The organism is Rhizobium sp. P1_E1, from assembly GCF_056406015.1.
In genome coordinates, this window is record NZ_JBFUAY010000006.1 from 1 (window position 1) to 56,796 (window position 56,796).

Genomic DNA, 56,796 nt, shown 5'->3' on the forward strand with positions numbered 1-56,796 from the left:
GAGCAGCAGGAAGTGATCTGATGTGACCTTGGTCTTGAACGGATGATCGGCCTCGTCGCGCCAGCCGGGCAACAGCCGGTCGATGCCGATCGGGTCGACCACGGCGCCCGAGAGGATATGCGCGCCGACTTCCGCGCCCTTCTCCAGCACGACGACCGACAGCTCCGGATTGACCTGCTTCAACCGGATCGCCGCCGCAAGACCGGCAGGACCGGCGCCGACGATCACCACGTCGAATTCCATGCTCTCTCGACTTTCGTCTGCGTGTTCTTCGGTCATGATAAATGCCTGACAAATCTCGATGTTGGGATGAGATGGGGGTCAGCGAGTTGGCCGAGCTGGAACGTATCCGTAGTCGTAGAACCCGCGTTGTGTCTTGCGACCGAGCCAGCCAGCTTCGACATATTTGACCAGCAGCGGGCATGGACGGTATTTGCTATCAGCCAACCCTTCGTGAAGGACCTGCATGATGGAGAGGCATGTGTCCAAACCGATAAAATCTGCCAGTTCGAGTGGCCCCATCGGATGATTGGCGCCGAGCTTCATGCCGGTGTCTATGGCTTCTACGTTTCCAACACCCTCATACAGAGTGTAAATCGCTTCGTTGATCATAGGGATGAGGATACGATTTACGATGAAAGCCGGAAAATCTTCGGAGACGGTGACCGTTTTGCCGATGGATTCGGCGAAATCCTTGGCTATGGCAAATGTCTCTTGATCAGTTCCGATGCCGCGAACCAGCTCGACGAGCTTCATAACCGGTACGGGATTCATGAAGTGTATCCCTATAAAACGATTGGGCCTGTCGGTTGACGCCGCGAGCCGCGTTATGGAGAGCGACGATGTGTTCGTCGCCAAGATCGCGTCAGGCTTCAGCACGGTGCACACATCCGTAAAGACTTTCCTCTTGATGTCTTCATTCTCGCTGACCGCTTCGACGACCAAATCGGCAGTCGCCAGATCCGAAAGGGAGAACGCTCCCTTTATTCGGGAGATCGCCTGCTCAGCCGCCTCGGCCGGCATTTTGCCGGTTTCCGCCTGGCGCCCGAAATATCCGGCGCTCGCTTCGATGCTCGCGCGAATTCGACTTTTGTCGAGATCGTAAATCAGCGCCTCATACCCGTGTCTCGTCACGACCTCGACGATCCCAGTACCCATTTGTCCGGCACCGATGACGGCGACGGTAGAAATCTTATTCACTACAGGCATGCTGCCTCTCGCTAATCCGGAGGTTGAAGGACGGATCTGTGCCGAATAGGCTATCGGGGAATTAGGAGAACGCCTGGAGGTCCGTCTGGGCACGCCCAAGGATCAGGGCATGGACGTCGTGGGTCCCTTCGTAAGTGTTGACCGTCTCCAAGTTCTGCGCGTGGCGCATGACGTGATATTCGATCTGAATGCCGTTGCCGCCATGCATATCCCGGGCTTGCCGAGCGATATCCAGCGCCTTTCCGCAGTTGTTACGCTTGACGAGCGACACCATTTCCGGGGCCATCTTGTGCTCATCCATCAGCCGGCCAACGCGAAGCGAACCCTGCAGTCCGAGCGTGATTTCGGTCATCATATCGGCGAGCTTCTTTTGATAAAGCTGCATCCCTGCAAGCGGCTTCCCGAACTGTTTGCGGTCCAGGCCGTATTGACGAGCGCGGAACCAGCAGTCCTCCGCGGCTCCCATAACGCCCCAGGAGATGCCGTAGCGGGCGCGGTTGAGGCAGCCAAACGGCCCCTTGAGGCCGGAAACGCCGGGCAGAAGCGCATCCTCTGTGACTTCGACACCGTCCATTACGATTTCGCCTGTGACCGAGGCACGCAGCGAAAGCTTGCCACTAATCTTCGGGGCCGAAAGGCCCTTCATGCCCTTTTCGAGAACGAAGCCGCGTATTTCATTGTTGTGAGCCTCGGACTTGGCCCATACGACGAAGACATCGGCAATCGGCGAGTTCGAGATCCACATCTTCGAGCCGCGCAATCGGTAGCCGCCCTCAATTTTCTCGGCGCGGGTTTTCATACCGCCGGGATCTGAGCCTGCGTCAGGCTCAGTCAGGCCGAAACAGCCAATCAGTTCACCCGAAACGAGGCCCGGCAGGTACTTCTTCTTCTGCTCGCCAGAGCCGTAGGCGTAGATCGGATAAATGACCAGCGAGGACTGCACACTCATCATCGAGCGATATCCGGAGTCGATGCGCTCGACCTCGCGAGCGACCAGACCATAGGCAACATAGGATGCGTTCGCGGCCCCGTACTCTTCAGGCAGCGTCACCCCAAGAAGGCCAGTCTGCCCCATCAACCTGAACAGCTCTGGGTCGGTCGCTTCTTCGAGATAGGCGTCATGGACGCGCGGCAAGAGTTCGGATTCTGCGAAAGCCGCAGCGGACTCGCGGATCATCCGTTCATCTTCGGTCAGCTGGTCGTCGAGCAGAAACGGGTCGTTCCAAGTAAAGGCCAAGATGGTCGTCCTCCCATTGAGGTTTTTGGCAGTTCGAATTTGACGGAATTAAAGCCGCTTTTTCGCGACTGAGAAAGCGAGGTTTACTCATCGGCCCATGAGCTATAGTAATACCTCATGGCAAACCTCTCGCGAAGGCTCCTTCCCTCCACCTCGGCTCTCGCGGCGTTCGATTCCGTCGCGCGGCTGGGCACCTTCTCTGCGGCAGCGGAGGAGCTTTCCCTGACACAGGGAGCCATCAGCCGGCAGATCGCGTCGCTGGAGGAACAACTCGGTGTTTTACTGTTCGAGCGCACCAGCCGTGGTGTCAACCTCACAGAGGCGGGCACAAACTATGCCCGTGCAATTGCCAGCGCTCTTGCGGAAATTCGTTCCGCTTCACTGCAGGCCATGACCCAACAACATAGCGATCAACTCAATCTTGCCATCTTGCCGACATTCGGCACCCGCTGGCTGATGCCGCGCATTCCGCGATTTGTCGCCAGACACCCCGAGATCACGTTGAACTTCGCCACACGCATTGGCGTGTTCGATTTCGATCGCGACGACATGGATATGGCGATTCATATCGGCCAGCCCGATTGGCCCGGTGCGGAAAGCACATTTCTTATGGAAGAGATGGTAGCACCGATCGCGTCGCCACTTTTTCTCAATTCACATCCCATCGTGAAGGTTGAAGATCTGCTTCGCATGCCGCTGCTGCAGATGGCGTCCCGTCCCGGGGCCTGGAGCCATTTTTTCGAAAGCCTCCAGGTCAACGGCACCCCGTCGCAGGCCATGCGGTTCGAACAGTTCAGCAATGTGGCCCAAGCCTGCATTGCTGGATTGGGGCTCGCGTTGATGCCGCTTTTCCTCATCGACTCCGAGCTCGCAAATGGCCAGCTCGTTCAAGCCTTTCCACATCAGGTCAAAAGCACCAGCGCCTATTATGCGGTCGCGCCGCTGAGCAGGAAGGACTTCCGGCCTGTCGTTGCGTTCCGCGCATGGTTGCTGGAAGAGGTCGCGCGTTACCAGGAAGGCATTATCGGCTGATAGCGGGAGCCGATGAAACCATACCTAAGACACCTTCGATAAATCTGGGATGTCGCCAGGGGCTTCGCCCTTTCGCTCCTGTTCGTTGCGAGCGTCGCTTGACTCCTCGGCTAAATCCTGTCAATTTATGCTAACGTTAGCACAAGGAATGCGCATTTGCACCTTCAATTGAAGAAAGCAAGCATGCAGGCGAAACGCCTCACGACCAGCAAGGCCCTGGTGAAGGACGTTCGGCTGCTCGGCCGCCTGTTGTGCGAGGCTATTGAAGCAAGCGACGGCAAGGAAGCCCGTGAGGTCGTGGAACAGGTCCGCAGCCTCTCGGTTACCGGTCACAAAAGGACCGGCCCGCACCTGAACGACAAGCTCGCCCCGTTTTGTGCAACCATGCCTCCCCAAACCCTCAAGCGTGTGATCCGCGCGTTCAGCCAGTTTTCTCAACTCGTGAACATTGCCGAAGACGCACACCAAACCAGGATGCAGCGCTTCAGCATCGTCGATCGTGAACCTGCCATGCCGGGAACAATTGCCAGATCGCTTTCCGTTCTGGCTGCGGCCGGGGTAGAGGCGAAAGATATCCGCAGACTGCTTCTTGAAGCGGTCGTCTCGCCCGTTTTCACAGCGCACCCGACTGAGGTTCGGCGCAAGAGCGTTATCGAAATCGAGCAGGAGCTTGCACGATGCCTGACGCAGCTCGACCAAGCCGGCCTGATTGAGCAGGAGATAGGTCGGTATCAAGAGGACTTGGAAAGGGCGACGACGACGCTTTGGCAAACGAACAGCCTTCGGGGACGGCGACTTCAGGTCGTGGATGAAATCCTCAATGGCTTGTCCTATTACGACAGCACCATTTTCCGGGTGATCCCGGAGGTATACCAGATTCTCGAAGATCAGCTTCGAGACTCACCCTGGAGTTTCGGCGAGGACGCGCTGCCGCCATTCCTGCGCATGGGTTCCTGGATCGGTGGCGACCGGGATGGCAATCCCTATGTCAACGGCGAAACCATGAGGGAGGCGCTCCGGTTGCAGAGTGAGAGAGTTTTCTCGTTCTATCTCGGCGAAGTGCACAGCCTTGGCGCCGAACTTTCCTTGGATGACCGGTATGTGAAAGTCTCGCAGGAGCTTCAGCGCCTCGCGACCGACTCCCCCGACAGATCGGAGCGGCGCCGACACGAGCCATATCGCCTGGCGATCTCAGGCATGTATGCTCGCCTGGCGGCCACGGCACGTAAGTTCGGCAGCACGGAACTGGTTCGCGAACCTGTGGCGGCCGCCCCTTCCTACCTGTGCCCTGCCGAATTCGCCAAAGACTTGGCGACGATCAGCAAATCCCTGACAGCCAATGGCGCAGAAAATATCGCCACTGGAAAACTGCGCAGGCTCCAACGTGCCGTGGACGTCTTCGGTTTTCACCTTGCCAGTCTGGATTTGAGACAAAATTCCGAGGTTCATCAACGGGTTGTTCATGAGCTTTTCGAGAACGTGCGGCCTGGCACACGTTATGAGGCGTTAGCCGAGAGTGACAAGATCCGCTTGCTCACCGAGGAACTGCGGTCTTCCCAGCTGTTGATGACACCGCTCAGGACTTATTCGGCCGAGACGGTGTCGGAGCTTTCCGTTCTGCGTGAAGCTGCCCAAGCCCATAAGCACTATGGCCGCGTCAGCGTCCCCAACTACATCATTTCGAAGGCCGGTAGCCCCTCCGACCTTCTGGAGGTCATGGTCCTGTTCCGTGAGGCGGGGCTGTTCCGGCCCGATGAGCCCGAAGCGGCGTCAATGAACATCATACCTCTTTTCGAGACGATCTCGGATCTACGAAGGTCGCATGACGTGATGCAAACAGTTTTGGCCGTCGAAGCCTACCGGACATATGTGGAAGCGCTCGGCGGCAAACAGGAAATTATGCTCGGCTATTCGGACAGCAACAAGGATGGCGGTTATCTGACTTCGGGATGGGAACTGTATAAGGCAGAAACGGCCTTCATCCAGCTCTTTGAGCGTGAAGGCGTTCGCCTCAGCCTGTTTCACGGGCGCGGCGGTTCCGTGGGCCGCGGTGGCGGCCCAAGCTATGAAGCCATCACCGCCCTGCCCCCTGGCGCGGTTGCCGGATCGATACGGCTGACGGAGCAAGGCGAAGTCATTGCGGCGAAATATTCCAATCCGGCACTGGGTCGTCGGAATCTCGAACTTCTTATAGCCGCGACGCTGGAAGCGTCCTTGCTGCCTGCCGACGCACAAGAGCCGGATCCCGAATATCTTGGCGCCATGGAGGAACTGTCCGACCTGGCCTTTGGCGCCTATCGCCGTTTGGTTTACGAGACCGAGGGGTTTGAACGGTTCTTCTGGGAAGCAACGATCATCGGCGAAATCGCAAAACTGAACATTGGCAGCCGCCCAGCCTCACGCAGTTCCTCATGTCGCATCGAAGACCTGCGTGCGATACCCTGGGTGTTCGGCTGGTCGCAGAGCCGCATGATGTTGCCGGGTTGGTTTGGATTCGGTTCGGCCGTGCGACAATGGCTGGCCGGACACCCCGACGGATTGCAAATTCTTCAGGGAATGCACCGGGACTGGCCTTTCTTCCAGACACTGATTGCGAACATGGAGATGGTGTTGGCCAAGACCAACATGGCGATCGCGGCGCGGTATGTGGGCCTCACCCCTGATGCATCCACCCATGAGAAGATTTTTGCGCGCATAAAAGACGAATGGGAAGCGACGACAACTGCACTATTCGGCATAACGGATCAGGCCTCGCTGCTCGCGAATAATCCGGCACTCAAGCAGTCGATCCATCATCGCTTTCCCTGCCTCGACCCGCTTAACCACATGCAGATCGACCTTCTTCGTCGCCACCGTGCCGGAGAAGGCGATCAGGACACTGAAGAGGCGCTGCATCTGACCATCAACGGAATTGCAGCAGGGCTACGAAACAGCGGGTAAAGAGCGCCAATGTGGATGGCGTAAGCCTATTTTTCTTGACCTCGACAAAGCTGCTGCGCTAACGTTCGCATAAAATTGGGAGGAAATTCATGAGACGAACCGTGCTGTTGACGGACTACGCCTGGCCGGATGACAAAGTGGAGCGGGAAGTAATCGAGCGGGCCGGGCTTACCCTCGTCAGCGGTCCGGCCGAGCCGTCTCCGCCTGCTGAGATCGACGCTTTGGCTGCAAGGCATCAGCCGGACGCGATTCTGACCTGCTGGGCTCAAGTTAGCGAGACGGCAATCGCTGCGTCTCCTAACCTCAAGATCGTCGCTCGTCTCGGAGTTGGCCTGGACAATATTGCAGTCGATGCAGCGACGGAGCGGGGGATATGGGTGACGAATGTTCCCGATTATTGCGTTGCAGAAGTGTCTGACCACGCCGTGGGTTTTGCGATTGCCTGGGCCCGCGGGCTGATCCACTTCGACCGCGAGGTTCGCTGCGGGCGCTGGGACCCGGCTTCGGCAAATCTCCGCAGGCTTTCGGAGCTGACCTGCGGCATCGTTGGGTTTGGTCGTATCGGCCGTGCGACGGCAGCAAAAATGCAGGCGCTCGGATGCCGGGTTAGAGCACATGATCCCCATGCCTCGAATGTTCCTGTGGATGTGGAGCTTGCCGACTTCGATAGACTTCTGGCCTCGAGCGATATCGTCATCGTCCATGCGCCACTCTCGCCGGCGACGCGTCATCTGATCAACAGGGACGCCATCTCGAAGATGCGTCGCGGAAGCCTGCTGATCAACGTCAGCCGCGGCGGCGTTGTCGATACGGCCGCGGTGATCGAGGGTTTGGAATCCGGCATTCTGAGCGGCGTCGGCCTTGATGTCCTCGAGGATGAACCACGCGTTCCACAGGAGCTGATCGCTCATCCCGGCGCGATGATCACTCCGCACGTCGCCTTCTCCTCGGATGCTTCGCTGATCGAGCTGCGCCGCCGGGCGGCGGAGGAAGTCGTCAGGGTTCTCTGCGGAGAGAAGCCTGAACAACCCCGCAACAGCCCCCGCCGCTAATGCCGCAAGGACACTGGGTTCATGTCTGTAGATGAGATGACGATTTTCGATGAGTTCTTGCTGAAGAGCGGTTTGAGGAGCGCTTCCGAGGAGGCGGTCTACAAGCCTCTGACGGGTGGTGTTTCTTCAGATATCTACCGTGTGGAGCTTCCTGGCCGGCTCATCTGCGTGAAACGCGCACTTCCCAAGCTCAAGGTATCCGCCGATTGGCAGGCGCCGGTGTCGAGAAATGTGTACGAATGGAACTGGATATCCTTCGTAGCGCAACACTTCCCTTCTGCCGTTCCGACGCCTCTCGCACACGACGCGTCGTCTGGCATCTTCGCCATGACGTTTCTTCCCGGCGATCAATATCCGCTGTGGAAGACCGACCTGCTCCACGGAAGCGTTGACCGAAAAGCGGCAGAGCTAACGGGCCGGCGAATTGGACAGATCCATTCCGTCAGCGCCCGCACATCGGGGTTGTCGGAAAAGTTTGATTCTGGACCGAATTTCTATGCTCTTCGGCTCGAGCCCTATCTGGTGGCGACCGCCGCCAAACATCCCTTCGTCAGCGATCGCCTGGCAGAGCTGGTTCAGCGCACGGCCGAAACAAAGCTGGCGCTCGTCCACGGCGACGTCAGCCCGAAGAACATCCTGCTGGGCAAGAACGGCCCTGTGTTCCTGGACGCCGAATGCGCCTGGTTTGGCGACCCGGCTTTCGACCTCGCCTTCTGCCTCAACCATCTATTGTTGAAGAAGGTCGTCGCCGGACAGGCGGCATCTGAGCTCGCATCGTCATTCGCGGCGTTGACGGCAGCCTACCTGGATCAGGTCGACTGGGAGGATCGGGACGCCCTCGAGGCTCGGGCAGCAAGCTTGTTGCCCGCTCTCTTCCTCGCCCGGGTCGACGGCAAATCGCCCGTCGAATACATAACCGACGAATGCCAGCGCGAAACGGTCCGCAAAGCCGCCATCCCGCTGATCGCATCGCCTCGGCAAAAGCTGGCTGACGTAGCGCAGGCCTGGTTTCCATAACGGAACCCCACTCCTCAGGCAGCGGCATTTTTCTTTGCCGCTGCACCGATAACCGCGCGGCCCTTGTGAAATGGTCAGAAGAGCGAAACAACCACTTTCGGGCAAGAATTCCCATCACCACGACAAAACCGACATGACACTCTCGAAGCGGCGCGCGCGTCACATCGGGCGGTCGAGTAGCATAGGCCGCTGAGGTTTCGCCTGCCAGCTGAGGCTTCGCCCGTGAAAATACCAAGCCCATCGGGAAAGCGGCGCATTCATTAAAAGAGAGTATAATAAGCCATCGCGCTGGTCCCGCGATGGCAGATAAAGACTTTACATCTGCTTCGGCTCAGAACCGAGCGACCCAGCTTTCGAAAGCAACCAGGAAGCTCTCGATGAACTTCTGGGTTCCTTCATTGAGGAAGACCCCGTGATCGCCCACTAATTTGTCGGCCGTGCTCAGGTAAACTTCAGGCTGGGGCATGGTCGGCACGTTGATGTTGGTCAGGATAACCCTGAGCTGAAGTGCCGCGGCTGCGCCGCCGATGAGACCGGGAGAAGCGCCAGTCACCGCCCCGGGCTTGTGATCCCACACGCTTTTTCCGAAGGGGCGAGAACCGACTTCGATCGCATTCTTCAATGCCGCGGGTACGGATCTATTGTATTCAGGCGTCACGAAGATCGCGCCATCGCAAGCCTTGATGCGCTCGCGGAAGGATGTCCATTCCGTTGGCGGCGTCTCCGTCTCCAAGTCTTGGTTATAGAGCGGAAGCTCGCCGATCGGCACGATTTCCAGGTTCAGTCCGCCGGGCGCCACTTTCTGCATTGCACGGGCGAACTTCAGGTTGATCGAAGCCTGACGAAGGCTTCCGACCAGGACCGCGATATCTTTCTTGGACATGTTCTCTCTTCTCGCGCGAGGGATGTGCCGGCGATAGCCGGCGCCGGTGATTGTTACTGATAGGAGGCAGGGACCGGAGGAATGACCACATAGTTGCTGAAGCCGCCATCGCGTTCGCCAATGCCTGATATGGCTTCGTTCACCCGCTCAAGCGGATAGATCTTGTGCTCGAGATACGACAGGTCGAGCACACCGGTGCGGACCATGTCTGCCATTTCCTGCCCCTGCGCAGCGCTGAACCAGTTCGAGCCGATGAGTTGAACTTGCTCGTCCATCAGCCACTTCACGTCGACTGGAACATCTTCTGCGACGCCACCAACGACAACCACGCGGCCGCCCCGACGAACTCCGCGCATGGAGTCGACCACGGTCGCGGCGGGGGCTCTCGCGCCCAGCGCACTGATAACGAAGTCCACTCCCTCGCCACCGGTTTGGGCCTTCGCCCATTCTCCGGTCGAGCCTTCGCCGAGCACGATGGTGTCGATGCGGTCAGGGGCAATGGCTTTTACGCGGCCCAGCAATTCCCTGCTTCTGCCGGTGCCCAGTATTTTGGAGATCCCCATCGCAAGACCGAGCTTGGTTGCCGCGACACCAAGCGTACCGGTGATCCCGTCGATGAGGCAAACCTGACCAGGTCCAGCCTGTGCATTCTTCAGGGCGCCGTAGGATGTACCGAGGTAACCGAAGCGGCCGGCCTGCTCGAAGCTGAGGTTATCCGGCAGGCACACGAGCGAGTATTCCGGGGCGGTCATGAATTGGCTGAAGCCGCCGTACGGATAAAGATCAAAGATCCTTTGACCATCGCGGCTGGTGCTGAAGTACCCATTCAAGGTGTAGTAGCGGCATTGGCTGCGGTTGCCTGACCGGCACGCCTTGCAAGAACCGCAGGATCTGAGAGGGCTTACATAGACACGATCGCCAATCTTGACATTGGTGACCGCCTCGCCGACTTCGGCGACGACCCCGGCTGGGTCCAAACCAAACACCGCCGGAAACTTCGGCAGTGGCTGGTGGGGGAACCAGGTTGGCCAATTATTGATGACGTTGGCCATGTTGGGCACGATACCGCAGGCCCTGACCTGCACCAGCACGTCGTTGGGCCGGGGCGTGGGAATCGGAATCTCATCCAGCGACATCGGCTGATGCAGAGCATGCAGCCGAGCGGCGATCATAGTTTTAACCATTAACTCCTCCATAGGGACATCGGTCGGACCGTGCCCGACCGAATGCATTTTTTTGCAGTTTCAGACAGGTGCGCGGCACAGTGCCGAGCGGCTTTCGTCAGGGGACCAGGAACTCCTTCCCAGCCGGTCGGAAATCCGCAGGCCAGACAGTCACCCAATCCTTTCCTTGAACTTGCTTGAGCTTCGTCGATGGCTTCCCGGCATTGAACTTGCCGTCGAAAGTCCTTGGTCCGACGACCGTCTCGACGGTATTCGAGCGCAACCACGCAGCCATCGCGGCGTCGTCCAATTTCCCCGCCCCTTCTGCTGCCGCTGCAAGGATTTGCCACGCAGCATATTCGACCGCAGCCTGATACTCCGTATGCGGATAGGGGAAACCCGCCGCCTTCGCCTTGCTGTCATAAGCGCTTACGAATTCCTGGGCGCCGTGATACGTGAGGAACGGCTCGTGCTCTTCAAACCAGGTCAGAGAGGTCAAGCCGTTCGCCTTGGGGTGAGCTGCGGTCGGGCCGGGTGCCGGGAACAGATAGAATTGGTTCCTGGGCTGGTAGTCGATCCGGCTCATTGCATCGAGAAGCTGCACGGCCTCCATGCCGATCGCACCGGACCACAGCAGGTCCGGATCAGCCGCTTTGATGCGGTTCGCGATTGCGCCGAAGTCCTTCGTGCCGAACTCGTATTCAAGGCCCAGCACGTTCTTGATGCCACGCTTCTCAGCAACTTGCTGGCCGCCCTTGGCGATCGTCAGGGCCGACGGGAATTTGCTCGTGACGAACGCGATCGTCTTGGGAGGGGTCGGCAGGCTCGCATAGGCATCGAGAACAACCTCGGTATCCGTCGATTGCGGCTCGGCCCCGATCGGAAGAGACGGGAACTGCAGAGGATATGGGGCGAGACTGGGGTCCCCCAGGCTGCTCTGAACCAGCATCTTCTTGAACCGGGCGGCAACGCCCATTGCTGCGATGATCGAAGACGTGCCATAGGGCCCCATCAGGAGATCGACCTTATCGGCGGTCACCAGCCGCTCATAGAGCGTTCGAGCATTGGCGGGCAGCGATTGGTCGTCGAGAAGAACGAACTCCACCTTTCGTCCGAGAATACCGCCTTTGGCGTTGATCTGCTCGACGAACACTTCTCCGGCGAGCTTGTGGATTGTGCCTACGCCCGCAAGCGGACCCGTTAACGGCAGCGTTCCGCCGACGCGGACCGGCCCTTCTTGGGCAAAAACTCTCGGCATCGAGCTGAAAGCTGCTACTGCGGCTGCAGACCCGAGGAATGCTCGTCTATTCAGTATCATGGAATTCGCACTCATCTCATCCTCCCAGATGCTTCCGGCATGTCATCATCAGTCTCTGCCGCCGGCGGCAGGTCTCAGCTCTTCGCCAGCCCCTCTGCGTAGCGTTCCAGCGTCATAGGGTTCGGCATTTTCTCGGGGTGCGCCAGCGGCACTCCCGTAAACTCGCTGGCCTCGAAGAACCACCTCGAGACGGCCGGCATTCCCCAATGGACATTGGTGCTAAGGGCTGCCGCGTCCCAACGAATGGGCTCCAATTCCGCGTCTATCGTGGTGTAGTGATTGTTGAAGAACTCCACCCGGTGTCCATCGGGATCGCGCAGGTAGACGAATAGGACTCCGGAAGGGCCATGGCGTCCAGGTCCGCGCTCAACGCTGTCCCCATATCCGTAACGACTGGCAAAATCGCACACGGCGAAGATGTCGCTGCTTTCGGGAACCGTATAAGCAAAATGATGCAGCTGCGGGCCGATGCCCGGCACCAACGCCAGATCGAGGCAGACACCTTTGCGATACATGAAGTTCGCAATGAGATTGTCGCCGGCCGCGATATATTCCGAAGTCCGGAAACCGAGTTCGCCGTAGAACGCGCTTAGACCCAACGGGTCGGCGACCATGATCTGGCAATGATCGAGCCCCTGGGCTCGGGCGCCACGATGTTCATGCACCTCGAGGAACTTACGGGGATGGACACTCATGCTGGAGCAAAGCTCGATGCGAGCGCCCGACGGGTCGCTGACGAGCAAGGTCCGCCCTTGATTTCGAACGTCGACCCATTCCGCCGGAAGCCCCTTCTCATCAAAAAAGAACTTGGCCTTGTCGAGGTCCTCCTCCAGAAACACCCGATAACCGATCCGCCTGCACGTCGGCTTCCCGACGGCAGGTGCGAGCACGAGACTGTGATGGCAGGCCTCGGACAATCCGCGAAGGTATGAAACACCGTCCGCGAATTCTGTTTCAATCAGTCCGCCGACATTGAGGTAAAAATCTCGGCTACGCTCCACATCATTAACTTCAAGCACGACGTGGCTGAAGCGCGTGATGTTGAAGGGAGGTTTCAAATTAACAGCCGGAAGCATGTCATCCTCATCTATTTTTGCTAACGTTAGCATAAAAGGGCCGGCGCTTTTGTCAACGCATGTCATTGAGCGCGACCGGCAACCGGCCCATCCAAAATCTAACCTACAGCAGCAACCGCGGCTGGCTTTTCAGCCAAGTCTAGCGCCGACCAGCCAGCGAACGAAGCCTCTTTTCCAAGGGCCTCCTCGATACGGAGAACCTCGTTCCACTTGGCCATCCGCTCGGAGCGTGAGAACGATCCGACCTTGAGCTGCTTGGCATCCCAGCCGACCGACAGATGGGCGATCGTCACATCTTCCGTCTCACCGGATCTGGCCGAAACAATTGTTCGAAAACCCGCTTTCTTGGCAACGGAGAGCGCTTCGAACGTCTCTGTGATCGTGCCCGCTTGGTTCGGCTTGATCAGCACCGCATTGGCGCTTTTATCCTTGATCGCTTCGGTTACCCGCGCCGCGTTTGTCACGAAGAAGTCGTCGCCGATGATTTGGCATTTGGAGCCGTAGCGAGCGGTAAATTCCTTGAATCCAGCCGGATCGTCCTCAGCGAGCGGATCCTCGATAGAGACGATTGGATAGGCCTTCAACCAGCCGCCAAGCATGTCGATCATCTCGGCCGTATCGAGCTGCCGATCTTCCAATGCCAGCGAATACTTGCCCTCACGACCGAATTCGGAGGCCGCAATGTCGAGCGATATGGCGACTTCGCCGCCTGGCTTCAGACCGGCGGCCTCGATCGAACGCACCAAGGCGTCGAGAGCTTCTTCATTGCTGGTGAAGGCAGGCCAATAGCCTCCTTCGTCCGCCACGCCCTGGAGCTTTCCGGCACGTTTCATAATGTCGCCTGCCGCGCGGTAGACTTCAGCGGTCCACTCCAAAGCCTCCGCGAAAGTCGAGGCAGCAGGGCACATGACCATGAAATCCTGGACGTCTACCCGGCGTGCTGCATGCGCTCCACCTCCAAAAATCTGGATTTCCGGCAATGGCATCGTAATCCCCCTGTCGGAGCCCGCGAGATACCGCCAGATCGGTTGGCCGGCCGCAGCCGCTGCCGCGTGAAGCAACGCCATCGATGTTGCCACCGATGCATTTCCACCCAGTCTGCTCCGGTTCGGGGTGCCGTCCAGCTCGATGATGGCGTGGTCCAGATCGGCTTGATCATTGGCATTCCGGCCAACCAGCAACTTGGCGATTTCTCCATTGACGGCAGTCAGGGCCTTGTTGATCCCCAAGCCGGCAAGGGCGCTGCCGCCGTCACGAAGGTCGAGCGCCTCGCCAGTGCCGGTCGATGCACCAGCGGGTGCAATGGCCCGGCCGGTCGCACCAGAGGCCAGCTCGATCTCTACCTCAACGGTGGGCCTGCCACGGGAATCCCAGACGCGACGGCCCTGCACTTTTCGGATTTCGGTGTTGGTCATGTTCAGTTGGTCCACAAGGTCAGATTGAAATTGAATCATCGGGCCTCACAGGCCGTCATCGTAATCCGTCATATCGGGGGTCCGTGCGCCAACCAGCACCACGGCGATGGTTGCCGGTTTGTCGCTCTTGTTTCGCCAGGCGTGACGCGTTCCGTTCTGGACGAAGGCGTCGAATTGGCGCAAACGGGTCTCATTGCCACCGTCGAGTTCCATCCAGATCTCGCCGTCCAGAACAATTCCATAATCGACGGTGGGAGTTTGATGTTTGCCATCCGGCTCGAAGCGCTCGGCCAAACCTGGACTGACCGCCAGGTTCTCCGCGAGTGCCGCCGGACCATCAAAATCCGGAGACATAAAAACGGCATCTGGTGGGAACGTTAGCACTAGGAAGCGCGTTTCGCCGGGCTCCGGAACGAAGCTTGTGACCAGCGGAGTTGGATCGGTTCCGTTGAATGGAATGGCCGTGGACGTCGAAGTCGACCAGATCATCCGCGATACCAATCCAGGGATCGTCCTGAATATGTCTGTGCGGGGAACGGCGCCGTCCTGGGCGAACCTGGCAGCACCCTGACTGCCGTGTTCCGTCACGACGCGCCGGAGATGTAAGGGAACCCTCCCGTTCGAATTTTCAGATACCAAGATACGCCTCCCTGATGCTTGGATCATTGATGAGAACCTCCGGCGCTCCGGAGGCCGTTACGCGGCCTTGCTCGATCACGTAGGCCTGATGGGCAATTTCTAGCGCCTTGTTCACGTTCTGCTCGACGAGCAGCACCGCTACGCCTCGCTCATTGATCATCTGGATGATTTTGAACATTTCCCCGACGATCAAAGGCGACAGCCCGAGCGACGGCTCGTCCATAAGCAAGACGCGCGGCTTGGCCATCAGGCCGCGGCCGATCGCAACCATTTGCTGCTGCCCACCCGACAAGGAGCCCGCCAACGAATCCTGGCGCTCTTTCAGAATAGGGAAAAGCTGAAACACCTCAGCGAGCGTGGCGTCGCGCTCCGCCCGAGCCACCGAGCGGTAGGCACCGAGCAACAGATTGTCGAGGACCGTCATCGCCGTGAAGAGACGGCGCCCTTCCGGGACCACTGCTATGCCGTAATCGCAGACCCGATGGCTCGGCACCTTGGAAACGTCGTTACCCTCGATAACGATCTTTCCTTTGTGCGGACGGAGAATTCCGGCGATGGCATTGACCAGCGTGCTCTTCCCTGCCCCGTTCGGACCGACGACCGAAACGATCTCGCCTGGCTTTACACTGATAGACAGGTCCCACAGAGCAATCGCATCTCCGTAGCCGACCTCGATCTTATCGACCTCAAGCAGCATGACTGGCCCCCAAGTATACGCTGACCACAGCTGGATCTCTCATCGTTTCGCTTGGATGCCCAAGCGCCAGGACCTTGCCTTGATCCAGTACCGCGACGCGGTCCGCCAAGGCGACAACCGCCCGCATGAGGTGTTCAACGAAGATGATCGTCGTACCGCCAGCCTTGATCCGCTTGATCATTTCAACCGCGTGGTCGACCTCGGCCGGATTCAAGCCACAGAGCACCTCATCGAGCAGAAGCAGACGCGGTTTTGCGGCCAGCGCTCTCGCGAATTCGACAAACTTTCGGTCATGCAGGTTCAATGCTGCGGGGAGCACGCCGGCCTTCTCAGCCAGGCCAGTAAAGGCGAGCGCCTCCCTAGTAACTGCGTCGACCACAGCCGCGCCCATGCCATCTGCGCTACCAAATTTCGCGCAGAGCTGAACGTTTTCGAGGACAGTCAGATTATCGAACAAGCGCGGGATCTGGTATGTCCGCGCCACGCCCTGCTGCGCGATCAGATGTGGTGACCGACCGGAAATCTCCTCGCCTTCCAATGTGATCGTACCGGAGGTCATGGTGTAGTGGCCGCTGATCATGTTGATCAATGTGGACTTGCCGGAGCCATTCGGCCCAACCAGAGCCAGGATTTCACCCCGCCAAACATCCAGCGTCACGCCAGTCAAGGCGCGGATACCACCGAAGGATTTGGTGACATTCTCGCATTTGAGAAGCACCGGACCGGAACCTGCTGCGGCTAGAGGCGCGAACTGGGTAACGGCCTGAGCAGCCGTCTCCGGTGCGCCACTTCCGCCGCGCCTGTCGGCAAACCTGCGAATAAGGCTGGGGACGATGCCGGACGGCAGCACCAGGATTACAACTATCAGCGCAAGAGCAACGCCGGCACGGCCGAATTCCGCATGAGCGCCGCTGACGATAGCGCTCTGCAACACGGTGATGATGACCGCGCCGATCGCAGGCCCAGCCCAATGGCGAGCGCCGCCGAGGATGCTCATGAGCACGACATAGAGAGGAACAGTCACCGCAAACGTCTCGCCAACCGTGACGTAGCCTACATATACGGCGTGAATCGCACCCATTCCGCCTGCAAGTGCCGACGAAATCGCAAACGAGATCAGCTTATAGCGAAATGTCGGAACGCCTTTCACCTCTGCAACGTCTTCATCGTCGTGGATTGCGAGCAAGCCCTGACCGAATTTACTGTGAAAGATGAAGTACGATGTCGCCAGCGAAGCAAGAACCGCGATAAGCCCAAACATGTAAAGGGAGCCGGACGCCGTCACACCGATCATCGGGATTTCGATCCCCGAGAGGAATACGCCTGTGCCCGAGTCCAGCGAGGTGTTTGACACAATGGCCGCGACAACGAACGTCACCGACAGCGTCAGCAGCGCGAAGAACTCACCGCGCAGAGCTGCGGAACGAAAGACAACCAAGCCAATCAGAGCGGCGATCGCGGCCGCCAGCAGCGCTGCAGCAGGTATCGTCGCGACGAAAGGCCACGACAACTGCGTCGTCAGCGTGGCAGTTGTGTAGACACCAATCCCGAAAAATGCTGCGTGACCAAAACTCCAGTAACCCGTGTAACCGCTCAGGATGCCCCAGCTCGTCGCCAGCACGACCCAGAAGAAGATGATGTACAGATAGGAAAGGTAGTAATCCGCCATTCCCAGGTAAGGCAGCAGGGCCAGGACCGCTACGATAGGCGCCGTGATTAGAAGCTTTTTCATAGTCAAATCACCGGTTTGCGCAAGAGGATGACGATGAGCACGCTGAATGCTACGAGTGGCGCCCAAGCGGGATTCACAACGGACATGGTAAGGCTTTCGGCCACGCCAATCAGCATTCCGGCGCCCAGTGCACCGATGGGGCTGCCCAATCCTCCAATGATGGCGACGGCAAATACGACCCCTATCCAGGCCTCGATTTGAGATGGTGCCAAAGTTCCGATCAGGGCGATGAAAACACCCGCGATACCCGCTGTCGCAGAGCAAAGGCCAGCCAGAATATATGACACGCGAGCAGAATTGATGCCGAAGGCTGACGCTACGGGGGCGTCATGAGCGGCCGCACGCAGCGCCTTTCCGAGCATGGTCTTGTTCAACGCGTACCAAGCCGCTCCAGCAAGCACCCCGGCGCAAACAAAAGCGGAAAGATCCAGCACGGGCACAAAGATCGGACCGAGCCGGATGGTGGTCTGGGCATAGGGTGTTTCATAACGAAGGAAGTCAGCCGACCAGATCCATTGGATCAGCGACTCGATCAGGATCGTGACGCCGAACGTCACCAGGAGAGACGCGAATTCCTTCACCTGAAAGCGTACGAACACACTGTGCAGCGCAACGCCGAGCGCGAAAAACAGCGGCGCGATCACCAGAACGCTCAAATATGCCGGGACGCCGTAAACGGTGCCAAACTGATAGGTCAGGTAAGCGCCAAGGAACGCCAGCGCGAAGTGACTGAGGTTCACCAGCTTCAACAAGCCCCAGCTCAGGCTGAGACCCATCGCCAGCAGGCCATAGATCCCACCCAGCAAGACGCCACCAACAGCGGATTGCAAGAAAAGAGCAAGGGTCATCAGCATCCACGTCCTTCTGTGGATACGATGATCGGTTCCAGGAGCACCAGACCATCCATACGTTATGCCTCCTCCATTTGCGCTAACGTTAGCACAAATATTCGTCCCACAACGAAGCCTCTGTGTCAACAGCATTCCGCAGGTTAATTCGTTGGTGGGTCCTTCTGCGAGCGCGGGGACACCAGGTAAAATATCTAAAATTTTTAGATCAACAGTTTGAAAATATAGAAATTTATAAACGCATCCTGATCATCGCGCCCAGGCATCATGGGCGAAAATTCGAGCACGTTGATTTGGCATAATCGTTTGCGATATCGGAGTTTGACAACCGGGGCGTCAATGCTATCGTTGGCGAAAGTGATCATTAGAGCCAAGCACAATGGTAACAATTAAAGATATCGCCGCCACACTGCAAGTTTCACCTTCAACCGTAGGTCGCGCTCTTGCCGACGATCGACGCATCAGCGTCGAGATGAAGCGAAAGGTGAACGAAGCTGCAACTCAAGCGGGGTACGTTGCCAATCGTTCCGCACGCATGATGCGTGGGGTTCAGAGCAATCTCGTTGGGCTGATCGTCCCAGATATCCGGAACAGCTTTTATTCAACTATTGCCCATGCTCTCTCGCGGTGCCTTCTTTCAGCGAATTACCAGCTGACCTTATGTGAAACCGATGACGACAGAATGCACGAGCTTCGCCACATCAAGGAACTCACAAGCGTCAACGTCGCCGGGATCATTCTGGTCCCGAGCGCAAAACCTCATCCCGATTCTGCGCGAATCCTGAAGATGACGCCTCACATCCAACTGCTGCGAAAGGCGCCGCTGCTCGGCGAACAATGGTTTGGGATTGATGACAGACGGGCGCTCTACGAAAGCACTGAACATATCATCAATGAAGGTCACAAACGGATCGCTTATATCGGCGGCACGGAAGAGCTTCCCACTGGCGCAGCCCGCGTGCAGGGTTTCCGGGATGCGGTGAAGAGCTCCGGCCACACGATCACCGTTCATGAGGAACTGGGCGCGCCTTCGTCACCCGAATTCGGACGGGAGGCCGTGCGTCGCCTTCTTTCCTTAAAGGATCGACCGACGGCGCTTGTGATCGGTGCGGTACAAAACACTTCCGGAGTCATTGATGAAATACAGGACCAGGCTTTGCGCGTTCCCCGCGACATTTCCGTCATCGGGTTTGGCGATGAACTTGGGTATCGATGGTGGGGGCCGGGACTTACGACAGTCCAGTTGCCTGTTTCGGAGTTGGCAACGGCTTGTGGGCTTTGGTTCCTGCATCATCTTCAGAACAAGGGCGACCTAAGCAAGCCCTACAGCTTCATCTCTCCGCCCCAGTTGATCATTCGCGGCAGCACGAGCGCTCCGTGAAACGCCGGCAGGATGTCGATCTCCCGCAGCAAGCCGCCAAATCAGAGAGAGGCGCCCGTCCAGCGACGTGCACCTCTCTTTGATTGGCTGCGATTCATCCCATATCCCAGGGCCGGACGCTGAAAGGTCTGGAATGATCTTGATGAGACGCCGCCAAAACTATGCGGCAAGCCGAGGCGGACGCCGCTTCCACGCCGCCCGCTTGCTCACCGGTACCCATCCTCAAGGTCGATTTTCAACGCGCCCATGAGACGAACACCGGAATTGTACCAGGCGACGTTGATTGCGAGTTCGACAAGCTGCTTCTCCGACAGGAACTTTGCAATCCCGTTCCACACTTCATCGGAAACATCGACGTGCAGCGTGGAGTCCTTGGCAAAGGCCATCACAGCCTTTTCCTGCTCGTTAAAAAGGCTCGAGGTCTCGAAGTCCGGAATTGCTTGAAACTGCTCTTCCGTCAGGCCTGCCTTGAGGCCATGAGAATGGTGATGCTTCACCTCGTACTCGGAATTTGTGCAGTATCCGACAGTAAGGATCGCCATCTCACGCAGCTTCGGGCTGAGGTCAGCAGCCCGGACCGCGTTTGCGTAGGTCAAGAAGTCGTCGAGGATCGCGGGAGCATTGGCGAGCGCAAGGAAAATGTTTCCGGTCGGAACCTTCCTCTCCTTCAGCAGGCGCTCATTGAGCGTGGGTTGCGTCTCGGCCAGTTCGGTATTCGGGATATATTTTACTCGTGCCATTTCTCCGCCCTCAGCTTGTCTTCGCAAATCTTCCTGCCCGAAGGTCTATGGTCAAAACCGGCCCTCGGCCAAATGCTAACGTTAGCATTAATAACACTCGAGAACTTAAGGTCAACCGAAATTTTCGCCGCGTAAATGCAAAGCTGTTTGTCAAGAATCGCCGCTCGTCTACTTAATGCGGCGCAGGAACCACGGGATTCTTCAAAACACCGATACCGGGGATTTCCACCTCAAGATCGTCGCCGGGAACGATCGGACCGACACCTGCAGGCGTACCGGTCATGATCACATCGCCGGCCAGCAGCGTCATGAAGCGACTCAAGTAAGCAACGATGTCAGCAACTGAGTAGACGAGGTCTCGCGTATTCCCCGCCTGTTTGACGGTGCCGTTCTGACGAAGGATGACGTCAAGGTTCGTCGGATCGAGATCTGTTGTAATAGCCGGACCCATCGGCGCAAAAGTATCATAGCCCTTACCTGCCAGCAGGCAACCGAACTTGCTTTCCTGCCGCTGTATAATGCGGTCACTGATATCATTGCCACATGTGTAGCCGAGGACGTGCTGCAAGGCATGTTCCTTGCGGATGTGGCGTCCGCCTTTGCCTATGATGGCGACCAGTTCCGCCTCGTAGTGGACGATTTCGCCATCACTTGGATATTCAATGGCATCTCCGTTGCCGCTGGCTGCCGTGCTTGGCTTCATGAACAGCACTGGGAGCGTCGGCTGCTCCTTTCCCGACTCGTCGGTGTGCTGCCGGTAATTGTACGCGACCCCAAATATGCGAGGCCGCTCTACCGGGCATAGTAGGCGGACGTCGTAAAGATAATCCATCTGCCCGGTTCGCTCGATTGCCTGGAAGGGATCGCCAATAATCCGCTCGATCCCGCCCTCGCTTTCGACCCCGTAGTGAATTCCATCGGCTGACTGGTAGCGTACAATCTTCATTGGGACCTCCATTTTTGCTAACGTTAGCGCAAGCACGGGGATTTCGTCAACATACTTGCCTTCCGTCGTCAGCCAGGTCATCCGTAACAAGGCGGTTCGGGCACCTCTGCCCGCGATCGCCGACCTCGAGAATGGGGCCGCCCGCTCCTGGTATCGATCTTCCACCGCAAATGTGCATACGCCTGCCCTGCGTCTCCCCGTCCTCTCTGCAGCGGTGGGCGACCGAGACGGACGCGGTACCGTTTTGATAACTGGCAACCGACGATGGACCGTGTGGGGTCAAGAAATGCGGCTCGTTGAGTTTCTGTAGGGCGGGCGACAGATACCCTGATGCGAGATTATGGGATATCCGCTGACAGACTTTGATACAGCCGCTGCCGAAGATCGTTGCTCAGAACGCCAACATTGCAGTCAGCAATTGGACACTGCCTAACTCGGCGAGACGTCGGGCCCACCGGCGGCTCTTTGAATTAAGCGAGCAACCACTTCAGTGCGGTTCTGCGCCTGCAACTTGCGCATGATGTGTTGCAAATGCATCTTCACCGTATGCCCCGACAAATTGAGTTTTCCTGCAATTACCTTATTTGAACAGCCGCATTGCAACTCTGCGAGGACATCCGCTTCCCGGGGAGTGAAATCAGCAAACGCCAAGTACTGCGTCCTATCATCCAAGCTCTTTTCGGCCTCATTTCTGGCCGCACTATGCTCGTTTGAGCCTGCTGTAACAGCTCCCAATAGCTGCGGGAAAAATGTTCCTCCTGCCAGAACGAGGCGAAGACCGGCAAGGGCAATGTCAATGGGAAGTGAAGTCGAGAAAAGGCCGCGGATGCCCATCTTGAGCGCCTGACGGGCTATGATGGCGTCATCCGTACCTGAGAGCAACGTGACAGGCGCCTCAGGAAAACGTGCAGCAATCGCCGCGAGATCATCCCGCAGGCTGGTGCTCTCAACACCTCTGCCGGCCAGACCTAATACAATCAAACGCACCTCAGCTCCAAGAGCTCGATCGAGACTCTCGGTCGAGATCAGATCTATAACGTTCCACCCGGTGAGTTCACGCTCAAGAAGCTTCACCACGGTGGTGCGCGCCAATGTAGAATGCTCAACGATGATCACAGTTGGTGCATTGCGCCCCGTACGGCGCCTAGTTCTATCAATGTCGGACACTTGCGTGCTCCCCAAGAGTATTTGCAACGCAACAGCTGATTATATTATTCCTGTTCTCACTACATGTCATGATAAAAAGTGAGTGTATTTCAGATATCAATAGTCTGATCTCTCATGATAATTCTTATAGTCTATAAGATTTCATCGATAGATAACTGGGCTTGCAGAGAATATTTAAGAGATTTTTCGTGTAGGCTTGCTGGTTCGACTTGTCGCTGCAGACTTTCCAGCCTTCGCCGAATTCACGTACGGCAAGGGGGTCAACAAAGCTTTCAAAGGTACTGTAAATGCAACCGATCTGCGACAGACCCATTTAGGAAAGAGTCATTGGATAGAACGAACTGCCGATCGGCCGGGCTTTGTTTCCATATCTCAATTCAAAACAGTCGCAGACCCGGCAGCAAAATGACAAACGCGAAAAGAAACAAAAGCCTGAGATCGCTGATTACCCGTTATGATTAGTAAAACGGCGCTCCAATGACGCGTTAATACCAGTTGTTTCGCTCAGGCAGCACTGCGCCGGCACCGCCAGATGCCGGACAGGGTCAGGGCCCCTGGCGGCCGAAATCGGCGGCAATGCTGATGAGGTCATGGTGGAAGGTTCGGTATCTCAGTGAGCCCGCCGTTCAGTGCCATGGCGGCCAAGGAGGCGAATGCCGGGCGGCGGAAACAATATGGCTTGAAAGATCGCACGAAGAACGGTTTCGTGCAGTTGAGCCTCTGCTACAGGTGGAGTCCATCTGCTAGCTGTGCATGAAGTCCAGAATGTCGTTTACGAGAGCCGAATGGGCGTCTGTGAGGTTCCCCTCTCCGCCGTGGCCCGCGATGCCGGCCAACTGGAGCGCGTGTTGGTCATAGAGAACATGATCGATCTGCTGGGCGTCCGCCGTCCCGCCGGCGGGAACGGCAATGTTAATGGGATGGAAATAGCCGAAATTGACATCGACCATGCTGCCGGTTGACGATCCGTCCCCACCGCCGCCACCCGCGTGATTGCCGGTGAAAATCGTATCTGACGACAGGTTGAAGCCACCGCCATTGCCGCCGATGCCTGCGATCTGCACGGTGCCCTGATCGAAAATGACATTGTTCGTCTGATGGGCCTCCGCCGAGCCGCCCGCAGCGCCCACGGCGATGTTGATCGGTGAGAAGATGGCGATACTGACGTCGACCATGCTGCCGACGAAATATCCATCGCCGCCGTGGCCCGCATAAAAGTCGCCGGTCAATGTGAGCGCAGTTCCCGGGCTCATCGACGGGCCATGGCCCGCGACGTTATGGTCTCCGCCCGAGCCGCCCATGCCGCCGATCTGGGTCGCGCCCTGCAGGAACAGGGCGTTGTTCGATTGGTCGGCGTGAGCCTCCGCGCCAGGGCCTGCAGCCACGGCGGTATTGACGGGGGCAAACAGCGCGACTTCGGTGCTGACCAGTCCACCGTAGAAGAGCCCGTTGCCGCCGGTGCCGGCATGATTGACGCCATCGCCGCTGCCGATGGCAACATTGCCGCTTCCACCATTCCCGCCTATCCCAGCCATTTCGGTGGGATGCTGATTGATGAGCGCATCGTTGCCTTGGAAAGCGTCGGCACCCGAATGAGGTCCTGCAATAGCGGCATTGGACGGCATGAAGACGGCCAATGAATTGCTGCTGATCACGCCTTCGCTTATTCCATCGCCACCGCTGCCGGCGGAATTATAGCTTGGACCGGAAGCGACATCCAATGGAAGCCAGGTCGGCATCAGCGCCAGGTGCCCCGCGGCCACGTTGGAGACGAGGTGTTGATCGGTGCCCGCCTTGGGCAAGTCTTCCGATGAGGAACGAGTTTCCGCCATTACCGTCTCCATTCGCGGTCAACCGCACGGCCACCGAGCGTGCGGCGCTATGCAGCCTGAATTGTTCAGGCATTGTGCATCTGAACGCCGGAAAAGCAGAGCCTGCAATTCGTCTACATCTCATCGGCTAGTACTGTAGCCATTTGGCTGTCATGGCCGCGGCGCCCGTTGCGCGAGTTTGCAAGCACTCAATCCCCGTTTGGGTTAGAGGCCCTACATCTTGCACACTCGTTCTCGCGGCGGATCATGAAAGCGTTTCACCTCCAAGCGGGGTCTCCTGCGCCAAGCGCAGCCTGATCAGAACACCGGAATGCAGCCGGTTCGCTTGGGTGGCCGTTGCTCCGAAAAACGGCGTCGCTTCGACGAGGTCGCAGACATGATCATGACCATGCCATCCGGCCGCAAATCACTTCGTACTAATCCTAAATAACGTTCCGTCGCCTGCAAGTATATATCCGAATGGATATCACCGAATATCTAGATAGTTCACAGATTAAATCGCAGGCATTATTCGATTGCGGTTGTATTGGCTGGCGGTGACATGCTGGATACCCACGCCGTAAAAGTAACGTTGACGAAACGAAGTAGAAGGAGTGACATCAATGCCTATTCCACAGATATCTGACACGATTCAACTCCACAACCCGGATGCCGGTGACGCGAAAGCCGGCAACGGCGGTGATGGCCACAACGATGGGAACATCAACTACAACCCGGTTGCATATGTAGACCCCGTGCAAACGGTCTACGGGGCAGATACCCATCTGCACAATGGCGATCACGTTTGGCAGAAGGCAGATTGGGACGCCGGCAGTGGCGGAGACGGTGGCTTTGCTCAGGCCAAGAACGGCTTCCTGGCGAAGATCACGAACAGCGGCGACGGCGGCGCGGGGGGAGATTCCCACTCCAACGGCAGCCAAGGAAACTCGAGCGGCGGCGACACGGCCTCCGTGAATGCGGCTACGACCGCGACACAATATACGCAGCTCGTGGCCGATCAGCATGCCACCATCCTCGCCGGCGTCGGCGGCAACGGCGGTAATGGGAACAACGCTCTCGGCGGCGACATCTCGTCAGCATTGGTTCACTCGGATCCCGAAACGACGACGGTGAACAATTCTCTCGATCACTTCATAAACGCCTTCGGCCATATCGACGTCGACCATCTCGGCTCATGAACTCAAACTCCGAGGGTCGCCGGTTTCGGCTGGCGACCCTCCTGAATTGCTGAACCAGCACGCAGTCTTTTCTCGTCAGTATCAAATCCAGCGAGAGCTGATAATGACAACGATTTCCATAAAGCCATTGCGCCCGCAGACACAGCTCGTTGTCGCGCTCCGAGCCTGTGCCGGAGCCTTCGGGTTGGTCTTCCTCTATAGCTGCGGCTACAATCTCTTTCTTCTGGCGCCGTCCATCTATCTTCTGCAGATCTATGACAGGGTCCTGTCGAGCAGAAGCGCCGACACGCTCCTGATGCTGACGATGATCATCGCCATCGCCGTGCTGGTCGGGTCCACGCTGGATATCGTGCGCAGGGCAGCTCTTTCGCGCATCGGCAGCTGGCTGGACCACAGGCTGCGGCCCCTGGTGCTCACCGCATCATTCGAATATGCCACTCGCGCCGATACGGGAGCCGCCACGGAGTGCTACAGGGACCTGGCCGCATTACGCCAGTTTCTCGATTCACCGGCCAGCTCGCTTTTTTTTGACGTTCCCTGGGCGCCGGTCTTCCTGCTCCTGCTCTTTCTCGTTCATCCGCTGCTTGGGACCATCGGTCTTCTGAGCGCAGTTGCACTTTTGCTGTTTGCGTTCCTGACGGAACTGGCGACGCGAGAGCCGCTTGCCCACGCCAATCTTGCCCTTTCGATGAGCTATCTCAGACTTGCGACCGCCCTCAAAAACATCGAGGTCATCAGGGCAATGGGCATGCAGGATGGCGCAGCGCAGATCGTCTATCGCGATGCAGAAATGGCCAGAAGGGCGCAGGACATCGCGATGCATCGCACGGAGATCATTATTGGTTTCTCCAAATCGATCCGCACGCTCGCACAGATCCTCATGATGGGATCGGCGACATGGCTGGTGCTCATAAACAGCGGCAGTCCCGGGATCATCTTCGTTGCGAGCCTGCTGCTCGGGCGCGGGCTTGCACCAATCGAGGGGGCAATAGGTGCATGGCGCTCCTTTACGTTTGCGCGCAATGCCTTCCGTCGCTTGAACAGAATGCTGATAGCAGTTGCATCGGAACGCGACGGCCGAATCGTGCCGATACCGGAACCCAACGGCCTCGTTCTCGATAACGTCAGCTATATCAAGCCATTCGCCGATCGGCCGATATTGACAGGCATCACATTGCGCCTCGCGCCCGGCGATTGCATAGCGCTCATCGGTCCGTCGGGATCAGGGAAATCGACACTGGGTCGCATCATAGCAGGCGTTGTGCAAGCAACGAGCGGATGCGCTCTTCTCGGCGGGGTAGATATCTCGGCTCTGCGCCTTTGCGGGGGGACTCGCCACGTCGGATATCTGCCGCAAGACATCGAACTTTTCGGAGGAGCGATCAAGGATGTGATCGGCCGGCTGGACGGAGGAGATCCCGGCAAAGCGATCGATGCCGCGAAGCTGGTTGGGTTGCACGACGCGATCATGCGGCTGCCCCAGGGCTACGAGACCGATATCGGTGAAGGTGGAAACCTGCTCCTTCGAGCGCAGCGCCAACAGCTGGGACTGGCACGGGCGGCCTATGGAAATCCGTCTCTGATCGTTCTCGACGATCCGAATTCGAGCCTGGATTATGACGGCGAACGGATGCTGTTTGCGGCAATCGAGCGCATGAAATCCAGGGGGATGACCGTCGTGATCATAACTCACCGGATGGGGATCCTGCCAGTCACCAACAAGATTGCCATCATGCGTAACGGGACTGTGGCCGCCGTCGGCGACAGTGAGCGAATTTATGAAACTTATCTTCAACCACCGTCTCGAACAGGAACGTAGGGAGAAACGCCGCCATGACCCTTGTTCAACTAGACGCAACGCCGGCGAAATTTTCAAATTCGCCAAGGACGGGTCGGCGGTTGGCCAAGCAACAGACGGCCTATTTGCCGGTGATCGAGGCGAAACAACGCGGACCCGCGCCCTCCTCGCCCATGCCGGGGCTCAGAGGCGTTGTCTGGACGGGCAACCTGTTGATCCTGGTCTTCATCGTCGGATTGGGGATCTGGTCGGTTCTGGCGCCGCTGAAAAGCGCTGCGGTCGCATCGGGCGTCATCGAACCGGAATCCAGCCGCAAGACCATTCAGCATCTGGAAGGCGGGATCGTGCGGCGGATCCTCGTCAAAAACGGCGATGCTGTCATGGCCGGGCAAATCGTCATCGAGATCGACGATACGAAGTCTCGCTCGGAGCGCGACAGCATTCAAGGGCAACTTTGGGAGGCCGAAGGAAGCCGCGCTCGCCTGCTTACGGAGCAGACGGGCGGCGACCATGTCGCCTATCCTGGGAATCTCAGGGCAGCAATGGCCAAATATCCCTTGGTCGGCGCGATTCTGATTGGACAACAGAAAATTTTCGAAGCCCGTCGCCGGGTCATGCAGGCGGAAATTCAGATCGCCAATGAAAAAATCGCGCAGGTGCGGCAGGAAATTGTCGGACTTGGCGCGCAGAAGGCGGCGCTGGCCGACAGAGCCGCGATCTCTCGGCAGGAACTGGATCAGGTTACGACCCTTAACGCCAAAGGACTGGAAACAAAAAGCAGGCTTCTCAACCTCCAGCGGGAAAGGGCAGACCTTGATGGCCAGCAGGGTGAAGTGGAGGCGCAGATCTCCCGCGCTTACCAGGTGATCAGCGGGTCACAGGCCGATCTCGCAAAGCTTGAGAGCGACCGGTTGAGCGAAGTCGCACAAGGCATGCGCGAGACGGAAAGCCGGATCATGCAACTGCGCGAGCGCTTGCGGGCGATCGACGACCAGCTTTCAAGGACCTATATCCGCGCTCCCGAAGATGGAACGATCATGAACCTGCGCGTCCACACCGCTGGTGGGGTGATCGGCGCGGGTGAACCACTGGTCGATCTTCTGCCAGGCGCCGATCGCCTTGTCGTGTCTGCCCACGTCAGGCCGGAAGACATCAATCTCGTCCATGCGGGGCTCGAGGCACAGGTTCACCTCCTTCCATACAATCAGCGGCGCGTTCCACTCTTGAAGGGCCGGGTCGAGTATGTTTCAGCGGACCGTCTCATCGATACGCAGAACGGCCAGCCCTACTTTGCCGCGACGATCCGTGTAACGGACGAGCGGCTGGCGAAAATGAGAGATGTCGAACTGGTCGCGGGCATGCCCGCACAGACACTAATCGAAACGGGCGAAAGCAGCGTGGCGCTCTATGCCATCAGACCACTCCTCGACAGTTTCAACAGAGCATTTCGCGAGGACTGAGGCGGTGATGGGCAAGAGAAAATTCGACGACAACCAGATTACCGGTATTCTGAAGGAGCACCAAGCCGGGGTGACGGTGGCAGATGTTTGCCACAGGTACGGCATCAGCGAGCCGACCTTTTATCGGTGGCAATCCTTGCAGTCCGGAAATGTCGGTCTCCATGCCAAAAGATTGAGAGCTTTGGAGGAAGAGAACCAGAAGCTCAAGAAGCTTTTGGCCGAATCCATGCTCTCGGCGGCAACACTGAGCGAGATGCTGGCGAAGACATCGAAAGGGCGACACTAACCTCTAAACAGAGGGGTTTGTGTTGGCCGCCTTCAGGCCCTGTACCAACGCGACTGGGGTCTACCTGTTGCCGTCGTCTACGGTCAGGTGATGCTAGAAGTTTGCATCGACAGCATAAATCGTCGGCGCACCGAAGCAAACCTACCGGCTTGGACTGCGCATAGCGGATCGATAATGGAATCGATGGAACGCAAAAACTAACTGGAACGACATCGCCATCCCGCCGCGCTCAGTTAGCCGGAGCGCTCGTCAACCCAGTGATGCGTGCCACGTAGGCCGTCGTTTAATACCAGCGTCCTCGGCCGTACCAGCCGCCGCCGCCTAGCAAAAGAAGTATCACAACGATTATGAGAAGGGTTGTGAGATCCATGTGCGTTCTCCTCGGGGACCACCACCATCTCGTTCGCGCCTGACGGGCGTTGCTCATGGTGGGACTCCCTAGCTTATAACGGCAATGACCGGGGTTGGTTCCATTCGATGACCCTACTCGGCCGGCGCCGACCTGGGCGGAGTTTAAAAGAAGGATGCAACATTGGGCCGGGAGGGCACACTCAATCTCCACAGCCCTCCGCCAGCGTACCGGCCGCCGCAAGGACGGAAAGTTGCGAGGGGAGCGCGTGGTATCAACGGCTATCTATCGCTTCGTGGCATCCGGCCACGGCTTGGCGATGACGAGGGCGCACCGTCAACCTGGTTCTGGCTGAGGCCTCAGACACACCCGTCGCAACCATTCTGCGCGAGATGGGCAAGGACTACGCAACGATCGCTAAGATGCTCGGGCAGAAAAGCACTATTCGCGTCTGGCTGACACATCCAAGAAGATGGCGAGACGGTCAGCGATCTCGATGCCGAGGTGAACAGACGAAAACGAAAAGCGTCTAGAAGACAAAAATAGTGTCTAGACGCGGCCGGACCACATTAACATAAGGAACTAAAACATGCGCAAAAGCAGTGATTTATGAGTGGTGCCCAGGACCGGAATCGAACCAGTGACACGCGGATTTTCAATCCGCTGCTCTACCAACTGAGCTACCTGGGCTAACCTGCCTCCGATGGTCCCTTTCAGAAAAGGAACCGCGGGGCCTTGGTTCACCCCGGAAGCGAGCGGGGTTATAGCATCTTGTTCGCCCATGGCAAGCGTCAAATGACTCTTTTTTGACGGTCTTGCCGGCTTTGCCGATTCATGAGGAAAAATAAGAGCTTCGCGGGCGGAATTCTCTGAAGAGCGTCGCGTCAAAGCGGACTCATATGACCCGCTTTAGATCTTTGATCGATGCATGTCTTTATCCCAAATCGCTGCGCACCATTGGTGCGCCATGCACTAGCTTTCCTCATCGGGATAATCGGCCTTGGTCTCGTCGTCGGCAACCGGAATGGCATAGGCGCCGGTCAGCCAGCGGGAGAGGTCGGCCTCGCGGCAGCGGTTGCAGCAGAAGGGGTAATGTTCGCGGTGGGAGGGTTTGCCGCATTCGGGGCAAGGGCGCGTCTTGCGCAGCGGTTCGACCTTGGCGGCCGCTTTCTTCTCTTCAGGCATATCTGTCCGTCCTAAAGCATGTCGCGTAAAAGTGTGCAGCGGTTTTGCGACAACGACATGCGTAAAAACAAAGCCTTAAAGCGCGAGGGATCTGAAGGATCGTGACGCGCTTTAAGCATCGGCCGTCGGGCTCAGCCCTCGGGCCACCGGCTATGCACATCGAAGCCTTCGCCGGTCAAAAGCAGAATGGTTTCATAAAGCGGTAGGCCGACGACATTGGTGTAGGAGCCCACCATCTTCTGCACGAAGGTGCCGGCGAGGCCCTGGATGCCGTAGGCGCCTGCCTTGCCGCGCCACTGGCCGGAGGCCAGGTAGTTCTCGATCTCGAAGCCGGAGAGACGCTTGAAGCGTACCTTGGTCTCGACGATCTTCTGACGGATCTTGCGATCCGGCGTCACCAGGCAAACGCCGGTGTAGACCATATGGTTGCGTCCCGAGAGGAGATGCAGCGAACTCAACGCCTCGTCGGCGAACTCAGCCTTGCCGAGGATGCGCCGGCCAACGGCGACCACCGTATCGGCAGACAGGATATAGCTGCCCTTCCAGGTGATATCGCCCTTGATGGCGGCAAGGGCAGCTTCCGCCTTCTCAGCCGAAAGCCTGCGGGCGAGCGAACGCGGATGCTCCGACTTCTTCGGCGCCTCGTCGATATCCATCGGCATCAGGCGCGAGGGCTCGATACCGGCCTGGTTGAGCAGGTCGACGCGCCGGGGCGAGCCTGAGGCCAGAATGAGCTTGTATTTCAGCGCCATGGAACCTCGACCATCGGCAGACGGGAGCAAAAACCCTTGCAGGACCTTCGGGCAAGCTTACTTGAAACGGTAGGTAATCCGGCCCTTGGTCAGATCGTAGGGCGTCATTTCCACAAGCACCTTGTCGCCGGCGAGAACGCGGATGCGGTTCTTGCGCATGCGGCCTGCGGTGTGGGCGATGATCTCGTGTTCGTTTTCGAGCTTCACGCGGAACGTCGCATTCGGCAGAAGTTCGGTGACGATTCCCGGGAATTCGAGGACTTCTTCTTTAGGCATATAAGTGTTTTCTTCCTGTGGGTTGAATAGGCAGCGCAGCGCGCGCCTTTAAAATTTGGGCGGAAACTACACAATCAACGCAGGTTTGTGAACCTTGTTGAACGGCCTTTCCTTTATTTGTTTTCATGCCGATTGCGCGGCAATGCCATTTCGTTTGAGTAGCCGGCTTTCGATGAGGCCGGCCAGATGATCGCGGACCTCGCGGTAGCTCTCCAGAATCTGCTCGCGCGTTCCGATTGCAACCGTCGGATCCATCGTCGGCCAGTAGACGACATCGACCGCATTCGACCGGGTCAGCTCAAGTGCCGCATGATGGGCCTGCGGCGACAGCGTGATGATCAGATCGAAGTAATCATCCTCGAGCTCTTCCAGCGTCTGCGGCTGGCGGCGCCCGAGGGAAAGGCCGATCTCGTCGAGCACGACATCCACGAAGGGATCGCGCTCGCCGGCGCGAACGCCGGCGGACCTGATATAGGTATTGGCCGGCAGAATGCTACGGGCGATCGCTTCGGCTATCGGCGAGCGGATGGCATTCATCCCGCACATGAAGAGGATGGCGCCCGGCCTCTTTCCCTCCTCGACGTCGACGGGCCGCTCCATTGCCGTCATCCGCGCCAGTAGAGCACGCAGACCAGCGTGAAGAGGCGCCGGGCGGTGTCGAAATCGACCTCTATCTTGCCGGCCAGCCTATCCTTCAGCGTCTGCGAGCCTTCATTGTGGATGCCGCGCCGGCCCATGTCGATCGCCTCGATGCGGCTTGGCGTCGACGAACGGATCGCTTCGTAATAGCTCTCGCAGATCATGAAGTAATCCTTGACGATCCGCCGGAAGGGCGTGAGCGACAGGATATGGGTGGCGACACCGCCACCCTCGTCGGTGGTGATGGCAAAAACCAGCTTCGAGTCGACCAGCGAGATGTTCAGCCGGTAAGGTCCGCCGACATGGCCGAGCGGCTCGAAACTATTCTCCTCGATCAGATCGAAGATGGCGACGGCGCGTTCATGCTCGACATCGGGCGTCGAACGGCCGATCGTATCGTCAAGGACGACGTCGCAAAGCCGGAATTCGCCCTTCGCCATGCGCCCTCACCTTTCGAGGTTGAGGCGGATCGCGACCGATCGCGCATGGGCATCGAGGCCTTCGGAAACGGCAAGGGCGATCGCCGCCGGGCCGAGGGTGCGCAGCTGCTGCGGGCCGAGGCGCAGGATCGAGGTGCGCTTGACGAAATCGAGCACCGAAAGACCGGACGAGAAGCGCGCCGAACGCGCCGTCGGCAGCACATGGTTCGAACCGCCAACATAATCGCCGATCACTTCAGGCGTATGGGCGCCGATGAAGATCGCGCCGGCATTGCGGATGCCGTCGAGCAGCCGGTCCGGATCGACGACGGCGAGCTCCAGATGCTCGGCAGCGATGCGGTTTGCCAGCGGTATGGCCTGTTTCAGATCGGAAACGAGGATGACAGCGCCGAAATCGCGCCAGCTTGCTGCCGCCGTCTCAGCCCGGTTCAACGTCTTCAGCTGGCGTTCGACCGCCTGCTCCACCGCCTTGCCGAATGCTGCATCGTCGGTGATCAGGATCGCCTGGGAACTGACGTCGTGCTCGGCCTGCGCCAGGAGGTCGGCGGCGATCCAATCCGGATTGTTGTCCTTGTCTGCAATGACAAGCACTTCAGAGGGGCCGGCGATCATATCGATGCCGACGGTGCCGAAGACATGGCGCTTGGCAGCAGCGACATAGGCATTGCCGGGGCCGGTGATCTTGGCGACCGGGGCGATCGTCTCGGTGCCATAGGCAAGAGCCGCGATCGCCTGGGCGCCGCCGACACGGTAAATCTCGGTGACACCGACAAGCTTGGCGGCGGCAAGCACCGCTGGATTGACGGCGCCGCCAGTGGCAGGAACGGCGATGACGATGCGATCGACGCCGGCGACCTTGGCCGGCACGGCATTCATCAGCACCGAGCTCGGATAGCTCGCGGTGCCGCCCGGAACATAGAGCCCAACCGCTTCGATCGCCGTCCAGCGCGAGCCGAGACCGACACCGAGGTCGTCCTCGTAGATATCATCCTTCGGCAGCTGCCGGCGATGATGGGATTCGATGCGGAGCGCCGCGAGCTTCAGCGCGCCCAGCACTTCCGAAGGCACCGCCTCGACAGCAGCGTCGATTTCCTCTGATGTGACGCGCATCGGGACGGTGGCGAAATCGATGCCATCGAATTTCAGCGAATATTCGGCAAGCGCGACATCGCCACGGGCTCTGATATCATCGATGATGGCGCGAACGACGATGTTCACATCCTCGGAGACTTCACGCTTCGTCGTCAGAAAGGCAGCAAAATGCTGCTCGAAACCTTCCGATGCCTGATCCAGCCAGATAGCCAAGGCCGATATTCCTTCTCAACTCGAAACTGCGATGTTCAAACTCAAGGCGTCAAGCACTAGAGGTGGCGAGGCTTGGAAGACGCCTCCCAGGCGCCTCCGATATCGGCCAGCTGGACCTCGATGCATTCGACATCGAGCGCAATCGAAGCCGTGCCCGACAGCGACAGCTCGATCGTGCCCTCCGGCCCCTCGCCCTTCTTCTCGAAGCGCAACGCCAGCAGCGACAGCACCTCGTCCCGCTTTTGACGGTCGATGCCGAGCGAGCGGACGGCAAGCGCGCGCTTGAAGACCAGGGCAGCGCGGCGGCGCTCAAAACCCCTGCGCTTGCGCTCGGCACCTTCCCAGACGAAACGATTGGCGGCAAGCGCGAACTGCGCGTCGCGCGGCGACCAGTCGATGTCGCCGACCTTGAAGACGCTGTCCTGCATATGCGCGGAAATGATCGCAAGATCCTCGTCATCGAGCGCAACAAGTTTCAGGTCGGTCATTCAGTCTCAATCCCATTGCCGGCCGAAGCCGGGCACCGCCGGAATGGCGATGCGTCAGACAAGGGAAATAAGGCGCTGCGGCCAATTACGCAACCGGGATAAGGATCGCCATAGATCCGGATTCCGATTTAAGGAATTATGCTCCAGCGCCCGTTCCTCACTCGCTGATGCGCTCGACGATGGCGCCGCAGCGGGTCAGCTTCTCCTCGAGCCGCTCGAAACCGCGGTCGAGGTGATAGACGCGGGAGACCGTGGTTTCGCCCTCGGCGGCAAGGCCAGCGATGACCAGCGAGACGGAAGCGCGCAGATCGGTCGCCATGACGGGCGCGCCGCGCAGGCGTTGGACACCCTCGATCTTCGCCGTCTGGCCGGACAGCGAGATCCTGGCGCCGAGTCGGGCAAGCTCCTGCACATGCATGAAACGGTTTTCGAAGATGGTCTCGGTGACATGCGAGACGCCGGAAGAACGGGTCATCAGCGCCATGAACTGCGCCTGCAGATCGGTCGGGAAGCCCGGGAAAGGATCGGTGACGATATCGACCGGTCTGATGCCGGCGCCGTTGCGCTTGATGCGCATGCCGTTGTTGGTCGACGAGATTTCCGCGCCGGCACGGCGCAGCGTTTCCACTGCGGTTTCGAGCAGCGCCACATCGGTATTCTCGAGCACGACGTCACCGCCGGCCATGGCGACGGCCATGGCATAGGTGCCGGTCTCGATGCGATCCGGCAGGACGCGGTGGCGGGCGCCGGAGAGCGAGGTGACGCCTTCAATGGTGATCGTTGCCGTGCCGGCGCCTGTGATCTTGGCACCCATGGCGTTCAGGCAGTTGGCGAGATCGACGACCTCAGGCTCGCGGGCGGCATTGCCGATCACCGTCGTGCCGCGGGCAAGCGTCGCCGCCATCATCATCACATGGGTGGCGCCGACGGAGACCTTCGGGAAGGTGTAGCGCGCGCCGATCAGGCCGCCAGCCGGGGCCTTGGCGTTGATATAACCGGCATCGATCTCCATGCTCGCGCCGAGCGCCGTCAGGCCCTCGATGAAGAGATCAACGGGGCGCGTGCCGATGGCACAGCCGCCCGGCAGCGACACGCGGCAATGGCCTTCGCGCGCAAGCAAGGGGCCGATGACCCAGAAGGAGGCGCGCATCTTCGAAACCAGTTCATAAGATGCTGTGGTATCGACGATGGTGCGGCAGGTGAAATGGATCGTGCGCGAATAGGAATCTTCCTGGCGCTCGCGGCGGCCGTTGACGGCGACATCGACGCCGTGATTGCCGAGGATGCGCATCAGCAATTCGACATCGGCAAGATGCGGCACGTTTTCGAGCGTCAGCGTATCGCTGGTCAGAAGCGAGGCGATCATCAGCGGCAGTGCGGCATTCTTGGCGCCGGAAATCGGAATGATGCCATTCAGCTCATTACCGCCGACGATTCTGATACGATCCATGTGCGCTTACGGGCAGCGCCCGCCTTTCCTGAAAGTTCTGCCTTGGAATAAGGAGTGAGGTGTTTAGGGGATTTCTCGACACGCTTCAATTCGCGACGGACGGAACATTACGATTCGTCCATTTTTGCGGCGGGCAGCCCATTTGTTTCGTCGGCCTGGCCCGAACGGCGGGCGCGGACCTGCTGTTTGCGTCGCCCCAGATTTTCCCTGAGCTTGTCGGCGGCGCGCTCGCGGCGCAGTTTCGCCTGTGCCTCGATCGCCTCTTTGCGGCTCTGCTGGCCGGATTCGGTCTTTTCGTTCATGGGAACAGGATTAGCTGAATTCGCGCCGATCCAAAAGGCCCTTCGCCGCAATCGACGCGAAGTTGGAATTTGCAGCTTGCGCTGGCCGCCAAGCTGTGGCAATAGCCCCCCGTTCTCGCGATTGAGCCACCCGGCTCGCGCGGTCTGGTCCTGCTGCCGTAGCTCAGTGGTAGAGCACACCCTTGGTAAGGGTGAGGTCGGTGGTTCAATCCCACTCGGCAGCACCAGTTTTCTTGAAAAGACAGTCAATCTCGACTCCACCCTTCCCGGCGAAAACACCTTATAAGTTGGCGTTTCTCATCAGTTGGCGTCCATAGGCTTTCCTGTCAGGGGTCGAGGCGAAACCATTCGTCGCGGCATCAGTGACGATCCGCCCATTTGCCGACGGTGAAAATCGCGCTAGAGTATTAGCTATCGCAGAGTCTCCCCGGAGGAACTGGGAGATGTTGCGCTCATTTCTGTCGAAAATCGTGGAGGAGCGTCGATGGCAACTGAAAGATGGAACAGCCCGGTCAAGGTTGGTTTCGAAAATGCCGATGCGCGAACGGTCAATGGTCCGTTCGATGCGCTGAAGTGCCTGGCGGATCTCTGGCCGAGTGTGCGCGGGCTTCGTTATATCAAGGCCCGCAGCACCTGCCGGGCAGCGCTCGATGGGCGCAAGAGCGTGGAAGAGGCGAGAGCCGAGTTTCTGGCGGCAGCCGAAGAGGCGAAGCTGAAGCTTCATTGAACTGGCGCATAATCCTTTCCGAAAATCGATTCCGATTTTCGGGGTTATGCGCTGCACTTCGGTCAGGATTTCCAGGCCGCATCAGGTCGTTCGTAAACGGAACGTGCCGGAACAGGGCAATGCTTTAATTTTACTTAACCCTGCATCGAACTCGCGCCGGGTTTTGGCGCAGCAGGCGTTGCGCCTGGTACAGGTGTATTCATAGAAGATGGCCAGCCATCATGATGATGGTTAGAGGCTCGTCACCTCTGCGGAAACGCAGGCGAGCCTCGTCCGAGCAAAGCGGATGTTTCAGCAGTCCGCGCCGCCCTCATTCTCCACTTCGACATAACCGACACCGATGATCGTGCCATCCGCCGCGCGGATGAAGGACGGCAAATACTGAGGACCTGCCGGCGTGCAGGCGACGGTCCCGGTATATTCGTTGCGGGCGATCTGGTCCTTCGGCAAAGCGGAATAATTCGTGCCGGTTTCCAGCGAGGCGTGGGCGGAGCCGGCAAAGACACCGCCTGTTATCACGGTCATTGCAGAGATGCGAAGAAGCGACTGCATGGGGGTCTCCAGCGTTTAGGTCCGGCCTTTCAACACGTGGGAGGGTGTTTTGGTTCCCTTCATGCATCGCAAAGACATGAGCGCGCGAACCGGCGCGGCATCCCATTCTCAAGACTTCAGCGTCGCAGCAGGCGACCACGCACATAGCCTCGTCCGACGACGCCCTCAGCGATCTCGACCGCGCGCTCGACATCACCCCGCCGGCGCACGAAACCTTCCAGGATGACATAGTAGCCGGATATGCCGACGGTGATTTCGCCGGCTTCGAAATCGGCGGCCGCATGAAGGGCGCTCTCCACCGAGGCGCGCGTCGCGGCATCGCTGTGGCCCTGCCGGCCGGGCTCGTCATGCCCCGTGAATGCTGGAAAGCCGAGCACCGTGAACGTTTCCTGATGTTGGTTGATGTCTGTTAACGTCGCAGGTACGCATTTCGTTGCGTCCCCCGGAAAAGAAGAGCCTGCTCGACAGCGATACCTGCGCGGGCGACATGGGCTACCCTTGGCGAAAGGTGCGGCGGCTTCCATATCTGGCTGCAGTCGAAAGAGGGATGATGACGATGAAAGCGCTTCTGCCTGCCTTGTTTGCCGGGGCATTGCTTGCCGGCTGCTCCTCGGCCGATACGCCGGCGCTGGAACCCATTCCCGGCAGCATTACCTATGGCGGCCAGCCGCGAACGAAGCTCACCAAGTCGCCGGTCGGCAGCGCCGTCTACAACCAGTTCTACAACGGGACGGGACAGCGCGTGGAGGAAACCTATATCCTTCAGCCCGACCGCAGCCTGAAGCTGGTGCGGCGCGTAGTCGGTCCGGATTTCCCCGACTGAGATGTTGCTCGCGCGCCAGATCGCTTGACAGAGGCGGCAATCGCGAACATTCAAGGAACATCTAATCTTTCCCCAGTGATTCTGCGGGAGCCCGACCGGACGGCTGGATGTATCTCGAAAAGCTCAATCCGCAGCAGCGCATGGCCGTCGAGCACGGCACGCTCATCGACGGCAGCCATATTGCCGGGCCGCTGCTGGTCATTGCCGGCGCCGGCTCGGGCAAGACGAATACCTTGGCGCATCGGGTCGCCCATCTGATCGTCAAGGGCGCCGATCCCCGCCGCATCCTGCTGATGACCTTTTCGCGCCGGGCAGCCGCCGAGATGGCGCGGCGCGTCGTGCGCATCTGCCGCGATGTGCTTGGTGCGAATGCAGGCGTCATGGCGGATGCGCTTTCCTGGTCCGGCACCTTCCATGGCATCGGCGCGCGGCTGTTGCGCGATTATGCCCAGCAGATCGGCCTCGACCCGGATTTCACCATCCACGACCGCGAAGACAGTGCCGATCTGATGAACCTGATCCGGCACGACCTCGGTTTCTCGAAGACGGAAAGCCGTTTTCCCACAAAGGGCACCTGCCTTGCCATTTATTCCAGAGCGGTGAATTCGGAGACCGCGCTCGACCTCGTGCTGCGCGACGTCTTTCCCTGGTGCGCGGCGTGGGAAAAACAGTTGCGCGAACTTTTCGCCAGCTATGTCGAGGCCAAGCAGAGCCAGAACGTGCTCGACTACGACGATCTGCTGCTCTACTGGGCGCAGATGGTCGGCGAGGCTGTCATTGCCGAGGATATCGGCAGCCGCTTCGACCATGTGCTGGTCGACGAATATCAGGACACCAACCGGCTGCAGGCCTCGATCCTGCTGGCGCTGAAGCCCGGCGGCCAGGGGCTGACCGTCGTCGGTGACGATGCGCAGTCGATCTATTCCTTCCGCGCCGCGACGGTACGCAATATCCTCGATTTTCCGGCCGCCTTCAGCCCGGCCGCCAATATCGTCACGCTCGACCGCAACTACCGCTCGACGCAGCCGATCCTCGCCGCCGCCAACGCCGTCATCGATCTCGCCTCGGAGCGCTTCACCAAGAATCTCTGGACCGAGCGGCAATCATCCGAGAGGCCGCGCCTCGTCACGGTGCGCGACGAGGCCGAGCAGGCGCGCTACGTCGCCGACATGGTGCTCGACAACCGCGAGGAAGGCCTCACGCTCAAGCAGCAGGCCGTGCTCTTCCGCGCCTCGCATCACAGCGGGCCGCTGGAGGTCGAGTTGACCCGGCGCAACATTCCCTTCGTCAAATTCGGCGGGCTGAAGTTTCTCGACAGCGCGCATGTGAAGGACATGCTGGCCGCCCTTCGCTTCGCGCAGAACCCGCGCGACCGGGTGGCGGGCTTCCGGCTGATGCAGATCCTGCCGGGCGTCGGGCCGTCGACGGCGCAGAAGACGCTCGACCTGATGGCCGAGGATGCCAGTCCGATTTCTGCTCTCGCTGCCATGCCGGCGCCGCCGCGTTCCGGCGAAGACTGGACAATGTTCGTCTCGATGCTGCAGGAGCTGAAGACAGGCAAGGCCGGCTGGCCGGCGGAAATCGGCCTGGCGCGGCAATGGTACGCGCCGCATCTGGAACGGCTGCACGAGGATGCAGCGACGCGGCAGGCCGACCTGTTGCAGCTCGAGCAGATCGCCGGCGGTTATGCCTCGCGCGAGCGTTTCCTCACCGAGCTCACCCTCGACCCACCGGATGCGACCAGCGACCAGGCGGGCGTGCCGCTTCTCGACGAAGACTATCTCATCCTGTCGACCATCCATTCCGCCAAGGGCCAGGAATGGACGAGGGTCTTCATGCTGAACGTCGTCGACGGATGCATACCGAGCGATCTCGCCGTCGGCACCACCGCCGAAATCGAAGAGGAACGCCGGCTGCTCTATGTCGCCATGACGCGCGCCCGGGATGGTCTCGACCTTGTCGTGCCGCAACGCTTCTTCACCTATGGTCAGAACTCGCAGGGCGACCGGCACGTCTATGCCTCACGCAGCCGCTTCATTCCTGCGACGCTGCTTCAGTTCTTCGAGGCCTGCAGCTGGCCACAGATGAAATCGCAGACCGTCGCCCAGCAGCAGGCGCGGCAGGTGCGCATCGATGTCGGCGCCCGCATGCGCGGCATGTGGCGATAACTGGATAGCGTTCAGAGTGAAAGCGGCGGTTCGGCCGGTTTCAGGAAATTCTCGACCGTTGATGCCTCCACGGCCTCGACTGACGCCGGCGACCATTGCGGATTGCGGTCCTTGTCGATGACGGCGGCGCGGATGCCCTCGAAAAAATCGGGATTATCAAGCATCTGCAGACAGGCGCCGAGTTCGCGGCCGAGACATTCGGCAAGCGAGGCGCTGCGGCGGCCGGCCCTGAGCAGCCGCAAAGCGAGCTTGAGGCTGGTCGGTGAACGCGTCAGCATCACCCGGCGCGTCTCGGCGGCAAATTCGCCTTCCTCCCCGGCAAGCGCTGCCAGGATTTCCTCGACGTTGTCGAAACGGAATGCGCGATCGATCATTGCTGCGTTCTGCCGCAGCCGGCTTTCTCCCTGAGGCTCCGAAAGCGCCTGCAGCACGGCATCCACGTCGCTGGATGAACTGCCGCGCGGCAGGCCCGAGAGAGCATCGATCACCTCACCCAGCCGAGGCGACGCGATCTGGAGGTCGGCAAGCCCAGCGTGGATCGCGTCGGCAGCGCCGATATCGAGCCCTGTCAGGCCGAGCCATGTTCCGGCTTCGCCCGGCGCGCGCGGCAGCAGCCAGGTGGCGCCGACATCCGGGACATAGCCGATGCCGGTTTCGGGCATGGCAAGGCGCGTGCGCTCGGTGACGATGCGGTGGCGGCCGTGCGACGACAGGCCGACGCCGCCGCCCATGGTGATGCCGTCCATCAGCGCGACATAGGGTTTGGGGTAGGAGGCAATCATATGGTTGAGGCGGAATTCCTCGCGCCAGAAGCTTGCAGCCAGGCCATCGCCGGCGCGAGCACTCTCATGCAGGACGCGGATATCGCCGCCGGCACAGAAGCCGCGTTCGCCCTCTCCCGTCGCCACGACGCTCGCCACCTCGGGATCCCCGGCAAAAGCGTGAAGCGCCCCAGTGATCGCCCGGATCATCTGCAGCGTCAGGCTGTTCAACGCCCGCGGCCGGTTGAGCCGGATCACCCCCGCGGTGCCCCGCCGTTCAATGATGACTTCGCCGTCTTGCATGGTTCACCTCATCCTGTTGAACCATGAATAGACGACGATGTAGCTTCGCTCCAGTCGATTTGCGGCGGATCGAGATCGATCATTCAGGCAGACAGCGAATTGCGGGCGGAGGCTGCGGCCTCGCACCGGGCGGCGTAATCGATGGCAAGTTCCAGCGGCAGCGGCCGCGAGAAATGATAGCCCTGCGCCAGACGAACGCCCATCGCCTTCAATCCCTCGGCGATCTCTTCGCTTTCGACGCCTTCGGCGACGGAGGCAATGCCGAGATTCTGGCAGAGATTGGCGACCGAGCGGGTAATGTTCATGCAACGGGCGTCACGATCGAAATTCATCACGAAGGACTTGTCGATCTTCAGCTTGTCGAAGCCGAGACGATGAATATGGCTGAGGCTCGAATAGCCGGTGCCGAAATCGTCAAGGGCAATCGAGATGCCGGCGGCGCGCAGCATAGTGATTACCTGGTCGGCGGTGTCGAAATCGGAGAGCAGTGCCGTCTCGGTGATCTCGAATTCGATGCGCCTGGGATCGATGCCGGAGCGGGTGATCATGGCAAGCAGCGCCATCGAGGTCTCGTGGTCGCAGATATCGCGCGCCGAGAGATTGAAAGACAGCCTGAGATGCCGTGGAATGATCGCCAGCGCTTCGAGCGCCTTGGCGAAGAGGATGCGGGTCATGCGGCCGATGACCGCCGTGCGCTCGGCGGCGGGAATGAAGGCTTCGGGACTGATCCGGCCGAAGCGGGCGCTGTCCCAGCGGGCGAGCGCCTCGTAAGCGACGACGCGGCCACTCCTCAATTCGACGATCGGCTGATAGTCAAGTTTCAATTCCTGGGCGAAGTCGTTCGCCTGCAGTTCGAGTTCGATCAGGTGGCGCTGTGTCAGGATCTTCTCGTGCTCGGCCGAGAAGAATTCGACACCGCTGCTGCGCTTGCTCTTGACCTGATAGAGGGCGAAGTCTGCTTTCTCGTAGAGATCCTCGGCCGTGTACTCGCCGATATCGGGATAGACGATGCCGCAGGAACCGAAGACACGGACCGAGCCGTCGGGGATTTCGTAGGGATCGCGGACGGCAGCACAGAGCGCCTGACCAAGATCGGCGATCGCCTGGCGTGTCATCGAGCAGGGGAAAATGATACCGAACTCATCACCGCCGAGACGAGAGACGATGCCCTCTTCGCCGACCAGCGTGACGAAGCGGCGGGCCGTCTCCTTGAGCACGAGATCGCCGGCGGCATGGCCGAAGACGTCGTTGACAGGCTTGAAGCCATCGAGATCGAGAATGCCGAGGACGGGCGGCGTCGACGGATCCTTCTGCAGCCGTTTTTCCAGCGAGAGAAAGAAGCTGCGACGATTGGCAAGGCCGGTCAGCTGGTCATGCAGGGCGTTGCGGCTGTTGACGAGGTTCAGCTCCTCGGCTTCCGCCTGCTTCTGCTTCAGCTCCTCGGTCAATTGCACGAGGCCGACGAAATTCTGGAAATAGCTGTTGATCACCCGGAGAAAGGGCAGGATCAGGAAGAGGCCGCTGACGGCAGTCGCGACGAAAACGGGATTGCCGGAGAACATGAAGGTCGCAACCATGGCCGAGAAGGTGATCACAGTGGTCAGCGCGGCCGCTATCGGCAGATGCATCAGGCAAAAGATGCAGGAAATGCCTGTCACGACAAGGAAATAGGCGATCTGACCCTGCTGGGAAGCGTCGCCATATTGGTAAAGCGCGATCGCCCAGCTGCCGAAAGCGACGGCCAGGATGGCGGCGCCTGATATAGTGATCTTCATCAGCCTGTAGGCCCGCTCGGCGGTCACGTCTTCCTTGCCCCTGATCTCCCACCAGCAGAGACGGAAGACGCAGACGACGCTCAAGGTGACGGGAATGTAGAGCGAGAGCCACAGGGGCGCGGATTTGAGGTGGGTGATCGCCACCGCAAGGGCGTTGATGATCAGCAGGACATAGAGAATGGGGATCTGCGACGACAGGGCCTGGAACTGCGCCAGCAGAAGCGTCGGATTGTCTTTTTGCAGCTGCAATGAGGCCAGAAAGTTCTTCATCTTCTCTTTTCCGTTGGCCAGAGCCAGCCAGAGAAAGCTTGATTTTTCCTTATTCACGTAACGGCATTGGGCCCCCGCAGGCGCGGGGACCGTAAACAGGCTCCAGCATCAGAACGAAGCGGCGGCGAGTGCCCGGTGGATGCTGTGCAGGTCGTCGACGCTCTTGTTCGACAGGAACAGTTCCCAATCGAGCGAGCTCTGGACGATGGTTTCCAGCGAATCGTATCTGGGCTTCCAGTCGAGCACTTGCCGAGCGAGCGAAGCGTCTGCGACGACGCTTGCCGAATCGCCGGCGCGCCGCGGCGCCATATGGATCTTGAAGGAATGCCCGTGCAGGCGGGTGACCATGTTCAACACGTCGAGCACGGAATAGCCGCTGCCATAACCGCAATTGGCGACGAGCGAGCCCTTGCCTCTGCGCAGGTGCTGCAGCGATTTCAGATGTGCATCCGTGAGATCGCTGACATGGATGTAGTCGCGCACGCCGGTGCCGTCATGGGTGGGATAGTCGATGCCGTAGACATTGATGCTGTCACGCCTGCCGAGTGCTGCCTCGCAGGCGACCTTGATGAGGTGCGTGGCGCCTGAGGTCGACTGGCCGGCACGGTGGTGGGGGTCGGCGCCGGCGACGTTGAAGTAACGAAGCGCGACATAGTTGAAATCATAGGCGGCGGCGGCATCGCGCAGCATGAACTCGGTCATCAGCTTCGACTGGCCGTAAGGATTTTCCGGATTGAGGGGGGCGGTCTCCTTCACCGGCAGGTCGGTCTTTTGCTGACCATAGACGGCGGCCGTCGAGGAGAAGACGAAGTTGCGGATACCGGCCTTGACCGAAGCACTCAGAAGCGCCCGGGTCTTGCCGGAATTGTTGTCGTAATAGGAGAGGGGATCGGCGACGGAGACCGGAACGACGGCGGAGCCGGCGAAATGGATGATCGCCTCGATGTCGTTTTCAATGAAGACCTTTTTCAGTATGTCGGGATCGGCAATGTCGCCGAGATAAAAACGCGCCGCCGGCGCCACGGCCCAGCGAAAGCCCGTGGAGAGGCGATCGAGCACGACCACATCCTCGCCCGCATCGAGCAACGCCCACACCATGTGACTGCCGATATATCCGGCCCCGCCCGTCACCAAAACCGCCATGTCCCGCATCCCTGCTTTCGTTTTTATAAGCAGGGGCATCAGGCGCCGGTTTTTCTTTCCAATTTTCTTATCGAATGGCCTTTCAAGGGGCTTTGAACGGGTATGTTTGGAGTTGTGGTTAGAGGCCGATTTCGGGCTTTGCTAGAGTTTTATCGATCCGGCGATTCCGGCACAAATTCGATCCGGCCACCCGCCACGATACCTGTTGCGGCCAGTGCTTCTCAGAGCTTGAGGATATAGTCGCAGAGACGCTCGGCTGCGGTCGCTACCTGCGTGGGGTCACGCAGGAAACAGGCGCGCAGGAAGAGTTCGCCGCCTCGGCCGAAGGCCGTTCCGGGTGCCAGCCCGACGCCTGTCTTGTCGACGATGTCGAGCGCTGCCCTTCGGCTATCGGCGACGCCGTCGATCTTCAGGAAGGCGTAGATTGCGCCGTCCGGCTTCAGCGTCTCGACCCGATTGGTGGCGATCAGCGCATCGCAAAGAATATCGCGGGAGCGGGCCGCCTTGGCGATATTGGCAGCGACGAAATCGTCGCCTTGATCAAGGGCTGCAACGGCGCCCTTTTGCATGAACTGCGCCACGCCCGATGTCGAATATTGGATGAGGTTTTCGAGCACCTGTCCCATCTCAGGGGGTGCCACGATCCAGCCGACGCGCCAGCCGGTCATCGACCAGTTCTTCGAGAAGGAATTGACGAAGATGATCTTGTCATCAGGTTCCATCACATCGAGGAAAGAGGGTGCGCGGCCGCCGGCAAAATAGTAGCGGGCATAGATTTCATCCGCCATGATCCAGAGGTCGTGCCTGCGGGCAAGCGCCAGGATATTGCGAAGGTCCTGTTTCGTGGCCGTCCAACCCGTCGGGTTCGACGGCGTGTTGATGAAGATGCCCTTGGTCTTCGGCGTGATCGCGGTTTCGATGCGGTCAAGGTCGACCACCCATTTACCGCCTTCGAACTGTAGCTCAACACCGACGGAGCGCGCACCGGATATTTCGAGAGCGGCGGCGATATTCGGCCAGGAAGGCGAGAGGTAAACCAGTTCGTCATCCGGCGAGGTCAGCGCCTGCACGGCGATCTGGATCGCCTGCATGCCGGAACCGGTGACGTAGAAATGCTCGACCGGAAGCCGGATTCCGAAATGTCTGGTGTAATAATCCGAAAGCGCCTGGCGAAGCTCCGGAATGCCGCGCTGCCAGGTGTAGAAGGTCTCGCCGGCGGCCAGCGCGTCCATCGCCGCCCTGCTGATGAAATCGGGCGTCGGCAGATCGCCTTCACCCACCCAGAGCGGCAGCAGACCTTCGCGGCCACGGGCATAATTGACGACTTCGACGATCCCGCTTTCGGGCGCCGCTACGGCGCGCGGGCTGAGGCTGCTCACGATCGACATGCATATCTCCGGTTTCCGCCTTCATAGCGGATTTGGGCCGGCAAATCCCATGACATCCAGTGATAGCATATCTATTTTCGTGATGATTGAGCCCGGCCGGAGCGGACGGGCTCCAGCCCGGATCAAGCCGTCGGGCGCGTGGCGAGAAGATCGCGGATTTCCGTCAGCAGCTGAACGTCTGCCGGCGGCGCTGGCAGCTCTTCCGGTGCCACCTTTTCCTGGCGCTCGACCTGGGCACGCAGGGTGTTTACGCCCTTGACCATCAGGAAGATGATCCAGGCGAGAATGAGGAAGTTGATGAGCACGGTGAGGAAACTGCCATAGGCAAACACCGCTCCCTGCTCGCGGGCGGCGGCGAGCGACTGTGCGTTGACGGCCGACGACAGTGGGAGGAAGTAATTCGAAAAATCGAAACCGCCGAAAATGGCGCCGACGATCGGCATAATGAGGTCATCCACCAAAGATTTGACGATGCCACCGAAGGCGCCGCCGATGATGACGCCGACTGCAAGATCCATGACATTGCCGCGGGCGATAAAGGCCTTGAACTCATTGAGCATCGGATCCGTCTCCCTTTGATACAATTGTTTTTATTAGCTACATCTTCATTGCAATTAATCAATCGGCAATCGCAATTATTTGGGGATACCCCGTGCGGTCTTTGACTTAAGGCCTAGACCGGCGGGAATTCTCAAAGTGCTTGAAATAACTTAAGCTGACCCATGTTGCGGGAGGTCCCGGCGGGTTTTCCGCCGGCGGAGGGTCAATGCTTCCAGGCTGGGTCATATTCGCGTCTGCCTTCGGCTATCTGCTCCTGCTTTTCGCCGTGGCGAGCTATGGCGACCGCAAGAACCGCAGCCCGGGCACGCTCGACCGCGGCCCCGGCACGCTGGAAGGCGGATGGCCGGTGGTCTATGCGCTGAGCCTTGCGATCTACTGCACCTCCTGGACCTATTTCGGCAGCGTCGGGCTTGCGGCGCAGCGCGGCCTGGAATTTGCCGGCATCTATATCGGCCCCATCCTGGTCTTCACGCTCGGCATGCCGTTGCTTCGCCGCATCATCGAGCTCGCCAAGGCGGAGAAGCTCACCTCGGTCGCCGATTTTGTCGCGGCGCGCTACGGCAAGAACCCGACGGTTGCCACGATCGTCGCCCTGATATCGCTGATCGGCGCCATTCCTTATATCGCGCTGCAGCTCAAGGCGATCTCGAGCACGGTCAGCGCCATGGTCAATCCGTCCGATTACGGCATCGGCAGCGGCAATCTCTATTTCCTCGACCTGCCGCTCGTCGCAACGCTGGTGCTTGCCTGCTTCGCCATCATGTTCGGCACGCGGCATACGGATGCGACGGAGCATCAGGATGGCCTGATCCTCGCCGTCTCGATGGAATCCGTCGTCAAGCTCGTCGCCTTCCTGACGGCGGGCGTCTGCGTCATCTGGTTTCTCTTCGATGGCCCGACTGATCTCTGGCGCAAGACCGTCGACAATGAGCTGGTCATGTCGGCGCTCAGCTACCATACGCCGATCAGCCGCTGGATCACCCTGATCATCTTGTCGGCTTTCGCGATCATCCTGCTGCCGCGGCAATTCCACGTGACGGTTGTCGAAAACCGAACCCCGAAACAGCTGAAGCTCGCAGGCTTCCTGTTTCCCACCTATCTCATATCAATCAATCTCTTCGTGCTGCCGGTGGCGATCGGCGGGCTCTTGACCTTCGGCGGCACCGGCAATGCCGATTTCTACATGCTGTCGCTGCCGCTTGCCGGCCAGATGCCCGTCATTTCGCTGATCATCTTCATCGGCGGTTTCTCCGCCGCAACGGCGATGGTGATCGTCGATTCCGTCGCGCTGTCGATCATGGTGTCGAACGACATCATCATGCCGATCTTCCTCAGGCGCAAACTCGCAGGCCGCGCCAGCCTGCGCGACAATTTCGCCAAGACGCTGCTCAACATCCGCCGCAGCGCCATTTTCGCCGTGCTGCTGTTCGGCTACGCCTATTACCGTTCGACCGACAGCACCGCCGGCCTTGCCTCGATCGGCCTTCTTTCCTTTGCCGCCATCGCGCAAATCGCCCCAGCGCTCTTCGGCGGACTGATCTGGCGACGGGCAAACGCGCGCGGCGCGATCCTCGGACTGACCTCCGGCTTCGTCATCTGGGTCTACCTGTTGTTCCTGCCCTCGCTCGGCGGGCCTGATTATTCGTATGTGGCGAGCGCCGTGCTCGGCTTCATCTTTCCCGGGACCTCGCTATTCACCGCAGCCGACGCCGATCCGCTGGTCAATGCGACGGCGATGAGCCTGCTCGTCAACACCACCTTCTTCGTCGTCGGCTCGCTCACCCGCAACGCCAAGCCGCTGGAACGCATTCAGGCCGGCATCTTCGTCAAGCGGCATTCGCGCTCGCAATTTGCCACGCGCGGCTGGAAGACCCGCATCAGCGTCGGCGATCTCAAGGCGGCGATCTCACGCTATCTCGGCGAAGAACGCATGCAGCGCTCGTTCACGACTTACGAACAAGGCTCCGGCCGCAAGCTGGAGGACGAGCAGCCGGCCGACATGGCGCTCATCCATTTCAGCGAACAGCTGCTCGGCAGCGCCATCGGCTCGTCCTCGGCCCGGCTGGTGCTGTCGTTGATCCTGCAGAAGATCGAGGATGCCTCTTCCGACACGGCCTGGCTGCTCGATCAGGCAAGCGAGGCGCTGCAATATAACCAGGACATGCTGCAGACGGCACTATCGCAGATGGACCAGGGCATTGCCGTCTTCGACAGTTCCAACCGGCTGACGATCTGGAACCGGCGCTTCCGGCAATTGCTGGATCTGCCGGAAAGTGCGGGCCAGGTCGGTTTCCCCTTGTCCGATATCGTCACCACGCTCAGCCAGCGCGGCGACATCGCGCCCGGCGATCTCAGCCAGACGGTGCGGCATTTCCTGACGCTCGACAAACCCTTTTCACTGGTGCTCGGCGGCGGCGAGCGGATCATCGAGGTGCGCTCCAACGCGATGCCGGACAAGGGCATCGTCGCCACCTTCACCGATATCACCCAGCGCGTCAGCGCCGACCAGGCACTGAAACAGGCGAATGAAACGCTGGAACAGCGCGTCGCCGAACGCACGGCCGAGCTAACCCGGGTCAACCGCGAACTCGGCGAGGCGCGCGCCGCCGCTGACGAGGCGAATATCGGCAAGACACGCTTTTTCGCCGCCGCCGGCCACGATATCCTGCAGCCGCTCAATGCCGCCAGGCTCTATTCCTCTGCACTGGTCGAACGCATGGCGCAATCCGAGAACAGTCCGATCGTCCGCAACATCGATTCCGCGCTGGAATCGGTCGAGACCATTCTCGGGGCGGTGCTCGATATCTCCAGGCTCGATACCGGCGCCATGCGGCCGCGGCTCGCCTCCGTCGCGCTCTCCGACCTGCTGGAGCGTATCCAGACCGATTTCGCGCCGATCGCCCGCGAAAAGCAGCTGAAGCTGGTGGTCATGCCGACGTCGCTCAGGGTCCGCTCCGACCCCAATCTTCTGCGCCGACTGGTGCAGAACCTGGTTTCCAACGCCATCAAATACACGATCTCCGGCAAGGTGCTGGTCGGGGCGCGGCGGCGCGGCAACCAGGTGATCATCCAGGTGATCGATTCCGGCATCGGCATTCCGCCGTCGAAATTCCGCACGGTATTCAAGGAATTCGCGCGGCTGGACGAAGGCGCGAAGACTGCTTCCGGCCTCGGGCTCGGCCTTTCGATCGTCGACCGCATCGCCCGCGTGCTCAACCATCCGGTCGAGCTGCAGTCGACGCATGGCAAGGGCACGGAATTCCGTATCGCCATGCCGCTCGACGTCTCGCGCCCGGCCGCGGCCACGGCGGCAATCACGCCTGCCGACCGTGCGGGGCAGCCGTTGAGCGGGTTGAAGATCCTCTGCATCGACAATGAGCCGAAGATCCTCGAAGGCATGCGGCTGTTGATCAGCGGCTGGGGCTGCGAGGTGGAGGCGCTGGATTGCCTCGCCGACGTCACCGCCGTCGATGGCCAGGAGGGAGCGCCTGATATCGTCATCGCCGATTATCATCTCGGCGACGGCACCGGCATTGCCGCCATCCTGCATCTGCGCCGGCAGTTCGGCGCCGATATCCCCGCTTTGCTGATCACGGCCGACCGCACGCCGGAGGTGCGCAGCGAGGCCGAGCGATACGGCATCGCCGTTCAGCACAAGCCGGTGCGGCCGGCGGCGCTGCGCGCCTATATCACCCAGATTTCCGGCCTCAAGCGCGCAGCCGCAGAGTAAAAGGCACGCTTAAAGCGCCGCGCCCATGACGCGCGAGACGAGATCGCGCACGCGCGCTGCATCCGGCACATCGCCGAACAGGATGCGGTACATGATCGGCGCCACGACCTGATCCATGACGCGCTCGACATCCGGAAAGGCCTCGCCGCGGGCCCTCGCCCTCTCGGCGATGAGACCGACCTGCTGACGGGTAAATTCAGCGCATTTACAGGCATTTGCGCTCGCTTGCGCCGCCAATACGTCGCGGATCATCTCGCGGCCCGGGCCGGAGGACATTTCCTCGGCATATTGCTCGGCCCAAGCTTCCAGATCGGCCTTGCCGCTGCCTGCATCGATCGGCTGCATATCCGGCCGCAGCCGATCGACGGCGACATCGGCGAGAAGCTGTTGCAGGTCGCCCCAGCGGCGATAGATGGTCGACGGCGTCACCCCCGCCTTGCCGGCGATCAGCGGGATCGTCACCTCAGCGCGGCTCATCTCGGCCAGCAGCTCACGGACTGCTTTGTGCACCGATGCCTGAACCCGGGCGCTTCTGCCGCCCGGACGGAGGTTCTCTTTGACTGTCATGCGTGCAACCCGACTTTCGCCCCTTGACACCGTTGGTTCAAAATCTTTGATAGAACTATTAACGCAAATAATTTGCTTTTATGAGGCGCCAGCTCTACATAAGCTAACGCAACGGCTTAGCTTTAAGGGGCTTATATATGTTCGCCGCAGCCAAATCCACCGAGAATTCGCCACGCCCCTCGATCGGCTTTCATGCGCTGACGCTCGCGACCTTCTTCGGCGCCTCCGCGGCGCCGACGCCGCTCTACCGGATCTATCAGGAAAACTTTTCCGTCTCGCCGGTGCTGATCACGGTGATCTTTGCGGTCTATGCCTTCGCGCTGCTGGTGGCGCTGCTGACCGCCGGTTCGATCTCGGATCATCTCGGCCGCAAGCCGGTGATCTTTTTCGCCCTCGTGCTCGAAATCGTCGCCATGGCGCTCTTCGTTGTCGCCAGCGGTCCCGGCTGGCTGATCGCAGCACGGATCGTGCAGGGGCTGGCAACGGGAATCGCCGGCGCCTCGCTCGGAGCAGCGCTCGTCGATGTCGACCGGGCAAAGGGACAGATCGTCAACTCGATCGCGCCGCTTTCCGGCATGGCGGTGGGTGCGGTCGGCACCAGCGCCTTGATCCAATACGGCCCCTTCCCGATGCATCTGATCTATGCGCTGCTGCTCGTCGCCTTCACGCTGCAGGCGGCGGCCATCTGGCTGATAGGCGAGACCGGCGGCACGCGGCCGGGCGCGCTCGGCTCGCTGATACCGCGGGTCACCGTTCCGCCGCAGGTGAAGCGGCCGCTGTCGCTGGTGACGCCGATCAACATCGCCAACTGGACGCTTGCCGGTTTCTATCTCTCGCTGGTCCCGTCCTTGGTCGCCACCACGACCGGCAGCCGGGCGCCGCTGACCGGCGGGGCCGTCGTCACCGCATTGATGGTAAGCGGGGCGATCGCCGTCTATCTCAGGCGCAGCAAGACGGCATCGGCCAATCTCGCTTTCGGCGTGTCGGCCAAGACGCTCGGCATCCTGACCGTCGTTGCCGGCGTACATCTCGCCAATGTGCCGCTGCTGCTGATCGGCACGATTTTTACCGGCGCCGGTTTCGGCACCAATTTCCTCGGTTCGATCGGCACGATCATGCCGCTCGCCAAACCGGATGAGCGGGCCGGGCTGCTGTCGGCCTTCTACGTCCAGAGCTACCTCGCCTTCAGCCTGCCGGCGATCCTGGCCGGGTTCCTGGCAAAATCGGCCGGCTACGCGCTGACGACCGATATCTATGCGACGGCGATCCTGCTGTTGATGGGCGTCGGGATGATGAGCATTCGCGCCGACCGGCGCAGGGTGGCGGAGAGCGCTGCCTGAGGACGCAGTTCACGGCTTCAGATCAAGCAGCGCCCGGCCGCTGCCATCCATGGCGAAGGGCACCGAGGCGTGCTGGTGGGCAACCAGCCAGCGGCCGTCCTGCTTGACGAGACCGAGGGTCTGGCGGAACCAGAGATCGACTTCGGTGCCGTCGGTCTTGGTCCCGGTCATGCGCATGAGGCCGCTCCAGAAAGCGACATCCTCTCCGGCCGTCAGTCTAGCATCGCGCACCTCGCCGCCGATCGGGCCTTCCCACGTATCGAACCAGGCTTGCAGACCCGCCTCGTCCTGGCCGTAATAGACGAGCGGCGGCGCCAGCGAAAATTCGACGGAATCCTCGGCCTCATAGGAAAGCGCGTCGCTGGCGTTCTTCTCACCCAGCGCCTTGGCCCGCATCATCAGCATGGCGATGATCGCCTCTTCCTCGATCCTGGCATTCGCTTCATCTTTCACGGTCGTTCTCCTTCTCCGTTATGGACAGAGGACGAACGGGAGGAGGACGATCCGACAGGGATGCATTTCCGTTTGCGCAATTCCAGCAAAACTGCTGCGCAGCTTTGCTGGAATTGCTTCAAAGATAACTCGTCACCGCCGGTTCGTTCCACCAGGCATCGTGCCTGCCGTCGGAGTAACGGACAGGCAGTGCTGCCAGTTCCTCAGGGGTGATATCGTCAAGGCAAGCGATGTTGATCGAGACATAGGCGCCACCAATCGCTTCGACATAACCGTCGCCATAGGCTGATACACCGCAGGTGCGGCAGAAGCGGTGATGGCCGCTCCTGGTGTTGAACTGATAGTCGGCCGTTTCCGCCTGGTCGCACATCAGCCGGAAATCCTCGGGCTTGACGTTGGCGCCCCAATAGCGCCGCTTGGCGCAGATCGAGCAATTGCAGCGGCCGGTGCCCTCCTCGAGATCCATGTCCACCTCGTAGTGCACTTTGCCGCAATGGCAGCTTCCTCTGTAAGTTTTCTTCACGGCGCTCTCCTCCTTCGGCGTTGCCTTCAGTCTCCGGATATGACAATATGTTGTCATTATGGATGAGATACAAAATAGACAACATGTTGTCAAACAAAATCGACCGGAGCGGACGATGGAGGGGGATGCCTTTTCCGCTTTTGCGATCACCGCCCTTCGCCTCGCCGGCCATCTGACGGCGGCGGGCGACCATTTGGCAAAGCCGGCAGGACAGACGAGCGCGCGCTGGCAGGTGCTGGCGGCGGCACGACGCGGCGGCATGTCGGTGGCGCAGATCGCCCGCGCGCTCGGCGTCGCCCGCCAGGGCGTGCAGCGGCTTACCGATGTGCTGGAGGGTGAAGGACTGATCGCCTATGCCGACAATCCGCAGCACCAGCGCGCCAAACTGGTGCGGCTGACGGAAGAAGGGGCGGCGCGGCTCGGCGTCATCGAGATCGCGCAAGCCGGATGGGCCGACGGGCTGGGCGGCGCCTTCACGTCAGCCGAACTCGATGCGGCACGGGCGGTGATGGCCCGGGTCATGGAGATGCTGGAGGCGGATGAGGCGTCCCGCGGCTGAATAACTCACCACGGCATGTCTTGGGAAACCGAGCGGATAAGGCACGGCATCCGCCGGCCAGACACAAAAAAAGGCCGGGTTAACCCGACCTTCCCTGCTATCTCAACGAACCGTGCCGGTACATCCGTGGTCACGATCCGGAGATGATATTCAAAGCCTTGAAGGCTCAGGCCGCCTGGAGGCGGTCTGCCGACATCTTGCCGGACTTGTTGTCGCGGACGAGCTCGTAAGACAGCTTCTGGCCATCCTTGAGATCGCGCATGCCAGCGCGTTCAACGGCGGAGATGTGGACGAAAACGTCGGCTGCGCCGTCATCCGGCTGAATGAAGCCGAAGCCCTTGGTTGCGTTGAACCACTTTACGGTACCTGTGCTCATGACGATATCCTTTTCGAATCGTTCATAGAAGAATGCAGCTCGAACAAATGCCGAGCGGCGATGAAAACCGATTTTGGAGGAAGTTCGCCAGGAACGACGCGAGGCCGTTTCAAAGTTCATCTAGCAAGATCGATGCGCGGATATGTAATCGGAAATTGTGTCCGTGACAAGGCCGCACCAAGGGAAATCGGTGACGTTTCAGACACTGCGGACAGGTCTTGCCCTGCCGCGTGGCGCGGAAAACCGGGGGCGAGTTTTTTTCAGAAACTGAAATACCGTCTATTCGGCCTGCGCCAACCTGGTGATCGCCTTGCCGAGGCGGGCGACCCGCACTTCCGGGCTCGTTGCCTTCAGGAGTGGCAGGACGATTGCATATTGGCCGGTCTTGTCGAGCCGAGCAAAGGCAGCGCCAGCGGCAGCGTTCTCAGTGAGCGCCGCCGCCAGATCGTCCGGTAAGCCGGCATCGCGTTGTGGAGCGTAGGCGACAGCCCAGCGTCCGTCGGCTTTGGCGGCAGCGACTTCGGCAAGGCCCGTCGGCCGCATGCGCCCGGTTTCCGCGAGTGCTGTGACCCGATCGACATTGAGCTTGGACCACGGACTTTTGGCGCGCCGGGGCGAATAACGCTGCAGGTAGGAGTTCGCGTCAAACCCCTTGCGCTGGCTGTCAATCCAGCCGTAACAGAGCGCCACATCCAGCGCCTCATCGATGCTGATGAGAGTTCTCTTCGGATTTTTCTTACCGATCTTCAGCCAGGCGCCGGTCGATGCTGCGTGATGCACGCAGAGCCAGGATTCCCACTCCAATGGATCGGCGAATGCGAGGATGTCGGTGGATGGTTGCATGGGCGGTCCGGTCCGGGTGACAGCGAGGCGTGTGTTGCTTGCGGTTACGGATTGCCGTCACCCCCTGCCCCATTCAACATTTGAAACCCGGCAAGAGCGGCACAGCTCAAAAGGCGGCCTAAGCCGCCTTCCCCACCTTCGCATAGGGGTCGAACCGACCGTAAAACGTCTCGCCCTTGGCGGCCATGTCCTTCAGCAGCGGCGTCGGCTTGAAGTGACTTCCGTAAGTACTTGCTAACTTCTCAGCCAGTTCCACGAAAGCCTTCGCGCCCATCCCGTCGATATAGCTCAGCGCTCCGCCGGTGTAGGGCGCGAAGCCAAAGCCCAGGATCGACCCGACATCCGCCTCGCGCGGATCGGTGACGATGCCTTCCTCCACGGTGCGGGCGGCTTCCAGCGCAATGGTCACGAGGAAGCGTTGCTTCAGGACGTGGACGTCAACCTCGTCCGCCTGCTTCTGCGGGTAGAGGGTCTTGAGGTCGGGCCAGAGGGACTTCTTCGCCGGTTTCGGTGGATAGTCGTAGAAGCCCTTGGAATTCTTGCGGCCGAAGCGACCTTCCCTTTCCACCATGCGGGAGATGAGCTCCATATGCCTGGGGTCGATGGCTTTTTCGCCGAGATCGGCGACCGTCGCCTTGAGGATTTTCAGCGAGAGGTCGATGGCGACTTCGTCGTTGAGCGCCAGGGGGCCAACCGGCATGCCGGCCATCTTGGCGGCATTCTCGATCATCACAGGCGGCACGCCCTCTATCAGCATGTCGTAGCTTTCCGACATGTAGCGCAGCACGCAGCGATTGACGAAGAAGCCGCGGGTGTCGTTGACGACGATCGGCGTCTTCTTGATGGCTGCGATATAGTCGAGAGCGACGGCCAGCGCCCTGTCGCCGGTGTCGCTTCCGAGGATGACCTCGGTCAGCATCATCTTCTCGACAGGCGAGAAGAAGTGGATGCCGATGAAATCGGCAGGGCGTTTCGAATTCTTGGCGAGACCTGATATCGGCAGGGTCGAGGTATTGGAGGCGAAGATCGCGCCGTCGGGCAGCACGGCTTCGACCGCCTCGATGACCGCTTTCTTCACCTCGCGATCCTCGAACACCGCCTCGATGACGAGATCGGCATTGGCGAGGTCGGCATAGTCGGCCGAGGGCGTGATGCGGGAGAGCAGTGCGGCCGCTTCATCCTGCGTAAGACGCCCCTTACCGACCGAATCCTTGACCAGGCCTTCCGAGACGGCCTTGCCCTTGGTCGCCGCTTCGATGTCGCGGTCGATCAACGTCACGGGAATGCCGGCGGCGGCGGTGACATAGGCGATCGAGGCGCCCATGAAGCCGGCGCCGACGACGCCGATATGTTTCAGCTCGGTCTTCGCGTGACCTGCCGGGCGGCGGGCGCCCTTGCCGAGCTCCTGCATGGAGATGAACAGCGAACGGATCATCGAGAAGGCTTCACGGGTCTGGAGCACCTCGGTGAAATAACGCTGCTCGATCTTCAGACCGGTGTCGAACGGCACCTGCAGGCCTTCGTAGACGCATTTCAGGATGGCAAGCGCTGCCGGATAATTGCCCGATGTTTCCCTGCGCAGGATCGCAGGCGCCGCCGGCCAGAGCTGGGCGGAGGCCGGCGTCCAGATGCCGCCGCCAGGCGCCTTGAAGCCCTTCTCGTCCCAGGGGGCGACCGGCTTCAGGCCATCCTTGATCATCTG

At 59.8% G+C, this 56,796-nt stretch carries 53 protein-coding genes and 2 tRNA genes (1 of these 55 only partly in view); 16 read left to right on the forward strand and 39 right to left on the reverse strand.

What is annotated here, in order from left to right; genetic code table 11:
• The 3 genes from AC1D1Z_RS04185 to AC1D1Z_RS04195 all read right to left on the reverse strand — a co-directional run.
• Positions 1–279: NAD(P)/FAD-dependent oxidoreductase (locus AC1D1Z_RS04185; RefSeq protein ID WP_477849599.1), on the reverse strand; the 279-nt coding region annotated here is incomplete at its 3' end.
• A 42-nt stretch (positions 280–321) separates the two neighbouring features.
• The gene (locus AC1D1Z_RS04190; protein ID WP_018244735.1) at positions 322–1,209 is read right to left on the reverse strand and encodes a 3-hydroxybutyryl-CoA dehydrogenase; all 888 of its coding nucleotides are present in this window, start codon (positions 1,207–1,209) and stop codon (positions 322–324) included.
• Between the two features lie 61 nt (positions 1,210–1,270).
• Positions 1,271–2,446 carry an acyl-CoA dehydrogenase gene (locus AC1D1Z_RS04195; protein ID WP_131647505.1) on the reverse strand — a complete coding sequence of 392 codons (1,176 nt, stop codon included), beginning with the start codon at positions 2,444–2,446 and terminating at the stop codon, positions 1,271–1,273.
• Positions 2,447–2,563: 117 nt separating this feature from the next.
• On the opposite strand from AC1D1Z_RS04195, the gene AC1D1Z_RS04200 reads away from it, so the two are divergent.
• From AC1D1Z_RS04200 to AC1D1Z_RS04215, 4 genes are all read left to right on the forward strand, one after another.
• Entirely contained in the window at positions 2,564–3,478 is a 915-nt protein-coding gene (locus AC1D1Z_RS04200) for a LysR family transcriptional regulator (protein ID WP_131647504.1), read from the forward strand.
• 183 nt (positions 3,479–3,661) lie between these two features.
• Positions 3,662–6,418: a phosphoenolpyruvate carboxylase gene (gene ppc, locus AC1D1Z_RS04205; RefSeq protein WP_131647503.1), complete on the forward strand. Its 2,757-nt coding sequence runs from the start codon at positions 3,662–3,664 to the stop codon at positions 6,416–6,418.
• A gap of 89 nt (positions 6,419–6,507) precedes the next feature.
• Positions 6,508–7,470: a C-terminal binding protein gene (locus AC1D1Z_RS04210; RefSeq protein ID WP_131647502.1), complete on the forward strand. Its 963-nt coding sequence runs from the start codon at positions 6,508–6,510 to the stop codon at positions 7,468–7,470.
• A gap of 21 nt (positions 7,471–7,491) precedes the next feature.
• Positions 7,492–8,487 (forward strand): phosphotransferase family protein, encoded by a 996-nt coding sequence (locus tag AC1D1Z_RS04215; protein WP_026188621.1) that lies wholly within the window; start codon positions 7,492–7,494, stop codon positions 8,485–8,487.
• Between the two features lie 331 nt (positions 8,488–8,818).
• Here AC1D1Z_RS04215 and AC1D1Z_RS04220 read toward each other — a convergent pair whose 3' ends face one another.
• The 9 genes from AC1D1Z_RS04220 to AC1D1Z_RS04260 all read right to left on the reverse strand — a co-directional run bounded on the left by AC1D1Z_RS04220 (position 8,819) and on the right by AC1D1Z_RS04260 (position 18,264).
• Positions 8,819–9,370: an NADPH-dependent FMN reductase gene (locus tag AC1D1Z_RS04220; RefSeq protein ID WP_018447581.1), complete on the reverse strand. Its 552-nt coding sequence runs from the start codon at positions 9,368–9,370 to the stop codon at positions 8,819–8,821.
• Positions 9,371–9,423: 53 nt separating this feature from the next.
• Positions 9,424–10,542 carry an alcohol dehydrogenase catalytic domain-containing protein gene (locus AC1D1Z_RS04225; protein WP_018244728.1) on the reverse strand — a complete coding sequence of 373 codons (1,119 nt, stop codon included), beginning with the start codon at positions 10,540–10,542 and terminating at the stop codon, positions 9,424–9,426.
• A gap of 109 nt (positions 10,543–10,651) precedes the next feature.
• Complete coding sequence (locus AC1D1Z_RS04230; RefSeq protein WP_205929478.1) at positions 10,652–11,866, reverse strand: amino acid ABC transporter substrate-binding protein; 1,215 nt, start codon at positions 11,864–11,866, stop codon at positions 10,652–10,654.
• Positions 11,867–11,925: 59 nt separating this feature from the next.
• A complete protein-coding gene (locus AC1D1Z_RS04235) occupies positions 11,926–12,927 on the reverse strand; it encodes a VOC family protein (protein ID WP_065275882.1) in 1,002 nt (333 codons plus the stop codon).
• Positions 12,928–13,025: 98 nt separating this feature from the next.
• The gene (gene eno, locus AC1D1Z_RS04240) at positions 13,026–14,342 is read right to left on the reverse strand and encodes a phosphopyruvate hydratase (RefSeq protein ID WP_026230860.1); all 1,317 of its coding nucleotides are present in this window, start codon (positions 14,340–14,342) and stop codon (positions 13,026–13,028) included.
• Between the two features lie 45 nt (positions 14,343–14,387).
• Complete coding sequence (locus AC1D1Z_RS04245) at positions 14,388–14,831, reverse strand: cupin domain-containing protein (protein ID WP_245498899.1); 444 nt, start codon at positions 14,829–14,831, stop codon at positions 14,388–14,390.
• A gap of 139 nt (positions 14,832–14,970) precedes the next feature.
• Positions 14,971–15,678, reverse strand: a complete 708-nt coding sequence (locus AC1D1Z_RS04250) for an ABC transporter ATP-binding protein (protein ID WP_018244723.1) — start codon at positions 15,676–15,678, stop codon at positions 14,971–14,973.
• A complete protein-coding gene (locus tag AC1D1Z_RS04255; protein WP_018244722.1) occupies positions 15,668–17,410 on the reverse strand; it encodes a branched-chain amino acid ABC transporter ATP-binding protein/permease in 1,743 nt (580 codons plus the stop codon). Before AC1D1Z_RS04255 ends, AC1D1Z_RS04250 begins: the two co-directional genes overlap by 11 nt.
• Before the next feature lie 2 nt (positions 17,411–17,412).
• On the reverse strand, positions 17,413–18,264 hold the full coding sequence (locus AC1D1Z_RS04260) for a branched-chain amino acid ABC transporter permease (protein ID WP_018244721.1): 852 nt from the start codon (positions 18,262–18,264) through the stop codon (positions 17,413–17,415).
• Positions 18,265–18,637: 373 nt separating this feature from the next.
• Here AC1D1Z_RS04260 and AC1D1Z_RS04265 point away from each other — a divergent pair, with 373 nt between their 5' ends.
• Positions 18,638–19,639 carry a LacI family DNA-binding transcriptional regulator gene (locus AC1D1Z_RS04265; RefSeq protein WP_018447587.1) on the forward strand — a complete coding sequence of 334 codons (1,002 nt, stop codon included), beginning with the start codon at positions 18,638–18,640 and terminating at the stop codon, positions 19,637–19,639.
• A gap of 206 nt (positions 19,640–19,845) precedes the next feature.
• Here AC1D1Z_RS04265 and AC1D1Z_RS04270 read toward each other — a convergent pair whose 3' ends face one another.
• From AC1D1Z_RS04270 to AC1D1Z_RS04285, 4 genes are all read right to left on the reverse strand, one after another.
• Positions 19,846–20,379: a carboxymuconolactone decarboxylase family protein gene (locus AC1D1Z_RS04270; protein WP_018447588.1), complete on the reverse strand. Its 534-nt coding sequence runs from the start codon at positions 20,377–20,379 to the stop codon at positions 19,846–19,848.
• Between the two features lie 172 nt (positions 20,380–20,551).
• The gene (locus tag AC1D1Z_RS04275) at positions 20,552–21,325 is read right to left on the reverse strand and encodes a fumarylacetoacetate hydrolase family protein (protein ID WP_026230862.1); all 774 of its coding nucleotides are present in this window, start codon (positions 21,323–21,325) and stop codon (positions 20,552–20,554) included.
• Positions 21,326–21,754: 429 nt separating this feature from the next.
• Positions 21,755–22,519, reverse strand: coding sequence for a LuxR C-terminal-related transcriptional regulator (locus AC1D1Z_RS04280; protein WP_018447590.1), 765 nt, complete (start codon positions 22,517–22,519; stop codon positions 21,755–21,757).
• Positions 22,520–23,235: 716 nt separating this feature from the next.
• Complete coding sequence (locus AC1D1Z_RS04285) at positions 23,236–24,324, reverse strand: hypothetical protein (protein ID WP_131647501.1); 1,089 nt, start codon at positions 24,322–24,324, stop codon at positions 23,236–23,238.
• A gap of 602 nt (positions 24,325–24,926) precedes the next feature.
• On the opposite strand from AC1D1Z_RS04285, the gene AC1D1Z_RS04290 reads away from it, so the two are divergent.
• The 4 genes from AC1D1Z_RS04290 to AC1D1Z_RS04305 all read left to right on the forward strand — a co-directional run bounded on the left by AC1D1Z_RS04290 (position 24,927) and on the right by AC1D1Z_RS04305 (position 29,046).
• Positions 24,927–25,502 (forward strand): hypothetical protein, encoded by a 576-nt coding sequence (locus tag AC1D1Z_RS04290; RefSeq protein WP_018244714.1) that lies wholly within the window; start codon positions 24,927–24,929, stop codon positions 25,500–25,502.
• 103 nt (positions 25,503–25,605) lie between these two features.
• Complete coding sequence (locus tag AC1D1Z_RS04295) at positions 25,606–27,321, forward strand: type I secretion system permease/ATPase (RefSeq protein WP_131647500.1); 1,716 nt, start codon at positions 25,606–25,608, stop codon at positions 27,319–27,321.
• 14 nt (positions 27,322–27,335) lie between these two features.
• Positions 27,336–28,760 carry an HlyD family type I secretion periplasmic adaptor subunit gene (locus AC1D1Z_RS04300; RefSeq protein WP_131647499.1) on the forward strand — a complete coding sequence of 475 codons (1,425 nt, stop codon included), beginning with the start codon at positions 27,336–27,338 and terminating at the stop codon, positions 28,758–28,760.
• A 7-nt stretch (positions 28,761–28,767) separates the two neighbouring features.
• Positions 28,768–29,046 (forward strand): IS3 family transposase, encoded by a 279-nt coding sequence (locus AC1D1Z_RS04305; RefSeq protein ID WP_018244711.1) that lies wholly within the window; start codon positions 28,768–28,770, stop codon positions 29,044–29,046.
• A gap of 963 nt (positions 29,047–30,009) precedes the next feature.
• Here AC1D1Z_RS04305 and AC1D1Z_RS04310 read toward each other — a convergent pair.
• The 10 genes from AC1D1Z_RS04310 to AC1D1Z_RS04355 form a co-directional block, all read right to left on the reverse strand.
• Positions 30,010–30,085 (reverse strand) — tRNA-Phe (locus AC1D1Z_RS04310).
• A 282-nt stretch (positions 30,086–30,367) separates the two neighbouring features.
• Positions 30,368–30,580: a DNA gyrase inhibitor YacG gene (yacG, locus tag AC1D1Z_RS04315; RefSeq protein WP_018244709.1), complete on the reverse strand. Its 213-nt coding sequence runs from the start codon at positions 30,578–30,580 to the stop codon at positions 30,368–30,370.
• A 131-nt stretch (positions 30,581–30,711) separates the two neighbouring features.
• Complete coding sequence (locus AC1D1Z_RS04320; RefSeq protein WP_012755992.1) at positions 30,712–31,332, reverse strand: Maf-like protein; 621 nt, start codon at positions 31,330–31,332, stop codon at positions 30,712–30,714.
• A gap of 57 nt (positions 31,333–31,389) precedes the next feature.
• Positions 31,390–31,608, reverse strand: a complete 219-nt coding sequence (gene infA, locus AC1D1Z_RS04325) for a translation initiation factor IF-1 (protein ID WP_003545338.1) — start codon at positions 31,606–31,608, stop codon at positions 31,390–31,392.
• 123 nt (positions 31,609–31,731) lie between these two features.
• Positions 31,732–32,217, reverse strand: a complete 486-nt coding sequence (locus tag AC1D1Z_RS04330; protein ID WP_018244708.1) for an arsenate-mycothiol transferase ArsC — start codon at positions 32,215–32,217, stop codon at positions 31,732–31,734.
• Positions 32,214–32,687 (reverse strand): UPF0262 family protein, encoded by a 474-nt coding sequence (locus AC1D1Z_RS04335; protein ID WP_018244707.1) that lies wholly within the window; start codon positions 32,685–32,687, stop codon positions 32,214–32,216. The genes AC1D1Z_RS04330 and AC1D1Z_RS04335 overlap by 4 nt, the downstream gene beginning before the upstream one ends.
• A gap of 6 nt (positions 32,688–32,693) precedes the next feature.
• On the reverse strand, positions 32,694–33,992 hold the full coding sequence (gene hisD / locus AC1D1Z_RS04340) for a histidinol dehydrogenase (RefSeq protein ID WP_131647498.1): 1,299 nt from the start codon (positions 33,990–33,992) through the stop codon (positions 32,694–32,696).
• Between the two features lie 56 nt (positions 33,993–34,048).
• Positions 34,049–34,480 (reverse strand): DUF2948 family protein, encoded by a 432-nt coding sequence (locus AC1D1Z_RS04345; RefSeq protein ID WP_018447596.1) that lies wholly within the window; start codon positions 34,478–34,480, stop codon positions 34,049–34,051.
• A gap of 157 nt (positions 34,481–34,637) precedes the next feature.
• Positions 34,638–35,930: a UDP-N-acetylglucosamine 1-carboxyvinyltransferase gene (gene murA, locus AC1D1Z_RS04350; protein ID WP_028731526.1), complete on the reverse strand. Its 1,293-nt coding sequence runs from the start codon at positions 35,928–35,930 to the stop codon at positions 34,638–34,640.
• Positions 35,931–36,037: 107 nt separating this feature from the next.
• On the reverse strand, positions 36,038–36,232 hold the full coding sequence (locus AC1D1Z_RS04355) for a hypothetical protein (RefSeq protein WP_028731527.1): 195 nt from the start codon (positions 36,230–36,232) through the stop codon (positions 36,038–36,040).
• Positions 36,233–36,384: 152 nt separating this feature from the next.
• Here AC1D1Z_RS04355 and AC1D1Z_RS04360 point away from each other — a divergent pair.
• Both AC1D1Z_RS04360 and AC1D1Z_RS04365 read left to right on the forward strand, forming a co-directional pair.
• Positions 36,385–36,459, forward strand: a tRNA-Thr gene (locus AC1D1Z_RS04360).
• 257 nt (positions 36,460–36,716) lie between these two features.
• Positions 36,717–36,959, forward strand: a complete 243-nt coding sequence (locus AC1D1Z_RS04365; protein ID WP_018244702.1) for a DUF982 domain-containing protein — start codon at positions 36,717–36,719, stop codon at positions 36,957–36,959.
• A gap of 291 nt (positions 36,960–37,250) precedes the next feature.
• On the opposite strand, the gene AC1D1Z_RS04370 is transcribed toward AC1D1Z_RS04365, so the two are convergent.
• Positions 37,251–37,511, reverse strand: a complete 261-nt coding sequence (locus AC1D1Z_RS04370; protein WP_131647497.1) for a hypothetical protein — start codon at positions 37,509–37,511, stop codon at positions 37,251–37,253.
• Between the two features lie 116 nt (positions 37,512–37,627).
• A complete protein-coding gene (locus AC1D1Z_RS04375) occupies positions 37,628–37,888 on the reverse strand; it encodes a BON domain-containing protein (RefSeq protein WP_131647496.1) in 261 nt (86 codons plus the stop codon).
• Between the two features lie 179 nt (positions 37,889–38,067).
• Here AC1D1Z_RS04375 and AC1D1Z_RS04380 point away from each other — a divergent pair, with 179 nt between their 5' ends.
• A complete protein-coding gene (locus tag AC1D1Z_RS04380; protein WP_026230863.1) occupies positions 38,068–38,334 on the forward strand; it encodes a PQQ-binding-like beta-propeller repeat protein in 267 nt (88 codons plus the stop codon).
• Between the two features lie 107 nt (positions 38,335–38,441).
• The gene (locus tag AC1D1Z_RS04385) at positions 38,442–40,502 is read left to right on the forward strand and encodes an ATP-dependent helicase (protein WP_446951397.1); all 2,061 of its coding nucleotides are present in this window, start codon (positions 38,442–38,444) and stop codon (positions 40,500–40,502) included.
• Positions 40,503–40,513: 11 nt separating this feature from the next.
• Here AC1D1Z_RS04385 and AC1D1Z_RS04390 read toward each other — a convergent pair whose 3' ends face one another.
• The 5 genes from AC1D1Z_RS04390 to mscL form a co-directional block, all read right to left on the reverse strand.
• A complete protein-coding gene (locus AC1D1Z_RS04390) occupies positions 40,514–41,566 on the reverse strand; it encodes an enoyl-CoA hydratase/isomerase family protein (RefSeq protein ID WP_131647494.1) in 1,053 nt (350 codons plus the stop codon).
• 83 nt (positions 41,567–41,649) lie between these two features.
• A complete protein-coding gene (locus AC1D1Z_RS04395; protein WP_047617029.1) occupies positions 41,650–43,611 on the reverse strand; it encodes a putative bifunctional diguanylate cyclase/phosphodiesterase in 1,962 nt (653 codons plus the stop codon).
• Between the two features lie 108 nt (positions 43,612–43,719).
• A complete protein-coding gene (galE, locus tag AC1D1Z_RS04400; RefSeq protein WP_131647493.1) occupies positions 43,720–44,754 on the reverse strand; it encodes a UDP-glucose 4-epimerase GalE in 1,035 nt (344 codons plus the stop codon).
• Between the two features lie 221 nt (positions 44,755–44,975).
• Positions 44,976–46,142, reverse strand: coding sequence for a pyridoxal phosphate-dependent aminotransferase (locus tag AC1D1Z_RS04405; protein WP_130728824.1), 1,167 nt, complete (start codon positions 46,140–46,142; stop codon positions 44,976–44,978).
• A 122-nt stretch (positions 46,143–46,264) separates the two neighbouring features.
• Entirely contained in the window at positions 46,265–46,702 is a 438-nt protein-coding gene (mscL, locus tag AC1D1Z_RS04410) for a large conductance mechanosensitive channel protein MscL (protein ID WP_012755977.1), read from the reverse strand.
• Positions 46,703–46,908: 206 nt separating this feature from the next.
• Between mscL and AC1D1Z_RS04415 the strand changes: the two genes are divergently transcribed.
• Positions 46,909–50,433, forward strand: coding sequence for a hybrid sensor histidine kinase/response regulator (locus AC1D1Z_RS04415; protein WP_130750715.1), 3,525 nt, complete (start codon positions 46,909–46,911; stop codon positions 50,431–50,433).
• Positions 50,434–50,442: 9 nt separating this feature from the next.
• Here the strand turns inward: AC1D1Z_RS04415 and AC1D1Z_RS04420 are convergent, their stop codons facing one another.
• Positions 50,443–51,000: a TetR/AcrR family transcriptional regulator gene (locus AC1D1Z_RS04420; RefSeq protein ID WP_130750713.1), complete on the reverse strand. Its 558-nt coding sequence runs from the start codon at positions 50,998–51,000 to the stop codon at positions 50,443–50,445.
• Between the two features lie 137 nt (positions 51,001–51,137).
• Between AC1D1Z_RS04420 and AC1D1Z_RS04425 the strand changes: the two genes are divergently transcribed.
• The gene (locus AC1D1Z_RS04425) at positions 51,138–52,340 is read left to right on the forward strand and encodes an MFS transporter (RefSeq protein WP_130750711.1); all 1,203 of its coding nucleotides are present in this window, start codon (positions 51,138–51,140) and stop codon (positions 52,338–52,340) included.
• 9 nt (positions 52,341–52,349) lie between these two features.
• Here AC1D1Z_RS04425 and AC1D1Z_RS04430 read toward each other — a convergent pair whose 3' ends face one another.
• Positions 52,350–52,793: a YybH family protein gene (locus tag AC1D1Z_RS04430; RefSeq protein WP_130651692.1), complete on the reverse strand. Its 444-nt coding sequence runs from the start codon at positions 52,791–52,793 to the stop codon at positions 52,350–52,352.
• Between the two features lie 118 nt (positions 52,794–52,911).
• Complete coding sequence (locus tag AC1D1Z_RS04435) at positions 52,912–53,316, reverse strand: GFA family protein (protein WP_130750709.1); 405 nt, start codon at positions 53,314–53,316, stop codon at positions 52,912–52,914.
• Between the two features lie 58 nt (positions 53,317–53,374).
• Between AC1D1Z_RS04435 and AC1D1Z_RS04440 the strand changes: the two genes are divergently transcribed.
• Entirely contained in the window at positions 53,375–53,875 is a 501-nt protein-coding gene (locus AC1D1Z_RS04440; RefSeq protein WP_130750707.1) for a MarR family winged helix-turn-helix transcriptional regulator, read from the forward strand.
• A 166-nt stretch (positions 53,876–54,041) separates the two neighbouring features.
• Here AC1D1Z_RS04440 and AC1D1Z_RS04445 read toward each other — a convergent pair whose 3' ends face one another.
• The 3 genes from AC1D1Z_RS04445 to AC1D1Z_RS04455 form a co-directional block, all read right to left on the reverse strand.
• On the reverse strand, positions 54,042–54,251 hold the full coding sequence (locus AC1D1Z_RS04445; protein WP_003545273.1) for a cold-shock protein: 210 nt from the start codon (positions 54,249–54,251) through the stop codon (positions 54,042–54,044).
• Positions 54,252–54,530: 279 nt separating this feature from the next.
• Entirely contained in the window at positions 54,531–55,094 is a 564-nt protein-coding gene (locus tag AC1D1Z_RS04450; protein ID WP_130750705.1) for a YdeI/OmpD-associated family protein, read from the reverse strand.
• Between the two features lie 118 nt (positions 55,095–55,212).
• Positions 55,213–56,796, reverse strand: partial view of a 3-hydroxyacyl-CoA dehydrogenase NAD-binding domain-containing protein gene (locus tag AC1D1Z_RS04455; protein ID WP_477849624.1) — the 3' portion only. 630 nt of this gene lie beyond the right edge of the window; the window shows 1,584 of its 2,214 coding nt (coding positions 631–2,214); its start codon lies off the right edge, out of view; the stop codon is at positions 55,213–55,215.

Excerpts from the sequence above, each read along its gene's own strand:
- AC1D1Z_RS04190 (WP_018244735.1), bottom strand. The coding sequence starts at position 1,209 with ATGCCTGTAGTGAATAAGATTTCTACCGTCGCCGTCATCGGTGCCGGA.
- AC1D1Z_RS04200 (WP_131647504.1), top strand. The coding sequence starts at position 2,564 with ATGGCAAACCTCTCGCGAAGGCTCCTTCCCTCCACCTCGGCTCTCGCG.
- ppc (WP_131647503.1), top strand. The coding sequence starts at position 3,662 with ATGCAGGCGAAACGCCTCACGACCAGCAAGGCCCTGGTGAAGGACGTT.
- AC1D1Z_RS04210 (WP_131647502.1), top strand. The coding sequence starts at position 6,508 with ATGAGACGAACCGTGCTGTTGACGGACTACGCCTGGCCGGATGACAAA.
- AC1D1Z_RS04215 (WP_026188621.1), top strand. The coding sequence starts at position 7,492 with ATGTCTGTAGATGAGATGACGATTTTCGATGAGTTCTTGCTGAAGAGC.
- AC1D1Z_RS04220 (WP_018447581.1), bottom strand. The coding sequence starts at position 9,370 with ATGTCCAAGAAAGATATCGCGGTCCTGGTCGGAAGCCTTCGTCAGGCT.
- AC1D1Z_RS04225 (WP_018244728.1), bottom strand. The coding sequence starts at position 10,542 with ATGATCGCCGCTCGGCTGCATGCTCTGCATCAGCCGATGTCGCTGGAT.
- AC1D1Z_RS04230 (WP_205929478.1), bottom strand. The coding sequence starts at position 11,866 with ATGAGTGCGAATTCCATGATACTGAATAGACGAGCATTCCTCGGGTCT.
- AC1D1Z_RS04235 (WP_065275882.1), bottom strand. The coding sequence starts at position 12,927 with ATGCTTCCGGCTGTTAATTTGAAACCTCCCTTCAACATCACGCGCTTC.
- eno (WP_026230860.1), bottom strand. The coding sequence starts at position 14,342 with ATGACCAACACCGAAATCCGAAAAGTGCAGGGCCGTCGCGTCTGGGAT.
- AC1D1Z_RS04245 (WP_245498899.1), bottom strand. The coding sequence starts at position 14,831 with ATGATCTGGTCGACTTCGACGTCCACGGCCATTCCATTCAACGGAACC.
- AC1D1Z_RS04250 (WP_018244723.1), bottom strand. The coding sequence starts at position 15,678 with ATGCTGCTTGAGGTCGATAAGATCGAGGTCGGCTACGGAGATGCGATT.
- AC1D1Z_RS04255 (WP_018244722.1), bottom strand. The coding sequence starts at position 17,410 with ATGAAAAAGCTTCTAATCACGGCGCCTATCGTAGCGGTCCTGGCCCTG.
- AC1D1Z_RS04260 (WP_018244721.1), bottom strand. The coding sequence starts at position 18,264 with ATGCTGATGACCCTTGCTCTTTTCTTGCAATCCGCTGTTGGTGGCGTC.
- AC1D1Z_RS04265 (WP_018447587.1), top strand. The coding sequence starts at position 18,638 with ATGGTAACAATTAAAGATATCGCCGCCACACTGCAAGTTTCACCTTCA.
- AC1D1Z_RS04270 (WP_018447588.1), bottom strand. The coding sequence starts at position 20,379 with ATGGCACGAGTAAAATATATCCCGAATACCGAACTGGCCGAGACGCAA.
- AC1D1Z_RS04275 (WP_026230862.1), bottom strand. The coding sequence starts at position 21,325 with ATGAAGATTGTACGCTACCAGTCAGCCGATGGAATTCACTACGGGGTC.
- AC1D1Z_RS04285 (WP_131647501.1), bottom strand. The coding sequence starts at position 24,324 with ATGGCGGAAACTCGTTCCTCATCGGAAGACTTGCCCAAGGCGGGCACC.
- AC1D1Z_RS04290 (WP_018244714.1), top strand. The coding sequence starts at position 24,927 with ATGCCTATTCCACAGATATCTGACACGATTCAACTCCACAACCCGGAT.
- AC1D1Z_RS04295 (WP_131647500.1), top strand. The coding sequence starts at position 25,606 with ATGACAACGATTTCCATAAAGCCATTGCGCCCGCAGACACAGCTCGTT.
- AC1D1Z_RS04300 (WP_131647499.1), top strand. The coding sequence starts at position 27,336 with ATGACCCTTGTTCAACTAGACGCAACGCCGGCGAAATTTTCAAATTCG.
- AC1D1Z_RS04305 (WP_018244711.1), top strand. The coding sequence starts at position 28,768 with ATGGGCAAGAGAAAATTCGACGACAACCAGATTACCGGTATTCTGAAG.
- yacG (WP_018244709.1), bottom strand. The coding sequence starts at position 30,580 with ATGCCTGAAGAGAAGAAAGCGGCCGCCAAGGTCGAACCGCTGCGCAAG.
- AC1D1Z_RS04320 (WP_012755992.1), bottom strand. The coding sequence starts at position 31,332 with ATGGCGCTGAAATACAAGCTCATTCTGGCCTCAGGCTCGCCCCGGCGC.
- infA (WP_003545338.1), bottom strand. The coding sequence starts at position 31,608 with ATGCCTAAAGAAGAAGTCCTCGAATTCCCGGGAATCGTCACCGAACTT.
- AC1D1Z_RS04330 (WP_018244708.1), bottom strand. The coding sequence starts at position 32,217 with ATGACGGCAATGGAGCGGCCCGTCGACGTCGAGGAGGGAAAGAGGCCG.
- AC1D1Z_RS04335 (WP_018244707.1), bottom strand. The coding sequence starts at position 32,687 with ATGGCGAAGGGCGAATTCCGGCTTTGCGACGTCGTCCTTGACGATACG.
- AC1D1Z_RS04345 (WP_018447596.1), bottom strand. The coding sequence starts at position 34,480 with ATGACCGACCTGAAACTTGTTGCGCTCGATGACGAGGATCTTGCGATC.
- murA (WP_028731526.1), bottom strand. The coding sequence starts at position 35,930 with ATGGATCGTATCAGAATCGTCGGCGGTAATGAGCTGAATGGCATCATT.
- AC1D1Z_RS04355 (WP_028731527.1), bottom strand. The coding sequence starts at position 36,232 with ATGAACGAAAAGACCGAATCCGGCCAGCAGAGCCGCAAAGAGGCGATC.
- AC1D1Z_RS04365 (WP_018244702.1), top strand. The coding sequence starts at position 36,717 with ATGGCAACTGAAAGATGGAACAGCCCGGTCAAGGTTGGTTTCGAAAAT.
- AC1D1Z_RS04370 (WP_131647497.1), bottom strand. The coding sequence starts at position 37,511 with ATGCAGTCGCTTCTTCGCATCTCTGCAATGACCGTGATAACAGGCGGT.
- AC1D1Z_RS04380 (WP_026230863.1), top strand. The coding sequence starts at position 38,068 with ATGAAAGCGCTTCTGCCTGCCTTGTTTGCCGGGGCATTGCTTGCCGGC.
- AC1D1Z_RS04385 (WP_446951397.1), top strand. The coding sequence starts at position 38,442 with ATGTATCTCGAAAAGCTCAATCCGCAGCAGCGCATGGCCGTCGAGCAC.
- AC1D1Z_RS04390 (WP_131647494.1), bottom strand. The coding sequence starts at position 41,566 with ATGCAAGACGGCGAAGTCATCATTGAACGGCGGGGCACCGCGGGGGTG.
- AC1D1Z_RS04395 (WP_047617029.1), bottom strand. The coding sequence starts at position 43,611 with ATGAAGAACTTTCTGGCCTCATTGCAGCTGCAAAAAGACAATCCGACG.
- galE (WP_131647493.1), bottom strand. The coding sequence starts at position 44,754 with ATGGCGGTTTTGGTGACGGGCGGGGCCGGATATATCGGCAGTCACATG.
- AC1D1Z_RS04405 (WP_130728824.1), bottom strand. The coding sequence starts at position 46,142 with ATGTCGATCGTGAGCAGCCTCAGCCCGCGCGCCGTAGCGGCGCCCGAA.
- mscL (WP_012755977.1), bottom strand. The coding sequence starts at position 46,702 with ATGCTCAATGAGTTCAAGGCCTTTATCGCCCGCGGCAATGTCATGGAT.
- AC1D1Z_RS04415 (WP_130750715.1), top strand. The coding sequence starts at position 46,909 with ATGCTTCCAGGCTGGGTCATATTCGCGTCTGCCTTCGGCTATCTGCTC.
- AC1D1Z_RS04420 (WP_130750713.1), bottom strand. The coding sequence starts at position 51,000 with ATGACAGTCAAAGAGAACCTCCGTCCGGGCGGCAGAAGCGCCCGGGTT.
- AC1D1Z_RS04425 (WP_130750711.1), top strand. The coding sequence starts at position 51,138 with ATGTTCGCCGCAGCCAAATCCACCGAGAATTCGCCACGCCCCTCGATC.
- AC1D1Z_RS04440 (WP_130750707.1), top strand. The coding sequence starts at position 53,375 with ATGGATGAGATACAAAATAGACAACATGTTGTCAAACAAAATCGACCG.
- AC1D1Z_RS04445 (WP_003545273.1), bottom strand. The coding sequence starts at position 54,251 with ATGAGCACAGGTACCGTAAAGTGGTTCAACGCAACCAAGGGCTTCGGC.
- AC1D1Z_RS04450 (WP_130750705.1), bottom strand. The coding sequence starts at position 55,094 with ATGCAACCATCCACCGACATCCTCGCATTCGCCGATCCATTGGAGTGG.